This is a genomic window from Hymenobacter aerophilus DSM 13606, from assembly GCF_000382225.1.
GTDB lineage: Bacteria > Bacteroidota > Bacteroidia > Cytophagales > Hymenobacteraceae > Hymenobacter > Hymenobacter aerophilus.
In genome coordinates, this window is record NZ_KB907827.1 from 1 (window position 1) to 43,793 (window position 43,793).

The 43,793-nt window shown below is 61.4% G+C and carries 36 protein-coding genes; 13 read left to right on the top strand and 23 right to left on the bottom strand.

The features are described from left to right. The 4 genes from H145_RS21685 to H145_RS0116010 all read right to left on the bottom strand — a co-directional run. A partial coding sequence (locus H145_RS21685; protein ID WP_026351566.1) for a helix-turn-helix domain-containing protein occupies positions 1-256 on the bottom strand: 256 nt, incomplete at its 3' end. A gap of 106 nt (positions 257-362) precedes the next feature. Then, on the bottom strand, positions 363-1,943 hold the full coding sequence (locus H145_RS0116000) for a SusD/RagB family nutrient-binding outer membrane lipoprotein (protein WP_019949167.1): 1,581 nt from the start codon (positions 1,941-1,943) through the stop codon (positions 363-365). A gap of 11 nt (positions 1,944-1,954) precedes the next feature. After that, a complete protein-coding gene (locus tag H145_RS0116005; protein WP_026351567.1) occupies positions 1,955-5,176 on the bottom strand; it encodes a SusC/RagA family TonB-linked outer membrane protein in 3,222 nt (1,073 codons plus the stop codon). A 296-nt stretch (positions 5,177-5,472) separates the two neighbouring features. Further along, positions 5,473-6,966: a GH3 auxin-responsive promoter family protein gene (locus tag H145_RS0116010; protein ID WP_019949169.1), complete on the bottom strand. Its 1,494-nt coding sequence runs from the start codon at positions 6,964-6,966 to the stop codon at positions 5,473-5,475. Between the two features lie 162 nt (positions 6,967-7,128). Here H145_RS0116010 and H145_RS0116015 point away from each other — a divergent pair, with 162 nt between their 5' ends. Then, a complete protein-coding gene (locus tag H145_RS0116015) occupies positions 7,129-7,557 on the top strand; it encodes an OsmC family peroxiredoxin (RefSeq protein ID WP_019949170.1) in 429 nt (142 codons plus the stop codon). Between the two features lie 146 nt (positions 7,558-7,703). After that, the gene (locus tag H145_RS0116020; protein WP_157541686.1) at positions 7,704-8,177 is read left to right on the top strand and encodes a hypothetical protein; all 474 of its coding nucleotides are present in this window, start codon (positions 7,704-7,706) and stop codon (positions 8,175-8,177) included. 119 nt (positions 8,178-8,296) lie between these two features. Here the strand turns inward: H145_RS0116020 and dnaA are convergent, their stop codons facing one another. From dnaA to H145_RS21690, 3 genes are all read right to left on the bottom strand, one after another. Continuing rightward, a complete protein-coding gene (dnaA, locus tag H145_RS0116025; RefSeq protein WP_026351568.1) occupies positions 8,297-9,796 on the bottom strand; it encodes a chromosomal replication initiator protein DnaA in 1,500 nt (499 codons plus the stop codon). Between the two features lie 179 nt (positions 9,797-9,975). Next, entirely contained in the window at positions 9,976-10,908 is a 933-nt protein-coding gene (locus tag H145_RS0116030; RefSeq protein WP_026351569.1) for a bifunctional metallophosphatase/5'-nucleotidase, read from the bottom strand. 210 nt (positions 10,909-11,118) lie between these two features. Continuing rightward, positions 11,119-11,883: a 5'-nucleotidase C-terminal domain-containing protein gene (locus H145_RS21690; protein WP_019949174.1), complete on the bottom strand. Its 765-nt coding sequence runs from the start codon at positions 11,881-11,883 to the stop codon at positions 11,119-11,121. A gap of 261 nt (positions 11,884-12,144) precedes the next feature. Between H145_RS21690 and H145_RS22980 the strand changes: the two genes are divergently transcribed. From H145_RS22980 to H145_RS0116065, 5 genes are all read left to right on the top strand, one after another. Then, positions 12,145-13,938 (top strand): methylmalonyl-CoA mutase family protein, encoded by a 1,794-nt coding sequence (locus tag H145_RS22980; protein WP_019949175.1) that lies wholly within the window; start codon positions 12,145-12,147, stop codon positions 13,936-13,938. A gap of 562 nt (positions 13,939-14,500) precedes the next feature. Beyond that, entirely contained in the window at positions 14,501-16,726 is a 2,226-nt protein-coding gene (gene scpA, locus H145_RS0116045) for a methylmalonyl-CoA mutase (RefSeq protein WP_019949176.1), read from the top strand. Positions 16,727-16,895: 169 nt separating this feature from the next. Further along, positions 16,896-18,635: a T9SS type B sorting domain-containing protein gene (locus H145_RS23790; protein WP_083937817.1), complete on the top strand. Its 1,740-nt coding sequence runs from the start codon at positions 16,896-16,898 to the stop codon at positions 18,633-18,635. 9 nt (positions 18,636-18,644) lie between these two features. Further along, positions 18,645-19,076: a hypothetical protein gene (locus tag H145_RS0116060; protein WP_019949179.1), complete on the top strand. Its 432-nt coding sequence runs from the start codon at positions 18,645-18,647 to the stop codon at positions 19,074-19,076. A gap of 363 nt (positions 19,077-19,439) precedes the next feature. Continuing rightward, positions 19,440-20,108, top strand: coding sequence for a hypothetical protein (locus H145_RS0116065; RefSeq protein WP_019949180.1), 669 nt, complete (start codon positions 19,440-19,442; stop codon positions 20,106-20,108). 325 nt (positions 20,109-20,433) lie between these two features. On the opposite strand, the gene H145_RS0116070 is transcribed toward H145_RS0116065, so the two are convergent. The 4 genes from H145_RS0116070 to H145_RS0116085 form a co-directional block, all read right to left on the bottom strand. Further along, entirely contained in the window at positions 20,434-20,919 is a 486-nt protein-coding gene (locus H145_RS0116070) for an ankyrin repeat domain-containing protein (protein WP_019949181.1), read from the bottom strand. 224 nt (positions 20,920-21,143) lie between these two features. Next, positions 21,144-22,295 carry an NAD(P)/FAD-dependent oxidoreductase gene (locus H145_RS21700; RefSeq protein WP_019949182.1) on the bottom strand — a complete coding sequence of 384 codons (1,152 nt, stop codon included), beginning with the start codon at positions 22,293-22,295 and terminating at the stop codon, positions 21,144-21,146. A gap of 171 nt (positions 22,296-22,466) precedes the next feature. Continuing rightward, positions 22,467-23,129, bottom strand: a complete 663-nt coding sequence (locus tag H145_RS0116080; protein WP_019949183.1) for a DUF2461 domain-containing protein — start codon at positions 23,127-23,129, stop codon at positions 22,467-22,469. A gap of 207 nt (positions 23,130-23,336) precedes the next feature. Beyond that, positions 23,337-23,768 carry a DUF4174 domain-containing protein gene (locus H145_RS0116085; RefSeq protein WP_033426357.1) on the bottom strand — a complete coding sequence of 144 codons (432 nt, stop codon included), beginning with the start codon at positions 23,766-23,768 and terminating at the stop codon, positions 23,337-23,339. 92 nt (positions 23,769-23,860) lie between these two features. Here H145_RS0116085 and H145_RS21705 point away from each other — a divergent pair, with 92 nt between their 5' ends. Together H145_RS21705 and H145_RS0116095 are read left to right on the top strand one after the other, a co-directional pair. Further along, positions 23,861-24,430 carry an NUDIX hydrolase gene (locus H145_RS21705; RefSeq protein WP_019949185.1) on the top strand — a complete coding sequence of 190 codons (570 nt, stop codon included), beginning with the start codon at positions 23,861-23,863 and terminating at the stop codon, positions 24,428-24,430. 206 nt (positions 24,431-24,636) lie between these two features. Then, positions 24,637-25,749 (top strand): TolB family protein, encoded by a 1,113-nt coding sequence (locus tag H145_RS0116095; RefSeq protein ID WP_019949186.1) that lies wholly within the window; start codon positions 24,637-24,639, stop codon positions 25,747-25,749. A 140-nt stretch (positions 25,750-25,889) separates the two neighbouring features. Here the strand turns inward: H145_RS0116095 and H145_RS0116100 are convergent, their stop codons facing one another. Continuing rightward, positions 25,890-27,287, bottom strand: a complete 1,398-nt coding sequence (locus tag H145_RS0116100) for a DUF5723 family protein (protein WP_019949187.1) — start codon at positions 27,285-27,287, stop codon at positions 25,890-25,892. A gap of 154 nt (positions 27,288-27,441) precedes the next feature. On the opposite strand from H145_RS0116100, the gene meaB reads away from it, so the two are divergent. Then, positions 27,442-28,419 (top strand): methylmalonyl Co-A mutase-associated GTPase MeaB, encoded by a 978-nt coding sequence (gene meaB / locus H145_RS0116105; protein ID WP_019949188.1) that lies wholly within the window; start codon positions 27,442-27,444, stop codon positions 28,417-28,419. 26 nt (positions 28,420-28,445) lie between these two features. Here meaB and H145_RS0116110 read toward each other — a convergent pair whose 3' ends face one another. The 6 genes from H145_RS0116110 to H145_RS0116135 form a co-directional block, all read right to left on the bottom strand. Further along, a complete protein-coding gene (locus tag H145_RS0116110; RefSeq protein WP_019949189.1) occupies positions 28,446-31,046 on the bottom strand; it encodes a DUF5916 domain-containing protein in 2,601 nt (866 codons plus the stop codon). Between the two features lie 187 nt (positions 31,047-31,233). Continuing rightward, positions 31,234-33,852: a M56 family metallopeptidase gene (locus H145_RS22985; protein WP_019949190.1), complete on the bottom strand. Its 2,619-nt coding sequence runs from the start codon at positions 33,850-33,852 to the stop codon at positions 31,234-31,236. Continuing rightward, positions 33,849-34,268, bottom strand: coding sequence for a BlaI/MecI/CopY family transcriptional regulator (locus H145_RS0116120; protein WP_019949191.1), 420 nt, complete (start codon positions 34,266-34,268; stop codon positions 33,849-33,851). The genes H145_RS22985 and H145_RS0116120 overlap by 4 nt, the downstream gene beginning before the upstream one ends. Positions 34,269-34,460: 192 nt before the next feature. Then, complete coding sequence (gene folB / locus H145_RS0116125; protein WP_019949192.1) at positions 34,461-34,817, bottom strand: dihydroneopterin aldolase; 357 nt, start codon at positions 34,815-34,817, stop codon at positions 34,461-34,463. Positions 34,818-35,020: 203 nt separating this feature from the next. Beyond that, a complete protein-coding gene (locus H145_RS22990) occupies positions 35,021-36,118 on the bottom strand; it encodes a DivIVA domain-containing protein (protein ID WP_051103017.1) in 1,098 nt (365 codons plus the stop codon). A gap of 162 nt (positions 36,119-36,280) precedes the next feature. Further along, positions 36,281-37,198, bottom strand: coding sequence for a WD40 repeat domain-containing protein (locus tag H145_RS0116135; protein ID WP_019949195.1), 918 nt, complete (start codon positions 37,196-37,198; stop codon positions 36,281-36,283). Positions 37,199-37,390: 192 nt separating this feature from the next. On the opposite strand from H145_RS0116135, the gene H145_RS0116140 reads away from it, so the two are divergent. After that, positions 37,391-38,044: a 4'-phosphopantetheinyl transferase superfamily protein gene (locus tag H145_RS0116140; protein ID WP_019949196.1), complete on the top strand. Its 654-nt coding sequence runs from the start codon at positions 37,391-37,393 to the stop codon at positions 38,042-38,044. Between the two features lie 46 nt (positions 38,045-38,090). Next, positions 38,091-38,690 (top strand): redoxin domain-containing protein, encoded by a 600-nt coding sequence (locus tag H145_RS0116145; RefSeq protein ID WP_019949197.1) that lies wholly within the window; start codon positions 38,091-38,093, stop codon positions 38,688-38,690. Between the two features lie 133 nt (positions 38,691-38,823). Here the strand turns inward: H145_RS0116145 and H145_RS0116150 are convergent, their stop codons facing one another. The 5 genes from H145_RS0116150 to H145_RS24275 form a co-directional block, all read right to left on the bottom strand. Beyond that, the gene (locus tag H145_RS0116150; protein WP_019949198.1) at positions 38,824-39,681 is read right to left on the bottom strand and encodes a transglutaminase-like domain-containing protein; all 858 of its coding nucleotides are present in this window, start codon (positions 39,679-39,681) and stop codon (positions 38,824-38,826) included. 118 nt (positions 39,682-39,799) lie between these two features. Continuing rightward, positions 39,800-41,512: a ubiquinone-dependent pyruvate dehydrogenase gene (gene poxB / locus H145_RS0116155; protein WP_205619325.1), complete on the bottom strand. Its 1,713-nt coding sequence runs from the start codon at positions 41,510-41,512 to the stop codon at positions 39,800-39,802. A 135-nt stretch (positions 41,513-41,647) separates the two neighbouring features. Beyond that, entirely contained in the window at positions 41,648-42,823 is a 1,176-nt protein-coding gene (locus H145_RS0116160; protein ID WP_019949200.1) for a hypothetical protein, read from the bottom strand. A 156-nt stretch (positions 42,824-42,979) separates the two neighbouring features. Continuing rightward, a complete protein-coding gene (locus tag H145_RS21725; protein ID WP_240471713.1) occupies positions 42,980-43,222 on the bottom strand; it encodes a hypothetical protein in 243 nt (80 codons plus the stop codon). An 82-nt stretch (positions 43,223-43,304) separates the two neighbouring features. Beyond that, a complete protein-coding gene (locus H145_RS24275) occupies positions 43,305-43,484 on the bottom strand; it encodes a hypothetical protein (RefSeq protein WP_157541688.1) in 180 nt (59 codons plus the stop codon). A gap of 75 nt (positions 43,485-43,559) precedes the next feature. Between H145_RS24275 and H145_RS23795 the strand changes: the two genes are divergently transcribed. Then, positions 43,560-43,793 (top strand): helix-turn-helix domain-containing protein (locus tag H145_RS23795; RefSeq protein ID WP_019946075.1); only part of this gene is annotated, 234 nt, incomplete at its 3' end.

The following is a 43,793-nucleotide window of genomic DNA, read 5'->3' on the forward strand; positions in this document are numbered from 1 at the left end:
TGCGCTGTTCCGGGGTCTGCTCCACGGCGGGGGCGGCGGCGGGGGAAGTGGGTCCGGCGGCCTGAAAAGTTACGAAATGAGTGGCATAGCGTCGGCACCAGGTCAGGACCGTGCTGCGGCCTTGGATGCCGTAGCGCCGCTGGGCTTGTTTGTAGCTCAACTCACCGCGGCCGACTTCTCCCACCACGGCCAATTTAAAAGGCAAACTGTAGTCGCGTTGACTACGCCGCTCGCGCGGCTCAGAGGAGTTTTTCATGACAACTTTTGGAAAAGTGTCAACATATTGCCGGACGGGACACAAACAGAAAAAAGGGCTACCCAATTGGGTAGCCCTTTTTTCTGTTGACTTGAACCGAAATCGGTTAGTCTACTACATCCCAGAAAATCTTCTGGTACTGATCTACACCCGTTGGCACGTTGGCCTGGTTGGTGTTGGATTCCGACAGCGGATACAGCAGACGGGTTGGGAGCTTGTCGGGACGGGGCGAAGTTGATGCCGTAGAGGCGTCAAACTTCGGCAGCGCCGTACGACGGTAGTCATCCCAGGCCTCAATGCTACCCACGGTGTTCATAGCCAAGTATTTCTGGTAAATAATTACCTCCTGCTTGCCCAGAACGCCCTTAGACGGAGACGACTTGAAATCTACCTTAGGGTTGGTCTTGTTATCAGCGATGTACTGCTCGTATTCCTTCACGCCAGGAGTGGTAGAGGTAGCAGACTCCAAAGTGATGTTAGCCCCACCAGCCGGACGATAGAAATACAGGAAGGAAGCTTTAATGCCATTCAGGTAGTCCTTCTCGGTATCCTCCTCGGTGGCCGTGAAGAGCCCGCGGGTCTCCGCTTCTGCCTTAGAAAAGAGATGCTCCGAGAGCAACATAAGGGGAGTTGGAGCGCTAGGACCTTTCAGCAGACCACCACCGGGCAGGAAACGCGAGGCCTGAGTAGTAGCGGAGAAGCCAGGAGGGCTACGCTCTCCGAACTTGGTACCGATGTATTTCACGCTGTCGTTCCGCAAGCCAATTTTGTAGAGCTGGGAAACCCGGGGGTCGTTGTTGTTAACGTACGAGGCAATGATATACCTAGTCGGAATCTGGTAGAGCAGTTCCGTCGCGTTAGTTCCGGCGGCCGTGTAGCCATAGCGGTTGTAGAAGGGGTTCTGCTGGCCGGATGCCTGTGCGTAAACCGGCTGTACTACTACATCCTGTTTAATAAAGCCGTCGGGAGCATTCTGCAACGCCGCCAATTCCGTCTTCACGTAGCTGCTGGCCGTTCCGCCCGCCTCAGTCTGCGACTGACGGAGCAGAATGCGCAGCTGCATGCTGTTAGCAAACTGCTTCCACTTCGTCATGTCACCCTTGAACACGACATCCTCGCTACCAACACCCTGCGCATTAGCGTCAACGGCGTTGATATCGGAAATAGCACCCTTCAGCTGAACGATGAGGTCTTTGTAGATTTCTTCAGCTTTATCGTAGCCAGGCGTGGTGTTGGTCGCGCCCTGCAACGCCTGCGAATAGGGAATATCGCCATACTCATCAACCAGAAGCAGGAACTGGTAGGCCTTCATAATCCGGGCAATAGCCGCATGATTAGGGTAGCCATTAGCCGTACCATTGGTCTGAATGATGTTGTAATCATTCAGGTTGTCATAGGTAGAGTTGAACAGGCCCTGCTGGAAGGTGTTGGTGTAGTTAATGGTCGTTTCTTCCTGGTAGCCATTCACTACTCCCGAGCGGCCCCAGTAACCGGCTACAAAGCTACCGTAGTGGTTATAGGTAATCGAGTAGAGCGAGGCTGTGCTGGTAAGCGCCTGTGCCAGAATATTGTCCGGCGTGATGCTAGTCGGGCTATTCGGGTTATCGTTAACGTCGAGGAACGACGAGCAGCCGGTAGCGGCAGTAGCCATAGCTACCGCTGCCAGCATCTTAAATGGTATTTTCATTGATGCAGAAATTAGAAAGTTGCGGAAATAGTAGCGCCGATGAGCCGGGTAGGTGGCGTCTGCAGGTTGGTGTTGATACCAATGGCGTTGCTATTCGAGAAGCTAAACTCGGGGTCGGTGTAGATATTCTCCTTGGGTACCCACGTGAACAGGTTACGACCAAACACGTTGAGCGAAGCCCCTTTCACGAAGCCCAGGTTTGACACCAGCGAAGCAGGCAGGTTGTAGCCCAGCGTCAGCTCACGAATCTTGAAGAAACGGCCGGAAGTCACGTAGTTTTCAGCAACACCGCGGTTGTAAGCGGTGCTCGACCAGAACTCGTTACCACCAGGAGTGAGACCGTCGGTGTTAGGGATGTAGGTTTTGCCGTCCGGACCCAGGATAGCCGAGTTTGGATATACGAAGTCCTTGCGGTCATACATCACTGTCCGCTCGCCACCACCGGTGAAGTCGAGGTCCGAACCAATCGAGTGATACACTACGTAGCCCGTACGCAATTCAGCCTGGCCGGCCAGCGTGAAGCCCTTAAACGTAAGGCTGGTGTTGAAGCCGTATTTGAACTTGGGCTGGGTATTGCCAAACTCCTGGTTGTCGGCCGCCCGAACCGGAACGTAACGATCCTCTTTAGTGATAGGATCTACGATCTTGTTCATCTTCACCAGCCCGTCATCGGTGCGTGCATAGTGCGTACCGCTCAGGATGGGGTAAGGCTTGCCTACCAGCGCATACAGCTGGGAGATACCGCCCGTGGAGATGTTCAGCTGAGTCAGGCCGTCGGGCAGCGAAAGCACCCGGTTTTTGTTGTAGTTGAAGTTACCACCGATAGTGAACGTCAGGCCATTGTCGAGGCGTACCGGAATAATGTTCAGGTCAGCTTCAACGCCCTTGTTCTCCACCTCACCGGCGTTCAGCAACAGGCTGGTGTAGCCGGTCGTGTTCGAGATGCTGGTTGGGATGGTCTGGTTGTTACTCTTCTGGGTGTAGTAGGTAACAGCACCCGAAACGCGGCGCTGCAGGAAGCTAAGTTCCAGACCGGCTTCGACCGATACCGTTTCCTCGGGCTTCAGGCCCGGCTGCACAAGGCCGTTGTTGGCCTGGAACGAAGCCAGCGAACCGAAGGGGAAACCTGCGCCCAGCGAATAGGTAGAAGCAAGCCGGTAGGCACCACCCGTATCGAATACACCAGGGCCCGTGCCAGCCAAGTTGATCTGGCTCACTTTGGAGATACCACCCCGAACTTTACCATAGTCGAGGAAGGCCAGGTCCTTCAGCGCCGGAACAACGTTGGTGAAGATGAACGAGGCATCGACGCCGGGGTAGAAGAAGCTGCGGTTATCGGAGTCAAGCACCGATGTGTTGTCGTTGCGGATCGAGCCGTGAACATACAGGTAATCCTTGTAGCCCAGCGTCAGGTCGCCGTAGAAAGCGTACAGTCGGCTCTTGGCCTTGCCGTTGCTACCCGCCAGGTTACCAATACGGTTGCCCAGGTTGAACAGGTCGGGAACGGCCAGGGCAGTAGAGCCTACCGAGTTGAAGCTGCTGGTCAGCTGCTGGACGTTGTTACCAACGATTGCCTGCACCGAGATGTCGCCGAAGGTTTTATCCATGCTGGCGAACAGGTCAGAGTTGATGCGCGACAGGCGGCTGCTCACATCACTTACATAACCCGTCAGGCCGGCACCGCTCTTGTTGGTGTTTAGGTCCTGGATGTAAGTGTTGAAGGTAAACTTGTTCTGGGTAAATATCTGCGACTGATCGGACGTAGTGGTACCAATCCGGTAGTTCAGCTTCAGCCAGTCCGTCACCTTATACGTCAGGTCCAAGTTGCCAAGAATCGTATTCTTATCAGTGTTGGTCCGGTACGTATCGATGATGAAGTACGGGTTGTAGTAGTAGGCGTTATAATATCCGTTCGGGTTAGCGTACGGGTTGTTCTGCCAGTCCTTGTACGACGAAATGGGAGCCATTACCGTCGTGTTGAAGATGTTCCAGTACACGGAGTTTGCCTGCTCGTCGTTGGTCGTAATGTCCGTGCGCTGCTGCACGTAGTTGACATTGAAACCAGCTGTCAGGCGACCTAGTTCCCGCGAAGCATTGAAGCGGAAGCTATTCCGGTCGTACTTGTCCTTGGGGACAATACCGTTGTTATGAACGTTCTGGTAAGAGGCGTAGAACTTCGTACGGTCATCGCCACCCGAGAACGAAATATTATTCTGGGCCTGGTAAGCGCTGTTGAAGAACTTACGCTTCTCATCGGGGCGGGCCTCGTAGCTGAGCATCTGTATGCTGCCGTCAGCCAGCTTCTCACCAAACGGACGGATAGAGCCGTCGAAGCGGGGGCCGTACTGCTGGTTTTCGAAACCCTGGTACTTGGTTTCGTACCCTGTATCAACCGAGTTATCGGCCGTGAAGTCGGGCAGCGTGTTGGTGTACGAGTTAGCACCAGGGCCGAATTTCTCCTGGAACTTCGGCAGGAACGAAATGGATTCGAACTGCGAAGTCTGCGAAATGGTAACGCGGTTGGTATCCGAGCCCTTCTTAGTGGTGATGATCAGTGCACCGTTGGAAGCCTGCGAACCGTAGAGCGCGGCAGCGTTAGCACCTTTCAGAACCGAAATCGAGGCTACGTCGTCCGGATTCAACGTTCCGAGTACGTCGTTGGTCGAAATTACGCCGTCAACTACGATCAGCGCCTCGTTGTTACCGAGCAGCGAGCGAGTGCCACGCAACGTTACCCGGGGAGTGGCGTTGACGCCGTTGTTCGTATTCTGAATCTGCAGACCCGATACTTTACCTGTCAGACCGTTAACAACGTTCGTTGGACGGGCCTGGGTAATTTCTTTCGTATCGAGCGTAGCAGTGGCATAACCTACCTGCTGCTCCTGGCGCTGAATACCAAGAGCACCGGTAACAACAACCTCGCCCAGCACTTTAGCATCGGTAGAAAGACCGATGTCGATGGTGGAAGCCGTGCCGATTGGCCGCTCAACGCCTACGAAACCAATAGAGGAGAAAGTGAGAGCAGTTGCAGAAGCAGGGGCGCTGATGGTGTAGGTACCGTCGGCGTTGGTTGATACGCCAACAGTAGTACCCTTAACCAACACCGTAACCCCGGGCAGACCCTGGCCGGTAGCGCGGTCGGTGACCCGCCCGGAGATTTGCCGGTTCTGAGCGGCCGCCTGCTGCAACAGGACGGGCGCGAGCAGAGCCGCAGTTAATAAAACTTTCCGCATGTGAGTGAAAAAGAGTTTGGTGGAATTGAACTGGATGCCAAGATAAGACTTACTTCGAACTTCAGGAAGTAGCTAATGGCTCATCTTTCGGCTAAAAGTAAAGAACTGTCGCAACATTCTTTACAATTAATCCCAAATATGAGGCGAATCATCGACTTTACAAGACCTTTTTCTGCTAAAACACCCTAAAACTTGGCAACGCACCTCTATACCCATGCTTTTACAGTAAAGCTGTTTGGCAAGTGGGATGCTAGTTGTGGCCCATTGCATCATCGATTCTCGGAATATCAGCGGCCTTAAGAACTCGTTACGCCCTGCGCCAGCGTCCGGTCGTTGCTCAGGCGCGGTACCTTGTTCTGGCCGCCTAGCTTGCCCAAGCGCTTCATGTAGCGCTGGAAAGCGCCGGCCGGCAGTGTGGTGAGGCGCGGCGCGGCCAGGATGTTACCCGTGCGCAGATCATTATAATAGGTGTTGCGTTGTTGCAAAGCTTCGTCGAGCGTCGCGCCGAAGGCGGCCGGGTGGTGGGGCGGGCGGGCAAACTCGATCAGCCACTCGTGGCGGGAAGGCGTGGCGGGGTCGTCGCTTACCAAGGGGGCCACGGTGAATTCGGTTACTTCAGCTTCGGGGTGGGCCCGCAACGCCTCGCGTAAGCTCTGCTCCACTTCCTCGCCGATGACATGCTCGCCGAAGGCCGAGAGGAAATGCTTAATGCGGCCGGTTACCACCACCCGGAACGGGTAGCGGCTGACGAAACGCACGGTGTCGCCGAGGCTGTAGGCCCAGAGGCCGGCATTGCTGGTGAGCACCACGGCGTATTGCCGGTCGAGTTCCACTTCGGCCAGCGTGAGGCGGGGCGGGTTGGGCTCGAAAAACCGCTCGGCCGGGATGAACTCGTAGAAGATGCCCGCATCGAGCAGCAGCAGCAGGCCGGGGTTGCCGGGCTCGTCCTGAAAGGCCAGAAAGCCCTCGGAGGCCGGAAACAGTTCTACACTATCCACGGGCCAGCCAATGGTGTCGAAGAGCTTGCGGCGGTAGGGCTCGAAGTTGACGCCGCCGTACACGAACAGGTCGAAATCGGGGAACACCTCCCCTACCGGCCGGCCGGTGCGGGCTACCACGCGGTCGAAATACATCTGCACCCAGGGCGGAATACCCGAAATGAGCGTCATCGGGGCCGGCAGGGTTTCATCCACGATGCGCTCCAGCTTCTGCTCCCAGTCCTCGATGCAGTTGGTAGCGTAGCTGGGCAGCTGGTTACGGCGCAGGTAGGCCGGCACGTGGTGGTTGACGATGCCCGAGAGCCGGCCGACGGGAATACCGTTGAGCGTTTCCAGCTCCGGCGAGCCCGATAAAAACATCAGCTTGCCATCGAGAAAAGTGCTTTTGCCCGTGCGCTGCACGTAGTGCAGGAGCGCGTCGCGGGCGCCGTTGAGGTGGTTGGGAATACTGGCCCGGGTGAGCGGAATGTACTTGGCGCCGCTGGTAGTACCGCTGGTTTTGGCCAGATAAAGCGGCCGGCCGGGCCAGAGCACGTCGGCCTCGCCGGTTTTCATGCGCTCGAACCACGGAAGTAGCCCCTCGTAGTCGCGCACGGGCACGCGGGCGGCCAGGTCGGCGGCGGTGCGGGCACCGGCCAGGTCGTGGGCCGCGCCGAAACTGGTGCGGGCGCCCTGGGCCAGCAGCTCGCGCAACACCCGCTGCTGGGTGCCGATGGGGTCGTGCTGCCAGCGGGCGTACTGGCGGACGATGTAGCGGGCCAGCGGCCGGCTCAGAGTGGATTTCAGACCCATGCGAAAAGAATAGGCGGGAGAAACGGCGGCAGCGCGCCCGGTGGTCAGCCAAAGATACCTGCCACACCTATATATAGCAGGCGTTGCGACAGGCCATCCTTTCGCGCCCGGCCCGCGTATGGGGAGCTATCAACTTCTGTTCAGCTTTCAACCCCACCACTCATGAGCAATCAACGCGGAACGGCCGTCTGGCACGGCGACATTAAAGGCAGCGGCCAGCTAACTACGCAGAGCGGTCAGCTCGACGCCCCCTACTCTACCGGCGCCCGCTTCGAGGGCAAGCCCGGCACCAACCCCGAGGAGCTTATCGGGGCCGCCCACGCCGGTTGCTTTACCATGTTTCTGACCGGTAACCTCACCAAAGCCGGCAAGCAGGTGAAGCAGATCAAAACCGAATCGAAGGTGACGCTTGATACCTCGGGCGACGTGCCGAAGGTGGTTAAAATCACGCTCAGCACCGAGGGCGAAGTAGAAGGCCTTTCGCCGGAGGAATTTCAGCAACAGGCTGAATACGCCAAGGAAAACTGCCCGATGTCGCAGCTGCTGAAAGCGGTGCCCGAGATGGAGCTGGCTTTAGCCAAGCTTATGTAACGGCCGGTAGCCGATTACTTGCGGTGTGCCGGCCACCGCAGCGCTGTTGCTTCGGTGGCCGGCACACGTACGCCGGACCCAGCTGCACCGGGCAACTGAAAACAACTCCTTACTTTTACGGCTTCTTTCGGCTCTCTCCCGCCCCTATGAATCCTAATTCTACCCGTGTCCGCCTCCGGCCCGCCAATACGCAACGCATTCCTTTCTGGGGCCAGATTTTTCTGGGGCTGATGTGGGTGGCCTACACGGTGGCGCTGATTGTAACCGATGCGGGGGCTACCGACATGTATTTCCTGCACTACGTGTTTCTGGTGTTCAGCCTTGTGTATCTGGGCTACGTGCTGGTGCACAACGCGCCCATATTTGGCACGCAGAGCTATCTGGAGTTCACGCCGGGCTACATTGTGCACAAGGAAGGGCTCTTCAAGGCCAAGCAGGCCTTCGCCGCCGAAAGCATTCAGTCGCTCGATTTGGGTGCTCAGCAGCTGCGCCTGCGCCTGAACGACGGCAACTCGCACGCTCTGAGTTTGCGCCAGGTGCGCGGCCTCAAACGCCGCCGCCTCATGCGCGACCAGGTGCAGGCCTTCGCCGCCAAGCACAACATCCCGCTTAAGGATTAAGCTGCATTTAAGCCGCCAGCTACAAGCTGCAAGTCTGAAGGCCTGTTATCCTTGGTAAAACAAAGACAAACAGGCCGTCAGACTTGTAGCTTGTAGCTTGAGGCTGGCAGCTTATTCACCTATCTGCCGGCGAATTTCTTGCGCAGTTCCACGATGGTGCCGCGGAACGATTTGTCGGAATCGATGAGGTCGGAAACGGTTTGCACCGAGTGGATGACGGTGCTATGGTCGCGGCCACCGAAGTGGTGGCCGATGCTTTTAAGCGAGTGGCTGGTGTGCTCCTTGGCGAAGTACATGGCTACCTGCCGGGCCGTTACCACTTCCTTTTTGCGCGTTTTGGCCTTCAGCAGCTCCAGCGGCACGCTGAAATACTCGGCGCAGGTTTTCTGAATGAAGTCGAGGTTGACTTCGGCCTCCACTTCCTCGATGATGTGGCGCAGGGCCTGCTTGGCCATTTCGAGGTCGATTTCGCGGCGGTTGAGGCTGCTTTGGGCCACCAGCGAAATCAGCACGCCTTCCAGCTCGCGCACGTTGGTGTTCACCGAGTGGGCCAGGTACTCCACTACCTGGGGCGGAATGTCGATGCCATCCTGCTGCATCTTGTTCTGGATGATGGCCATCCGCGTCTCGAAGTCGGGACTCTGCAAATCAGCCGTCAGGCCCCACTTGAAGCGCGAGAGCAGCCGGTCTTCGAGGCCCACCAAATCGCGCGGGGGGCGGTCGGAGGTCATCACAATCTGCTTGCCGGCCTGGTGCAGGTGGTTGAAGATGTGGAAGAACATCTCCTGCGTCTTGTCCTTGCCCGACAGAAACTGCACGTCGTCGAGAATCAGGATATCGACCAGCAGATAGAAGTTGGCGAAGTCCTGCACCTGGTTAGAGCGCAGGCTTTCAATGAACTGGTTGGTGAACTTCTCGGCCGACACGTAGAGCACGAACTTGTCGGTGTTCGTGGCCTTGATGTGGTTGCCAATGGCCTGCACCAAATGGGTTTTGCCCAGGCCCACGCCGCCGTAAATCATCAGCGGGTTGAAGCTGGTGGTGCCGGGCTTGTTGGCCACGGCCAGCCCGGCCGAGCGCGAGAGGCGGTTACAGTCGCCCTCGATGTAGTTTTCGAAGGTGTAGGTAGCGTTGAGCTGCGACTTTAGATAGTCGCGGTCGATGCTTTTGCTGGCCTCGAACGGGTTGCGCAGGATGTTGGGGGCCGGGGCGGGCCGCACCGAAGCCGCGGCTGTGTTACGGGCCGAAGACGTTTGGGCGCTCTGGGCCAGCGAGGCGGCGGCGGGCGTAGTGGAGGCCACGGGGCCGGCGGCGCGGTGGGCAGTGGGCAGGTTGAGCGTGCGCGGCTTCTGCTGGGCGTTGCCCTGGTCGACCACAATGCTGTACTCCAGCCGCCCTTCCACGCCCAGCTCCTGATGGATGGCCCGCTTGAGCTCCTCGACGTAGTGCTCCTCCAGAAACTCGTAGAAATACGTGCTCGGCACCTGAATCAGGAGCACGTTATTGTGGAGCTGTACCGGCACAATGGGCTGAAACCATGTGCGGTAGCTCTGCTCACCAATCGTTGATTTGATGACGCGAAGACAATTAGCCCAAACCGTATGGCAATCCTTCGACATCAACTAAACAGGGCAAAAGCAACGGGCGTGCGGGTGAGGACAGAATGGGGCAAAGCGGGCAGCGCCGGGCCGCCTTTTTTTCAGGGGGAGACAAAAATGTGGAAAACTCAGGAGACAAAAAACCCCGGGCAGGCTTGTATTTCATCCCATTTTAACACATCCGTAATCCGGCCTTCAATCTACGCTACCGAAACCGGAAGCACGGCCGTAGCAGCCACCGTGGGCCGGCGGTTTTTGCGGTTGAAGGCGAAGTCGATGCGGCCCAGGTTGATGCCCGACCAGCCCACCTGGTTGATGAGCGTGGTGTGGCCGCCGGGGCCGGCAATGGGCTCGGGCTTGTCTAGAAACGTGTGCGTGTGGCCGCCCAGTATCAGGTCGATGCCGGCTACTTGCGCGGCCAGCTTGCGGTCGTCAATTTTGTCGCTGGCGTACTTGTAGCCCAGGTGCGAAAGGCAAATAACCAGGTCGCAACGCTCGGGGCCGCGCAGGCGCGTCACCATGTCGCGGGCCACGGCCCCGGGGTCGAGGTACTTGGTGGCGCCGAAGTTCTTGTCTTCCACCAGCCCGGCCATTTCGATGCCCATGCCGAACACGCCGATGCGCACACCCTGCTTTTCGAACACCTTGTAGGGCTGGAAGCGGCCGGCCAAGATTGTGTCCGAAAAGTCGTAGTTGGCGCTCAGGAAGGGGAACGTGGCGTTGGGCAGCTGCTTGTGCAGGCCCTCCAGGCCGTTGTCGAAGTCGTGGTTGCCGAGCGTGCTGGCGTCGTAGGCCATCTGGCTCATGAGCTTGAACTCCAGCTCGCCCTGGAAAAAGTTGAAGTAGGGCGTGCCCTGCCAGATGTCGCCTGAGTCGAGCAGCAGCACGTTGGGCTCCTGCTGGCGCACCTGGGCCACCAGCGCCGCGCGCCGGGCCATGCCGCCCATACCGGCCCACTGCGCGGCATTGTCGGGGAACGGCTCGATGCGCGAGTGCATGTCGTTGGTGTGCAGAATGGTCAGGCGCACCGCCTTGTCGTCGGCGCCGGCCAGCGCCGGTACCGAGGCCGCGCCCATCACGCCCAGCGAGGCAACGCCCAGGCCGGTGTACTTCAGAAATTCGCGCCGGTTAATCACTGATTTTCGCTGATTTAGGGAGGATGACGCTGATTCAAAAGTCAGCATTCATCTTAAATGAGTAAAAAGATCTAGGAAAGGCAGACTGAGCACCTGAAAGTGAAAGTGCAGGAAGTTTACAATCGACCAAAGCAGGCTCGTCCGATTGACTTTTCGCTGCTGCACAGCCAGCAGGCTACTGCCTAATTAGCAGAATCAGCTTTAGAATCAGCGCGAATCTGTGATTCTTCCTTCGATGGTGGCCTGCACGGGTTTGCCCTGGGCCGTTTGCTCCTTGATGTAGGTCATGATGGCATCGCGCAGCAGCACGCCGGTACCCTCGGGCTTGAGCGGCTTGAAGAACGCCATGGCGTCGCCGCCGCCGGCCAGGTAGTCGGAAATGGCAATGGCGTAGTTGCGGCTGACATCGAAGGGCTGGCCGCCGATGAGGATGGCGCCGGGCTTGCCCTCCGGGGTAACTGTGAACGTGGCCCCCGAAACGGCCATTTTGGTGCGGGCTGCATAGTCGAAGAGCTGCTGCACTACGGCGCCGGGCGCATCGAGCACGACCAGCTGGTTTTCAAACGGCATCAGCTCGAACACCGTGCCCACCGTAACGGGCCCGGCCGGAATGGGCGCCCGCAGGCCGCCGTTGGTCATCACGCCCAGCGGAATGGGCCGCCCCAGCGCCTTGCTGGCCTCGGTGCGCTGCAAATCGGCCACGAAGTTCGACAGCAGCGACTCGCCCGATTTCTTGGTCAGGGCCACCGGAGCGTTGCCCAACACGGTCGTCATCTGCGACACCACTTTCTCGCGGTAGGGCGCAATGGTGGCCGTGGCGCGGGCGTCGTCGGGAATAGCTTTGCCGAGCGGCTGCGCCGTGATGGGGGCCAGCCGGGCCTGGGGCTGGTAGGCGGCCCGCTGGCAGGCCGGCGTGAGGGCCACGGTGGCCAGCAGGCCCAGGGCGGCAATGGAGGAACGAAGAGTACGCATTGGCAAGTTGGCCGCAGACAGGAAAGCGGGCTGCAAAGGTAAGCCACCGCGGGCGTAGTTGGGCGCGTTCGGCAGTTCCTTGCTATTCGTCAAACGATTTTATGTTCCGATTGAAGCTACCGTTATATAGCGGTGGCCATTTGTCAGACCGCCGAGCCACAGGCTGGCAATTTCCCGCGCCAAACCCGATTTCCGGCCCTTACCCCCTATCTTTAACCCGCGCCTTCGGGTGCGCTATTTCCCACCCCACCCCGCTGCCCCATGGCCGATTCGCCGCAACCCGCGCCGGTTTCCTTTCCCGAATTTCAACCCCTGACCACCGCCCAGTGGCAGGCACGCCTGGCCCGCGACCTGAAGGGCCAGGACCCGGCCACCCTGCGCTGGCCCACGCCCGACGGCTTTACGGTGGAACCCTTCTATCACCAGGAAGCCCTGGCGCAGCTGGGCGGCGCGCCCGCGCCGCTGGTGCGGCCAGCCGGCCGCGGCTGGCGCAACGTGCCTACCTACGCGGTGCCGGCCACCAGCCGCGGCCACGAAGCCATTGATAGGGCCGCCGCGGCACTAAAGCTCGGAGCCCAAGGCGCCCACTTCGTGCTGGCCCAGGCCGATGAGTTCGACGCCGAGTACCTGGCGCAGCAGCTGCCGCTGGCCGATACCTACGTGGGCTACTCGCTGCGGCGTGGCGCGGCCGGGCTGCTGGCGCGGCTGGCCGTAGCTGCCGCAGGGCCGTTGCGCGGCTTTCTGGTGCTCGACCCCATCACCCACCACGTGCCCGACCTGGTTTCGCAGCAGGATGAGCTGCGGGCCGCGCTGCTTGCCAGCCGCGCCTGGCCCGAGTTCCGGGCCTTAGGGCTGGACGTGGCCTACTACGGCAACCGCGGGGCCACGGCCACCCAGCAGCTTGCCTTCGCCCTGAGCACGGCCGCCCACTACCTCAGCCAGCTGCCCACCGACGAGCTGACCGTGGCCGAAGTGGCCGCCGCGCTGCACCTGCACGTGGCCGTGGCGCCCAACTACTTCTTCGAAATTGCCAAGCTGCGGGCCCTGCGCCGGCTGTGGGCCACGCTGCTGCACGCCTACGGGCTGTCAGCCGAGGCGGCCCAACAGCTCACGATTTTCGCCAGCACCGCCACCTGGAGCCAGACCACCCTCGACCCGCACACCAACCTGCTGCGCCACGCCACCGAGGCTATGAGCGCGGTGCTGGGCGGGGCCGATGCCGTGAGCGTGGGCACCTTCGACAGCCTGTTTCACGAGCCCAACGAGTTTGCCGAGCGGCTGGCCCGCAACCTACCCGTTTTGCTGCGCGAGGAGGCCCACCTGGGCCAGGTGCAGGACCCGGCCGCCGGCTCCTACTACCTCGAAACCCTCACCGACACGCTGGCCCGCGAGGCCTGGGCCCTGTTCCAGCAGCTCGAAGAAGCCGGCGGACTGCCCGCCGCTACCGGCCGGGTACTGGCGCTGCTGCACGAGGCGGCCCAGACGCAGTTCCGGCGCATTGCCACCGGCGAGCAGGTGGTAGTAGGCACCAACCGTTACCAGAACGCCCAGGAGCAGTTCGATTTCAACCCCAAGCGCCTGTTGCGCAGCCCTACCTTCGATACCACCCGCGCCACCTACCCCACCGAGGTGCTGCGGCTGGCCACGGCCCTGCACTTCGAGCGGCGCGAGCTGAAAAAGAAGCGGGCGGCGCTGGTGCTGCTGGGCACCCACACGAACGAAATCATCCTCGAATCTTTCCTGCGCACGTTGCCCGCCACCGAGCGGCCCGAGCTACAGCACGCGCATCCCGAGGGCACGCTGTCGGTGCTGTTTTCCTCGGCCGAGCAGGCCACGCTCATGTACGCCACGCCCCTGCAGTTCGGCCGGCTGGCCCGCACCATCAACGGCGTTCCGCTCGATGAGGCTGGCTTTATTCCGCCCGCGCTGCTCACGGCCGATCTGGCCACCATGCAGGAAGCCGTGCAGGTATTCGGGCTGAAGGAGTTTACGGTGGAAGGCTACAGCACCGAAGACGTATTGGCCCGCTTGCAGGGGAGACCTATTAAGAGTTAGAAGTGAATAATCATTAGCTAAATTTTAGTTCACAAAATCATCTGTAGACTAAAAGCCTATGAGAGTTACCAGCAAGTTATTAGTCGGATTACTCTCATTGCCAATAATAGCAGCGGCAGCAGTTCTTTATCTCCGTCAAGAACCCGCATCATCGCGCTTTTATATAGATAATGATTTACCAGATGATGTCTGGTAAATTCCAATTATTGCACCGTATAAGTTAGTTACAGCTGATTGCTGCCGCGAATGGAATTTTCAGTATAACGTGAATTTTAGTGCCGACTCTATCAACTACGAGCAAGAATTCATTGTTTTCCATGACAGTTTCAAGCATCAATATGGCTTTTATAGCACTGTGGAAAAGAAACTTTATCAATCAAATGGCTTTTCACAGTTTGCAAATTTTGCTGATTCTGTTGGCATAAGCCGAACCCTGTATTGCGCCGAAGCTGTGCATAAGTGCTGGCGAGAAACCAGACAGCTTCCTTGGGCGAAGGAAATCTTCTTCCAGGATTACAGTCCAAGTATTAGTGAGTAGCTCGCTACTAAATACCCTTCCCACATGCACCCCGACTTCTCCCAGATACCCTACGACGCTGCCCAGCTGCCCGCGCCGGCTCCCGCTTCCGACGCTACGGTTGCCACGCCCGAAGGCATCAACCTAAAGCCCTTCTACACCGCCGCCGATGTGCAGCACCTCGACCACCTGGGGTTTGGGGCGGGCGTGGCGCCCTACCTGCGGGGGCCCTACAGCTCGATGTACGTGCAGAAACCCTGGACCGTGCGCCAGTACGCCGGTTTTAGCACGGCCGAGGAAAGCAACGCCTTCTACCGCCGCAACCTGGCCGGCGGGCAGAAGGGCCTGAGCGTGGCCTTCGACCTGGCCACCCACCGGGGCTACGACTCCGACCACCCGCGCGTGGTGGGCGACGTGGGCAAGGCCGGCGTGGCCATCGACTCGGTGGAGGATATGAAGCTGCTGTTCGACCAGATTCCGCTCGACCAGATGTCGGTGAGCATGACCATGAACGGGGCCGTGCTACCCATTATGGCCTTTTATATTGTGGCGGCCGAGGAACAGGGCGTGGGGCCGGAGAAGCTGGCGGGCACCATTCAGAACGATATTCTGAAGGAGTTCATGGTGCGCAACACCTACATCTACCCGCCGCTGCCGAGCATGCGCATCATTGCCGACATCTTCGCCTACACGGCCGAGCGCATGCCCAAGTTCAACTCCATCAGCATCTCGGGCTACCACATGCAGGAGGCCGGCGCCACGGCCGATATCGAGCTGGCCTACACCCTCGCCGACGGCCTGGAGTACGTGCGGGCCGGCTTGGCCGCCGGGCTCAAGATTGATGATTTCGCGCCCCGGCTGTCGTTTTTCTGGGCCATTGGCATGAACCACTTCATGGAAATTGCCAAGCTCCGGGCAGGGCGGCTGCTGTGGGCCAAGCTCATCCAGCAGTTCAACCCCCAGAACCAGAAAAGCCTGGCGTTGCGCACGCACTGCCAGACCTCGGGCTACTCGCTCACCGAGCAGGACCCGTTCAATAACGTGGCCCGCACGGCCGTAGAGGCGCTGGCCGCCGTGCTCGGCGGCACCCAGAGCCTGCACACCAACGCCCTCGACGAGGCCATTGCCCTGCCCACCGATTTCTCGGCCCGCATTGCCCGCAATACCCAGTTGTATTTGCAGCACGAAACCGACGTTACCCGCGTGGTAGACCCCTGGGGCGGCTCCTACTACGTGGAGACCCTCACCCACGAGCTGGCCGACAAAGCCTGGGCCCTGATGAATGAGGTGGAGGAACTGGGCGGCATGGCCAAGGCCATCGAAACCGGCCTGCCCAAGATGCGCATCGAGGAGGCCGCCGCCCGCAAACAGGCCCGCATCGACTCGAACAAGGAAATTGTGGTGGGCGTGAACCGCTACCGCCCCAGCGAGGAGCAGCAAATCGACGTGCTCGACATCGACAACGCCGCCGTGCGCGAGTCGCAGATTGCCCGCCTGCAGCATACCAAAGCCAACCGCGACGAAGCCGCCGTGCTAGCGGCGCTGGCGGCCCTCACGGAGGCGGCTGGCGCACCCCACCCCCCATCCCCCTCCCCTCCGGGAGAGGGGGAGCCTGACGGACTCATCAGAACTGAATCGACTGGCTCCCCCTCTCCTGAGGAGAGGGGGCCGGGGGGTGAGGTCAACTTGTTGGCCCTGGCCGTGGAGGCCGCCCGCGCCCGCGCCACGCTGGGCGAGATTTCGGATGCGCTGGAGAAGGTGTACGGCCGCCACCAGGCCACTATCCGGGCTATTTCGGGGGTTTATTCGCAGGAGATGAGCTACGACGAGCAGTTTGCCAAGGCCCGCGAGATGGCCGACGAATTTGCCGGGCGCGAGGGCCGCCGCCCCCGCATGCTGGTGGCCAAAATGGGCCAGGACGGCCACGACCGGGGCTCCAAAATCATTGCCACCTCCTTCGCCGACGTGGGCTTCGACGTGGACATTGCGCCCCTGTTCCAGACCCCCGACGAGGTAGCCCGTCAGGCCGCCGAAAACGACGTGCACGTAGTAGGCGTGAGCAGTCTGGCCGCCGGCCACAAAACCCTGATTCCGCAGCTGCTCGCGGAGCTCAAGCAGCTCGACCGCGAAGATATCCTCGTCATTGCCGGCGGCGTCATCCCAGCCCAGGACTACCAGTTTCTCTTCGATGCCGGAGTGGCCGGCGTCTACGGCCCCGGCACCGTCATTGCCGTAGCTGCCCAGGAGATTCTGGGGAAGCTGGGGGAGTAAATCGGTGAAGTGAATTTGATCAGGCAGCAGACTAAAGTGGAGCGATATGGCGTTTTACAGTTGTGCTCAGAATTCCCTCATAGCAACGTAGCAAGCCAGTCTCGCTATTAGTAAACAAGTAGCACATCACTTTATTTTATTTTAGACCACCGTCTTTAATTCAGCACACATGGTAAAATATATATTTTTGTCTAAAATACTTTTAGCGTTAATATGTTTTTCCGGCAGCATTATTAATGTAGCTCAGGCGCAACAGTTACCTGCTTACTTATGGGCTAAGTCCAATGGCGGCACAGGGGATGACCGAGGTTATCACATAGCACTAGATGCCTCCGAAAACATATTTATAGCAGGGATATTTTCTGGCACTTCAACTTTTGGAAATAATACACTAACTAGTCGGGGTAGTTATGATATCTATTTGGCAAAGTATAATAGTCAAGGCCATCTTCTGTGGATTCAGCAAGCAGGAGGAGCACTCCATGAATCAGTACATGGTTTATGTGTTGATGAAACAGGTGCAGCTTATATAACTGGAGTGTTAAATACCGGTGTAGATGTAGTTATTGGATCAAGTACGATTGCCAGAAATCCCGGACAAGGCGGACTTTTTTTAGCTAAATTCAACTCACAAGGAAATACCGTATGGGTAAGATTTGCTTATGGACTTGATGGATACGTAGCTACAAGTAATAGCGTGGCTACTGATGGCAGCGGCAATGTCTACTTATCAGGTATTATAAGTAGTTCAACCCGTTTTGACCATCTTATATCAAATTCAAATTTCAATGGAAATATGTTTATAGCTAAATATAATACACAGGGCGTTATACAATGGGTTAAAAGCGACATAGGAACAACTAAATATAATTCTGGTTTAAACGACAAGAATATTGCCGTTACTTCTACCGGGCAAATTTATCTGGTGGGGAGATATCGTAGAGGATTCATATTAGGCAGTACGGCTTTGCCTGATCCCGCGCCAGCACTAAATGAGGAGGACATATACATAGCTAAATTCGATTCTCAAGGTAATCCGATCTGGGTTAAGCCTTTTATTGGCTTAGGGGTTGAGACATGCAACGGATTGACTCTTGATAGAATTGGAAATATTATACTTGCTATTTCCTTTCACAAAACCATTTCCCACGCTAACCATAAATTCACTGTTAACGGTCCGCAGACGAGCTCTAATTCTGATGTACTGATTCTTAAATTTACCTCCGATGGCAACTTACAATGGAGTCAACAATTAGGAGGAAATTTTACTTTTTCGCCGAATGTTACGTGTGAATCTGATATTATTTCTGGTTTGAGCACGGATTATGAAGGCAACATTTATACCTATGCGCAACTAATAGGAATGCCCACATTAAACACTAATGATGGGACAAGTACATTTAATAATCATATAATATCTTATTGCCCTAGCGGATCGATGCTATGGTCGCGTTCTGCAGGTAACCTTATTTCAGACTTGGCGGCTACTCCAAAGGGCGAGTTATTGTCCACAGGCTATTTTGAATATACCCGTTATTTCGATCAGTTTACACTAACAAGCCTTGGCAGCCTTGACATGTATATAGCTAAGCTAGATGCAAATAAACGGCCATACTCCAATCCTTCTTGTTTACCCTTGCCTACTAGCCCTATTGGTAAAGATATATTTTTTATTCCTAATATCATCACTCCTAATGGAGACGGGAAGAATGATGTATTCCGCATAGTAGGCCTACCTGTTGGCCCTTGGCAATTGCGTATTTATTCTCGCTGGGGCAAACAAGTGTACATTAATGAAAATTACCAACAGGACTGGAATGCGAAAGAATTACCTGCAGGAAATTATTTTTATCACCTGCAGCATCATACTCAGCCTTCCATACGCGGATGGCTACAGGTAACCCGCTAAAATCTTATCATGCCCATCCCCGACCACGACCAAATCGACGCTGACATTGACTGGTTCGCCACCGACCCCGAGGGCCATATCCTGCACATAGCGTCGGGCGGCGGGGTATTGCCGGAGTCGGTGGCGGCTTCGCAGGCCGATTTGCTGGCGCTGCACCAGCATTTCCTGACGCGGCCGGAAACCGGGGCGGCGCAACTGGCGCAGGGGACCAACGCCGCCGAAGCCTCGGGCGCGGCTCGCTACGCCCGGCGCGGGCTATTCTCGTTCGCCAAAACCGACCTGCACACCCCCACCGATGCGCATTACCGGCTGGTGGCCCGGCCGGCGGTGCCGCTCACGGTGGCTGCACTGCCCCCGGCGCTGGTGCAACTGCTGCGCCGCACCCGGCTGCCCGCGCCCGTGGCGGGCCGGGCGGCGCTGGATGCCGCCACGATTGCCTGAATCAGCTGCCGGCCCGCCTTTTGGTGGGCCGGTTTCGTTTGTGCCCATCGGATGGCTGCTCCCGCCTCCCGGAAGGTCGTTCACGCCTCCCGGAAGATGGTTCACGCCCGTCGGCAGGTCATTCACGCTCGCCGGGAAGTCGATCCCGGCTTCCGGAAGGTTGTTCCCGGTGTTCGGCCAAGCATTCCCGGCTTCCGGCGAGCCGGGCACGCCTTCCGGAAGGTCGTTCACGGCGTCCGGCAAGGTATTCACGCCTTCCGGAAGGTCGCTTGCGGCAGCGATACTGGCCGGCGTATTGCTTCTTAGTCAGCTTTTTAGTACTGTTGAGCCAGTAGTTCTTCCCACTTTCTATTTCCTCCTTCTATGAAGAAGCCCACCGAACGGCAGTACGACCAACCCGACAGCGAGATGCGGCAGCGCATGCGCACGATGCACGGCCATTACCTCAACGATTTGGCCGCCTTCACCGCCTTCAACCCCGCCCTTACCGCTGCCTTCGGCACGCAGTGGGCCGCGGCGCTCGATGCGGCCGACCAGGCCACCTCGGGCACCACGCTGCGCGGCGACCTCAGGGAGGACACCCAGACGGTGGAAACGCTCATGGACCACGCCCGCACCCAGGTGCAGCAGCTATTTTACTACGTCGAGCAGGCTTTCCCCAACAATGCCGGCCGCCTCGACCAGTATGGCAAGGCCCAGTACCCCGGCGCCCGCCAGAAGCACGACAAGATGCGGGCGCTGCTGAGCGCCGCCCTCGCCAGCGCCACCCGCGACCAGGCCGAGCTGGCTCCCCACGGCTTCGGGCCCGATAAGCTGGCCGCCCTGGCCCAGGTAACCCAGGACCTCGAACGGGCCGATACCGACCAGGAAATCCGCAAAGGCACCAACACCGAGGGCTCCGACGAGTACGTGCGCCGCCAGAATGCGGCCTACGCCTTCGGCCAGCAGGTAAGCCGGGCCGCCAAAATCGTGTTTGCCTCCGATGCCGTGAAGCAGCGTCTCTACCGCCTCGCCGATTCGGCCAGCAGCTGAGCGGTTGCCCCCTGCCCTGTCATCCTGAGCAAAGCGAAGGAGCTACACAAAAGCCGATAGCGCGTATGCCCAGGCCGCTTTTTAGCCCCAGCGGGGCGACATATCGGTAGCGGATACCGGGTGATAAAGTGCCAGAGCCCCAGCGGGGCGACATATCGGTAGCCTGATTAGCAATCTGTTGCTGAAAGCCCCAGCGGGGCGACACCAATCGTTGAGCCGATTGTGTCGCCCCGCTGGGGCTCTGGCACTTTATCACCCGGTGTCTGCTACCGATATGTCGCCCCGCTGGGGCTGAAAAACGGCTTGGGCGTCTGATCTGCTGGCCTTACTCGGGCAGCACGGTCAGGGCGTGGTCGTTGCCTTGCTGCAGGGCCAGGTCGCGGGCCGAGAGGCCGCGCACGTCGCGCAGGGTGGCATCGGCGCCGGCCTGCAGCAGGATGGGCAGCATGTTGTGGCGACCGAAGAGGGTGGCGAACATGAGGGCCGTGCCCTCATTGCCGTTGCGGGCGTTGAGGTCGGCGCCGTGCTCGATGAGCAGCTGGGCCACATTGGGGTAGCCCTTGAAGGCCACGCCCATCAGGGCGGTGTTGCCGCTGGCATCGTGCACGTTGGGGTCGGCGCCGGCTTCGAGCAGGGTGCGGGTGGCTTCCAGGTGGTTGTCGTAGGCGGCCAGGATGAGGGCCGTGAAGCCGCGCCCGTCGCGGGCGTTTACATCAACGCCGTCAGTCAGCAGCTGGCTAATGGTGGCCGTGTCGCCCTGGCGGGCGGCCTGAAACAGCAGGTCTTCGGGGCGGGAGGAAGTGAAATCCATTTTTGGGTGATGGGGTGAGGAGGGTGATGAAGTAAGGGGGTGATGGGGGTGAGTAGTTAAAGATACTGTCATCCTGAGCGGAGCGAAGGACCTTATCCTGCAAGTACGGCTGTAGCAACAACTCGTTTTGACTGGATAAGGTCCTTCGCTCCGCTCAGGATGACAGCGCCTCCCAAACATCACACCCCATTGCCCTCTATCCTCCTCCCCTCACTTACCCAAAATTACCCCATCGCCCGCACCAGCAACCGGCGCAGCGGGGGCCACTGGGCGGCGCGGAAGGCGCCCTCGACCAGCCAGGGTGCGCGGGCCAGCAGGCGCATGAGGCGGTAGCGGCGGGCCAGCTCGCGGCCCAGGCGGCGCTGCACGGCGGCGGCGTAGGGCGCCAAATCAGCGGGGCCGAAGGTGTCGGCGGCGCAGCAGCGGGCGGCGTGTTCGGCGGCCAGCAACCCGCTGATAACGGCCGTGTCGATGCCGTGGCCCTGCAGCGGGTCGATAAGGGCGGCCGCGTCGCCGCAGAGCAGGGCGCGGGGGCCGGTGAGGGGCCGCCCCGAGCCGCCCAGCGGCAGCCCGAAACCCTGAATGGGCGTCAGCTGGCGGGCCTGGGCGAAGCGGGGCACCAGGTGCGGGTGGGTTTCGAGCAGCTCCTGGAGCACTTGTTTCAGGTCGAGTTTCTGGCGGGCCACATCCGACGACAGCATCCCAAAGCCCACATTGAAGCGGCCCGCGCCCACCGGAAACACCCAGCAGTAGCCGGCCCGGTAGCGGCCCAGAAACAGAAAGTCGCTGGTAGTGGCGGGCACGTCCTGCACGTCCTCAAAGTAGGCCCGCACGGCGGCGCAGTGCCGGGTGCGGTCGAGCGGAAACGGGGCCAGGGCGCGGGCCACGGCCGAGTGCGCCCCGTCGCAGCCGACGAGCAGCCGGGCCGTGAGCCGGGTGCCGTCGGCGAGTTGTACGCTGGCGCCGTGCGCATCGGCCGCGGCGGACTTCACGGAGCTGTTCTCGCGGATGGCGGTGGCCGTATGGCGGCGCACGAGCGTGAGCAGGGCGTCATCAAACTGCAGCCGCGGCGAGTTGAAGGCCGGCGCCTGCCAGTGCACGCTCACGCCGGTGCCGGCCGGCGACACGAGGCGGCTGGTGCGCATATCGGTGCGGTGGCCGGCCGTGAGGTCGCGCAGCTCGGCGGCCCAGGCCGGGTTGAGGCGCGTGAGGGCCTTGAGGGCGGGACTCGGAATGGCGTCGCCGCACACCTTGTCGCGCGGGAACTGGGCCTTATCGAGCAGCCCCACCCGCAGCCCGCTGCCGGCCAGCCCCAGCGCGCAGGCCGCGCCCGCCGGCCCCGCCCCCACTATCAGCACATCGTAATCGTAGGGCATTTTTGGGGTGAGGAGGTGATGGAGGTGAGGAGGAATGGGGTAAATATACTGTCATCCTGAGCGCAGCGAAGGACCTTCTTACGGAAGCACGAATCGTTGCTGTATTCGTTCTGGCGTGGTAAGGTCCTTCGCTCCGCTCAGGATGACAGATGTTCTTACTCCACCCCAAACTTACCCCTCCACCGCTTCCCGCAAAAACTCAGTGAACGGGCGCATGGTGCAAAAGGCGGCGGGTACGTACTCGGCCAGATTGAGGCGGCGGGCCTCCGCATCGGGCACGGGGTGCGACACGACGAAGCTTTTGTGGCGGAGCAGGGCCAGGTCGGGATGGTCGGCGGGGTAGCCGGCGGGCGGGCGCTTGAGCTGCTCGCCGTCGAGGCCGGCGTAGAGCTTTTGGAAGGCGGGGGCCGCCAGGATGCGGTGCAGGGCCGGGCCGTTGTAGTCGATTTCCTGGCGGATGCGGGCCAGCTGCTCCTTCTCGGGCTGGTAGATGCCGCCCGCTATCAGCGTCTGGCCGTTGGGGCCGAGCTGGAAGTAGTAACCGGGCCCGGCGCTCTGCTTGCCCCCGGCCGCAAAGTAGGCGCTAAAATGGGTTTTGTATGGGTCTTTGCGCTTGGAGAACCGCACGTCGCGGTAAATGCGGAAGATGCACTTCTTGGCCTCCAGCGTGGCCAGCGCCGGCTCCTCGGCAGCCAGCGCTGCCAGAATCTGCCCCACCAGCGCCTCAAACTCACTCCGCAGCTGGTCGTAGGTGGGCTTGCGGGCCTGAAACCACTCCCGGTCGTTGTGCAGGGCGAGGTCAGTGAGGAAGTCAAAGAGCGCAGCTTGGTTCATTTAGGGTAGTGAGTAGTGAGTAGTGAGTAGTGAGTAGTGAGTAGTGAGTAGTGGCAAACGGAACCGGCTGTCATCCTGACGAAAGAAGGGTCCTGTTATGCTCAGATAATCGTGGTAAGTATAATGACAGCTTGTGCAAGCGTACTAAGTACTAAGGTCCCTCCCTAAACAGGATGACAGAGCCGCTCTCTTCTCACCTCTCACATCTTATTTCTCCCCCTTCATCTCCTGCCGGCGCATGGGCATCTGGTCGATGGTGCCGAACAGGGTTTCGGGCTTTACGGGCGCAGTGTCGCGCCGCTTTACGCCGCCATCTTTGCCGATGAGCAGCACCTGAAATGCAGCGGAACCTGCCCCCAGCCGCTGCAGGTACTGGCGGTCGGCAGCCGATAAGTCGGGCAGTAGTAGCTCCCGTACCAGCAGGTCGCGCTCGGTGAGGCCGGAGCGGGCGGCGGTTAGCAGCGCGCGTTGCCGCCGCAGTTGCGCATCGGCGGCGGTGGGGGCGCACACCAGCAGCACCCGCTGCCGCCAGCGGGCGGCTTTCAACGTGGCTTCGAGGCTGGGGGCGGACTGGGCGGATGCGGGGAGGGCCGGCGGCAACATGAGCAGGTTTAGCAACAGTAGAAATCGGAACAGCATACGTCGCTAACGCAAACCCGGCCGCCGGGGTGCCCAGGCCCGCTGCGGCCGGCGGCGCGAACTGCTTCCGGGCCCCGGCCGTACCTTGCGCCATGCCCGAGCTGCTGTCCATCCACGACTTTCCCATTCCATCCAACCTGCGCGCTGCGGCCGTACTCGTGCCGGTCTTCCGCGACGCGGCCGGCGAGCTGCAGGTGGTGATGGTGCGGCGCACGGCCTTTGGCGTGCACGGCGGGCAGCTGGCTTTCCCCGGTGGCAAGCCCGAACCCCAAGACGGCGCCGATTTGTGGGCCACGGCCCGGCGCGAGGCCTTCGAGGAAATTGGTTTGCCGCCCGCCAGCGTGCAGTTGCTGGCGACGCTGCCCACCGTGCCGGTGCCCTCGGGCTTCCGCATCAGCCCGTTTCTGGGCCGCATCGTGCGGCCGGCGGCCTGGCAGCGGCAGGTTTCGGAGGTGGACGAGGTGCTGGAAATTCCGTTGCGCCACCTCGCCGATCCGGCCACGCACACGGAGGAAATCTGGGAGCAATCTGGCTGGCCGGGGCCGCGGCGGGTGCCCTTCTACCGGGTTGGTCCGGCGGGCCGCTACCCGCTGTGGGGCGCCAGCTACCGCATTCTGCAGCCGCTGCTGCCGCGCCTGCTGGCCGGCGAGTGGGGGCTGTGAGGAGGTGATGGGGTGAGGAAGTGAGGAGGTGATAGAGTAACAGGCGTGTCATTCTGAGCGGAGCGAAGAATCTCGCGTGCCAAAGTAATTTCCGACGACAGGATTTACCATTGCACGCGAGATTCTTCGCTTCGCTCTGAATGACACGCCTGTTACTCCATCACCTCCTCACCCCAATTTGGCATGATATTCCGTTTAACCTGCGTATGAAAACTTCTGCTTCTTTCCGATTCGCGCTGCTGCCGCTGCTTCTGTCCCTGCTGCTGCCCGGCGCGGCCCTGGCCCAACGCGAGCAGTCCATCTGGCTGTTCGGGCAGCAGGCGGGCCTGCAGTTTCCGGCCGATGGTGGGACGCCCACGCCGCTGCTGACCAGCAAAATGGCCACTTACGAAGGCTCGGCGGTGGCCACCAATAAGCAGGGCCAGCTGCTATTCTACACCAACGGCGAGAACGTGTTCAACCGCCAGCACCAAATCATGCCCAACGGCCGCAAGCTGATGGGCTCGGGCTCCAGCACCCAAAGCGCCCTGATTGTGCCCGACCCCGGCAGCGGCAACATCTTTTACATCTTCACCACCAGCGCCCAGGGTGGCCCCAACGGCCTGCGCTATTCCACCCTCGACATGACCCGTGACAACGGCCTCGGCGACCTGGTGCGCCTCAACGCCCTGCTCGTGGCGCCGGTGGCCGAGAAGCTGGCCGCCGTGCGCCACCAAAACGGCCGCGACGTGTGGGTGGTGGCCCACCGCTGGAACTCCAACGCCTTCGTGAGCTACCTCGTAACGCCCGACGGCGTGGCGGGCCGGCCCGTGATGAGCAACGTGGGCAGCATGCACGCCGGCCCCGGCCGCAACGCCATCGGGGCCATGAAATTCTCGCCCAACGGCACCAAGCTGGCCCTGGCTCTGTGGCACGAGGCCAATAAGTACGAGGTGTTCGACTTCGACCGCAGCACCGGCCAGGTGCGCAATCCGCGCTCCTACGGCCCCTACCCCGAGGCCTACGGCGTCGAGTTTTCGCCAGATGGCTCCAAGCTCTACGGCTCGAGCAACGGCGAAGGCGGCGGCCAGGCCCAAATTTACCAGATTGACCTAAAAACCGGCCAGGCCGCGGTTATCGGCAAGTCGGCCAACCGCAAAGTGGGCTCCCTGCAGCGCGCCCCCGACGGCAACATTTACGTCTCGCGCGAAGACAACCCCTTCCTGGGCGTCATCAAAAATCCCAACGCCGCCGAGGCTACTTACGTGGACGATGGCCTCAAACTCGGTGGCCGCCGCGGCAAATTGGGCCTGCCGAACTTCATCACGGAGCCGAAATAAGGCGGTTCGGTGTTGAACTCCAGAACGTCATTCAGAGCGCAGCGAAGAATCTCGCGTGCAATGATAAATCCTGACGTCAGGGTTAGCATTGCACGCGAGATTCTTCGCTGCGCTCTGAATGACGTTGTTATTTCACCAGCTCACTCGCTCTTACCACCCAGTCGAAACCGCAGGAACCCGGCGGCGGCCGAGAGGTAAGGGTTTTCGGAAGCCACCAGCCCCACCACGTCGCGGGTGCTGACGCCGGCTTCGTAGAACGAGGTGCTGATGGTGAGGCCCAGCGGCACACTCAGGCGACCGTAGCCGGCGCCGCCACTCAGGCCGCTGCTCAGGCGCAGCCAGCGGGTGGGCTTGAAGTCGAGGCCCGCCCCCACGAAAGGCGCGGTGAGGTTGCCGGCCACGTCGTTGAGAGGCAGCGTAACGTCGAGGCCGGCTTCGAAGTACTCGCTCAGGCGCACGCCGGCGCCGGCCCGCAGCTTGGTGGGCAGGTTGGCGCGGCGCTCCTGACCGGCCTGGTACTCGAACAGGCTGTCGGTGCCGGTGGCGAAGATTTCGGCGGCTTCCTTGATGAAGTTGTAGCTCCCGATGCCCTCCGATTTCAGCTTCTTGAGTTTCTGGTCGGTGGCCGTGAGCAGGTTGCCGGTCCAGGTCATCTGGCCCAAATCAGTAACGGCCAAACCCAGCCGGACCGCCTTGCCTACTTCGGCGGCCAGCCCTACATCGAAGCCGTGGCCCTGGCCCACGGGCCTGAGGCCGGCGCCGGTTTTCAGGTTGAAGCTGGGGTTGGTGGTTACGCTGCCGTAGTTGACGTCGAACAGCGGCGAGAGGGAGCTGTAGGCCCGCAAATCGCCCGGCTCAACCCGGATATCGATAATGCCCACGCCCTGGATGTAGCGGTAGCCAGCGCCGGCCGAAAGTTGCAGCAACGGCAAATCGAGCACCCGCGTGCCCCAGGCCACATTGAACTCGCTCAGGGCCGTCAGCTGCAGGTTGGTGCCGGCCAGCACCTCCGACACCAGCGGCACGTTGCCGGCCGCCGTGGCCTGGTAAATAGGCGCCTCACGACCCAGAAACGCAATTTCGGCCGCGTTCTGATTCAGGCCCACGTGTCCGGCGGTGCGCAGCCGGTGGCTCACGGCCACGCCCCCAATCACCGGCAGCTGCACCGACAGCCCCAGCGTAGTGGCGTCGGCGCTGAAGTTAGCGACGTTATCAGAAGTAAAAGCGCGGGCAAACTCCTGCTTTTGCGCCGGCGTGAGGGCCTCGTTGGTGTCGAACACGAACTTGCGCAGCTGCTGGCGCGTGAGCGCCTGCGAGCTGACCCCGGCCCCCGCCTCGCCCACGGTAAACGCCACCAGCGCCCCACCCCGCCGGCCCAGGTTGGCCGGGTTGATGCCGATGGCCTGAAAATCGGAGGCGAATGTGGTGGCCACGCCGCCCCGGCCGGTGGCTGTAAAGTTGCTTAGCTCGTTCTGGGCCCACCCGGCCGCGGGCAGCGCCAGCAGGCCGGCGGCAGTCAGGAGTGAAAAGCGGTTCATGGGCGATAATTGAAGCGGGAGAAGTAGCTTGCGGGGAGATGGGAAGGCCCTGTCATCCTGAGCGGAGCGGACGCCAGATGAAGGATGACAGCTGTTTTCTGGTTTGACTATTCTCCCACCCGCTCCAAAGATAACGCTCTACCCTGCTTTCCCCGTGCCCAAACGCTTTTCTGCTTCCGAATACAGTGAGGGAATTCTGGCCGGCAACCGCGTGCGGCTCAGCCAGGCTATTACCCTGGTGGAAAGCACCTTGCCTTCCGACCAGGCGCTGGCTCAGCAGGTGCTCGATGCGGTGCTGCCCCACGCCGGCCGCTCGGTGCGGGTGGGCATTACGGGCGTGCCGGGCGTGGGCAAAAGCACGTTTATCGAAGCGCTGGGCCTGCACCTGGTGCGCGAGCAGGGCCATCGGCTGGCGATACTCGCCGTCGACCCCACCAGCCAGCGCAGCGGCGGCAGCATTCTGGGCGACAAAACCCGCATGAACGAGCTGGCGGCCCATCCGCAGGCCTTCATCCGCCCCTCGCCGGCCGGCCGCAGCCTGGGCGGCGTTACGCGCAGCACCCGCGAGGCGCTGCTGCTGTGCGAAGCGGCCGGCCACGACGTGATTTTTGTGGAAACCGTAGGCGTGGGCCAGAGCGAAACCGCCGTGCACGGCATGGTCGATTTCTTTTTGCTGCTGATGCTGGCCGGGGCCGGCGACGAGCTGCAGGGCATCAAGAAGGGCATCATGGAAATGGCCGACGCCATCTCCATCACCAAGGCCGACCAGGGCAACGAGCTGGCCGCCCGCCGGGCCCGCCGCGAGTACCAGAACGCGCTGCACCTGTACCCGCTCTCGCCCAGCGGCTGGGTTCCCGAGGTAACCGTCAGCTCGGCGCTTACCGGCCAGGGCGTGCCCACGGTGTGGGAAATTATCATGCGCTACGTGCAGCAAACGCAGGAAAGCGGCTATTTCCAGCAGCGCCGCCAGGAGCAGAACCTGCATTGGCTGCACGAAACCATCCGCCAAAGCCTGGAAACCCAGTTCTACCAACGCCCCGCCGTGCGCGAGCAACTGGCCGCCATCGAGCAGGCCGTGCGCGAGGGCCGTAAATCAGCCTTTGGGGCGGCCGGGGAGCTGCTGGGGCTGTAAGGCTGGTTCTCCCCTTATCCCCGCTTTTACGGGCGTAGCGTCAGGTAGTCGAGGTAGTAGAGCACCTTGACGGACACCGAGTTGTTGTGGGGCGTGTTGAGCGTGTTGTTGAAGTTGGTGAAGTACTGCGGCAGCGTTTCGTCGCCGGCCAGGTAGCTGGAATTAGCGTTTTTCCAGACCACCGTTATCTGCGAGCCGGGCGCGAACCACCACGAAAACACGGCATCCACATTGAAGGCATTGAAGCTGTTGTCGCGGTTACGCTGGTAGGCCACGGCCTGCTCCTCGCCGCCCGGGTTCAGGCGCGAAAAGTCGCGGTAGCGGGCCACGCTCACGTAGTGCCGGGTGCGGATGGTAAACGACATGCGGTTGGTGAACGTGTAGTTCGCCGACAGCGTGTTGGTGGTGGTGATGCGGCGGCGGCGACCCAGAATAACGTCGGCCACGTCGTTGTGGAAGAACGGCTGGTCTTGGGGCTCTCCCTTATTGAGGCCGCCAGCGTAGCCGATTTCGTTGCGGCGCAGCGACCAGTCGAAGCTGTAGCGGAAGGTGAGCTGGTTGTTGGCCCGGTAGCGCGGGCTGATGTTGACGTCGTACCCGTCGCGCCCGGTGCGAAGCCCGTCGGCGGCGAACCACCGACCGGCCAGACTTACGTCGTAGGCCAGCTTTTTACGGTAATCGGAACTGCCGTAGCCATTCACCCCAATGTTGGCCGGAACGCGCACGTAGTACTCCCCCAACGGCTCGCGGCGGGGCTCAAAGTAGTCGTGCTGAACCAGGCTACCATCCAGGTTGCCTCCCAGCGAGAAGAAATTTTTGGTGAAGGTGGTGTTGAAGCCCGAGTAGAAGCCCACATCCTGGCGGCGCGTCGGCTTATAGAGCAGGGTCTGATAGAGGCCAATGTTGGTGCGCAGGTTGTTTACCTTCCAGAACGGCTCGTATTTGTTGTAGCTGACCGATGCCTCCTGACTGATGGAATTGTTGGAGAACAGAATGCCCAAATCATTCGGGTCGTAGGTGTCCGACTCGATGCCGTGCTCCAGGCTCCAGTTCCAGTTGCCGCTGATTTTGGCCAGCCTCAGGTCGTATTTGTACCCGTCGCGGTTGTTGATCTGCTCCGTCGAGCCAAACACCTGGCCCCGGCGGCGCGAGTAGTTGGCCTGGCCCTTGAGGGCGTAGGTGTTGGCCTTATTGGCGAAGCGGAACAGGCCGCCGGTGACGTTGGCGTCGTAGGTGCTGCCCTTGCGCGTGACGTTGGTGTTGATGAGCGAGACGTAGGAGTTGTTCTTCAGGCTCTGGTCGAGCACGAAAATGTTGTAGTTGGAAAACGGCTGCGTGAGCACCTCGCGCCGCTGGCCGGTGGTGCTGTCCTGCACGGTGGCGTACACGTCGTTGCTCAGGGCATTGAACAGGCCCAGGCCCAGCCCGCTTTTGGTGCGGCCCGATATTTTGGTGGCGTTCAGCAGCCGCGTAATGCCGGGGTTGCTCACCACGTATTCGCCCTCCCGGATTTGCCCATCGGGGCCGGTGGTGCGGCCGCGCAGCTGCCCGTCTACCTCATAAAACCCCAGCGGCTGGCCGCCCACCCGGCGCGAGTAAAACAGCCCGCCCTTATTAAACAGCTCGGTGCCCTCGGTGAAAAACGCCCGATTTTCGTTGTATTGCACCTCGAAGGGCGAGAGGTTGAGCACCTGGTTGTCGCTCTGCACCTGCCCGAAATCGGGCACCAGCGTGGCATCAAGCGTGAAGCTTTCGTTGATGCCCCACTTCACGTCGGCCCCGCCGTTGAGGCTGGTGCTGGCGTTGCGCGTGCCCTGCTCGTTGTAGGGGTAGTGGTTGAAATAGGCCGACACGTAGGGCGTGAGCGACAGGCGCAGCGGCGGCTTGATGTCGCGCAGGCCGCGCAGCTCGCCGAACTGGTTCACGAGGCCATCCACCTGGGGCTTCACCTCGTTCCAGAAAAACTGCTGGCGGGTGCTCTGGCGCTGCCGCGCGAAGTTGAGGCCCCACACCTGCTCGGCCGCGTCGCTGAAGCGGATGGCCGAGTACGGAATCCGGATTTCGGCCACCCAGTCGTTGCCCTGCAGCTTGGTCTGGCTCATCCACACGGCATTCCAGTTGAAATCCTCGCCGCCGGCCGGCGAGTAGCGGGCATCAAGCTGCACGCCGCCGGGCGTGATGAAAAAGCCGTAGCCGTTGAGCTTGTCGTGGTAGGTGTCGAGGAACACGCCGAAGTAGTCGGTGTTGCCCAAATCGTCGCGCTGGGTTAGCTCGCGCAGGATGGAATCGGGGCTCACGTCGTGCATCACGGCCCCGATATACAGGGCGGCATCATCGTAGAGCAGGCGCACTTCGGTGGCGTGCTTTTCGCGCCGGCCGGGCGTAGGGCGGTTTTCGGTGAAGTTGGATGCCACCGGCGCGGTCCGCCAGGCGGCTTCGTCCAGGTCGCCGTCTATTTTAATGCTTTCGGTGATGCGCGTGGCCTGAAACTGCCGCTTCGGGGCGGGCAGGGCGGCACTGTCGGCCGCGGTAGTTCTGGCGCCGGCCGCCGCCGACTTCTGGGCATGTGCCGGTCCGGCCAGCCATAGCAATAACAACAGCCCCAGCAGGGCGCTATAAGGTTTCACGCAGAACTATTGAGAAAGTAAGAAATCAGACCATCCAGCCAACAAGCGCCACGCCGCGGCCGGCCCAAAGGGCCGCGGCTTGCCGCCATAGATGCCGGCGCCACCTCAACCGTTGCCTGTTGGCGCCGAAAATTTCCGAATAAAAACCGGCCGCCGTTGCAGCGGCGGCCGGCGCGGATTTACGCTCTTATTCACTCACGGAAATCTGAATGTTGCGGCTGCTTTTGCCGGCCATGGCGGGCTCTACGCCCAGCAGGCGGCGGTACTTTTCGGCCACCGCGGCGGGCTGCCGCTGGCCATTCACCGTCATGGTTTGGTTGTTGAGCTGAAACTGAAACCCCTTGTCGGAGGCGCCAATCAGCCCATCGCGGCGCAGTTCGGCCCGGATTTCATCGGTCGTGAGCATGGGCGGCGGTGGTGGGGCCGGCAGGGCCTGAGGCGCGGCCGGAGCGCGGGGTGCCGGCGGGGCGGGCGGGGCGGGCGGCGCTGGCAGGCCGCGTACCGAGCCGGCGCCGGTCGTGCTGGTCGTCGTTATGGGCCCCGAGGTTTGGTAGTTGAGGTTGTAATTGCCCCGCAGCGGGCGGCCCTGCAGCTGCTCTACCAGCCGCAGATATTTCTGGTGCACGGCGGCGGGCTGCTTTTTGCCATTCACCGTCAGCCCGCTGGCCGAAAGGCTGAATTGCAGGTTGTTGGTGTTCTGGATGATGTTGTCTTTGCGCAGCTCCCGCAGCAGGGCGTTGGTCGCCTCATCCCGCTTAGCCTGCTCAGCATCGCGTTTTGCCTGCTCCGTGTCGCGTTTCGCCTGATCAGCGTCGCGGCGGGCCTGGTCGGCGTCGCGGAAGGCTTGCTGCCGGTCGCGCATCTGCTGCTCCATGTCGCGGCGGTGTTGTTCTAGGTCGCGGCGCTGTTGGGCGGCGTTCTGGCGGGTTTGCTGCTGTCGGTCGCGCAGCTCCTCCAGTTGGTCCTGCCGCCGTTCGCGCAACGCTTCCAGCTGCTCCTGTAGCGCTTCCCGCTCCTCGTCGGTGCGGGCTCTTTTAGCAGCGGCCTGCAGTTCCTTTTCGGCTTGGCTGAAAGCGTCGCGGGTAATTCCCTCGAAATCAACCTGGCTGAGCGCGTCGCGGGTTATACCGTCGAAATCAGTTTCACTCAGCGCCTTATTGGCCTCGGCCAGCGCCAGCGCCGAGAGTTCCTGCGCATCGGCGGCGCTTTGCGCGGTGCCGCTCAGGGCTGCCCGGTTCATGCGCAGCGCCAACGCTTCCATGCGCTGCTGCGCATCGGTTGCGGCCACCCGGGCGGGGCGGCGGTCGAGCAGCACGATGTCTACCTGGTCGCCTTTTTTGCGGGCCGGGGCAATGTCAATCGGCTGGCCATCCACCAGCAGCTCCGTGAGGCGCCCTTTCTTGTCGCGCTTGATGATGACGGTGCCAGCCTCGCCACCACGGCGGCCGGCCCGCGACCAGCGCATCAACTGCGGGTTGCGCGTCGTGTCGAAGCTAACGCTGGTGCTGCCGAGGCGGGCCTGCGCCTGCCCATCAGCCGACACGCTCAGGATGCGCAACGGCTCCCGGGCAGCGGTTTCGGCACTGGCCACCGTTGCAGTGGCCGTAGCGGGAACAGCGGCCGCGGACGGCGCCGCAACCGGAGCAGCGGCGCGGGGCAGCCGGGCGGCGGCCGGGCGGGCCAGCGCGTCGGCCAGCGAGGTAGCCGCGGGCCGGGCCAGCGCCACGGCCGTGCTCAGCACCACCACGCCCACCAGCACCACGCAGGCGGCCATAAATCCTTCGGCAAACGTGGGCCGCTGCCGGCCCTGCACCAGCCGCCGGATGCGGCCCAGCACCGAGCCATCGGGCCCCAGCGCCGACAGCGCCAATTGGGCCCCGGCCGGCGCAGGAGCGGCTGTCAGCTCAGCCAGCGCGGCCAGGGCGCGGGCCACCGTGAGCGGGTTGCCGCCCACCAGCGTCGTCGCCACGTCGTCGCAGCAGTTTTCGCGCTCGGTGCGCAGGCAGGCCGACATAAACCACACGCCCGGATGGTAAAACAGCACGGTTTCGGCCACCGCCTGCAGCAGGTTGATGAGGTAGTCGCGGCGCTGCACGTGGGCCAGCTCGTGGGCCAGGATGGCTTCGAGATAGGCCGTGCCCAGGCCCGTAACGGCGCCCAGCGGCAGCAGCACCACCGGCCGCAGGTGCCCCACCACCACCGGCACCTTCACCAGCGCCGATTCGAGCAGTTCCACGCGCTGCTTCAGGCCGGCGCGGTCGGCCAGCGCGGCCAGCCGCTGCTGCCACTCGGCGGCCAGCGGCTGCACCCGGTAGCGGCGCAGGCGCTGCACGTAGGCCAGGCTGCCCAGCAGACGCAGCACCATCACCAGCAGGCCCATCAGCCACACGGTTACCAGCAGCGGCAGATTGGCATCGAAATACTGCTGCCACGAAGTCTGCCAGCCGGTCGGTGCCACCTTATCAACGGAAGCCGGACTGGCCGCCGGCGCTGACACCACCGCAACAGTTGCCGCAGCCGCGCCGGCTGCAGTTTGCTGAATCGAAGCAGCGGCCGCAGTAGCAGCAGCAGGCGCCTGATAGTAGTAGCGGCCGAATGTGAGGCCGCCCAGCAGCAGCAGCAGGAGCAGCGCGGCGGCGGCCGTGCGGTAGCGCACCTGGGCCGAATGGCGGCGCAGCAGCAGCAGCAGGCCGGCCAGCGCCAGCGCTACTACCGCCCCCTGCCACAGCGAATGCAGCAGCGTCCAGCCCAGGGCCCGCACCAGGGCCGGGGGCAGCAGTTGTTCGAGTTGGGCAGACCAGTTCATTGCGCAGGGTCGTTAGCGGGTGAGTTGGTATCGTTCTGAATTTCGATGTCGTTGAGCAGGCGCCGAATCTGGGCCAGCTCCTCGCGCGAGGTGCGGCGGTTGCCCAGCGCCTGCATCACCAGCTTCATGGCCGAGCCCCCAAAGGCCGAATCCACGAATTTGTCGAGCAGCAGGCCCTGGGTTTCTTCCTCGCGCACCGCTGCCCGGTACACATGGGTACGGGCGTCGTCGTCGCGCAGTACCAGCACTTTCTCCAGCATCAGCTGCAGCAGTTTGAGGGTGGTAGTGTAGCCCACCTCGCGGCGCTGGCTCAGCTCGTCGTTCACGAAGCGCACCGTGCTGGGGCCGTGCTGCCAGAGCACCTGCAAAATCTCCAGCTCCGATTCGGTGGGCTTGGGTATCATCTTTTTAGCCATTGGAAATCAACTAATAAAAGGTACGACATTATTCGTACTTCAAACATATACGAAACTCATCGTATATCCAAATATATAGTACGAATTAATTCGTAATAACCCGAAAAAGCCGCTGGCCGGCCGGTTCCGCAGCAGCGAAAGCACGGCCGGCCAGCGGCTTTTTGGGCGAATGAGTTTAGAAGGGAGGCCTTATTACCGCCGCCGCTCCAGCGTAATGCGGGCGCGGTGGCAAATGCCGCCCAGCGGGGGGTTGAACTTCGAGACGCTGACGCGCACGCCGTTCACGTAGGGAAATTCGGCCAACACCCGATCGAGTACGCGGTGGCCGAGGTGTTCGAGCAGGCGGGCGGGCGCCTGCATTTCCTCGGCCACCACCCGGTAGAGCACCTCGTAGTTCACGGTTTCGCGCAGTTGGTCGGAGGCGCCGGCCGCGTGCAGGTCGGTGTCGATGAACAGGTCGATGCCGTACTTATTGCCGATTTTCTGCTCCTCATCATAGTATCCGTGGAAGGCAAAAAACTCCATGCCTTCAAGTGCAATCTGGCCCATAAGGTGAGGTGGTGAAATAGTGAGATGGTGAGTTTGACGTTCGGGCGCACTATTCAGCAATTGAGGCAAAGCAAGGCGCCCCAGTTTGTCATCTGACCCTAAAAACGCTGAAGCCCGCCCCGAAAGGCAGGCTTCACTGTTCACAAGCAGCCTAAATCAACAGCATAAATCAGTGCAATCAATTTAATCTGCAACATCTGTGATTAAATGTCGTCGAAGAACGACCGTTCGCCGAGTGCCGCCGGGGCAGCTACCGGGGCGGCAGCAGCCATGCCTGGCTGGCCGGGGTGGATGGAGGGTGCCGGCTGCTGGATTTCGGGGTGGCTGGGGCCAACGGGCCGAATATCGGGCGCCGGGGGCTCAACGCGCGGCGGGGCCGGGTCGGGCACGCGCATGGGGCCGGGCGGGTCGATGTGGGGCGCGGGCGAGATGCCGGGGTTTTCGGCCGGCGCACCGGGGCGGTCAATTTCGGGGCCGGGCTGCTGGTCGGGGTTGGCCGGAAGGCTGGGCCGCTCGGGCTCCTGGCTGGGGTCGGGCTGCTGGCCGGGCTTGGGGTTGTAGCCGGTAGTGGCGGGCTGGGCGGCGCGGCTTTCGGCCGGCGCAGCAGCAGCGCCCGACTCGAAGCGGGCTGCGGCCGGGGCGGCAATGGCGGCCGCCGAAGCGGTAGCGGCAGTGGAAACGTGCATGGCAGTGGGGGCGTCAGAAGTGGAAGGTTCATCGGCCGCGGGCGGCCGGTTCACCTTTACGCTGGCAGCCCGCGAAAGGATGGCCGCCGCGCCGGATTTGGGCCGGGCGCGGGCTTTTTCCACTTTGTCCAGCGCATCGGAGGCTAGGTGGTGCAGGTCGCGCGTGAGGCCGTCGAGCAGGTTTTCGAGGCGCTGGCACTCCTGGCCCAGGGCGTTGGCTTCCTTTTTCATATCGGCCACGGTGCGCTCGGCCTGCTGGTAGGCGTCTTCCACCACAGCGCGCGACTTTTGGCGGGCAGCGGCCAGCAGTTCTTCGGCCTGCAGCTGGGCTTCGCGGATGCGCAGCTCGGCGTCGCGCTGGGCCTGCTCGGTGATGCTCTTGCCGGTGTCTTCGGCCGTTTTGAGGGTGCGGTAGAGGCTGGTTTCCACCTCGCGCATCTTGCTCACGTCCTGGGTGGCGTGTTCCAGCTTGAGGCGCAACTCCCGGTTTTCGTCGCCCATCCGCTCCCACTGCTGCGAAACGGTCTGTAAAAAGGCCTGCACTTCGTCCTTATCAAGGCCGCGCAGGGCTTTTCCAAAGGTTTGCTGCCGGATATCGAGGGCGGTGATTTTCATTCTGAGGAGCTAGGAGTTTGAAGCTAGGAGATAGAAGCGGGCGAGCACATGAGTTGGGTAGGTAAAGAGTCAGGAAGCAAATCGGAAGCCTCTTGACTGACGCCGATTTCAAGCGGTTGGGCTACTGATTCTAGCTCCTAGCTTCTAACTCCTGACTTCCCCCTAAAAACCCACCTGCCAGACCGCCAGACTACGGTCGTCGCTACACGAAACTAGCCTATTCTGGGTGCCCGGCCAAAATAACTTGTTCACGGAGGTACCGTGGCCGGCGTGGCGGGCCTTATCGACGACGCGCAGCAGCTGCCCGGTGACGGCGTCCCAGAGCTTGATGCTTTTGTCCATGCTGCAGGTGGCCAGCAGGCGGGCATCGGGCGAAAAGAGGAGGTGGTTGATGGTGAACATGTGGGCCACTACGGTGCGCAGCGGCGCGTAGCCGGCGGCCACGTCGTAGGTGCGCAGGTGGGCGTCGCGGCCCGCAGCCAGCAACTGGGTGCCGTCGGGCGAGTAGGCACAGGTGAACACGGAGTTGGTGGCCTCGGCAATTGTGTACTTAGTGGCCAGCGAATCAGCGTCGAGAATGCGCAGCTGCCAGTCGGAGCCGCCCACGGCCAGCTCGTTGCGGCTTTCGTGCAGGCTAAGGCAGCGCAGGCTTTTGTCGGAGAGGCGGTGCAGGGTTTCGAGCCGGAAATCGGTGGTGCGCAGCACGGCCAGCGTGCCGTCGGCCAGAGCCACGTACAGCCGCTGCCGGGCCTCGGAGTAGCAGATATCGAAGATGGCCACGGGCGGTAGCGCGGTGGCGAAAGCCAGTTCTTTGCTGGCCAGATCAATTACCTGTATTCCCTGGAAATTGTGGCCCAGCACCAGCAAATCGCGCTCGGGCAGCCGGCACAGCGCATACACCGAATTCTCCACCTTGGCCACCAGCTCGCCATCCTGCTCGGGCGCGGCCGCGTTCCAGGCCACTACCAGCCCATCAGCCCCCGAAGAGTGGATTACGTCCTCCCCTACCGTGCCGGTGAGGGCGTACACGCAGTCGCGGTGGCCGGTGAGGGCGGCGAGTTTCTGAACGGTGGGGCGCATTTGCGGTGGTTTGGTGACGTGGTGATTTGGTGACGGGACAAAGATACTGTCATCCTGAGCGGAGCGAAGGGCCTTCTTACCGTAGCACTAACCGTTGTTACATCGTGCTCCCGTCATAAGGTCCTTCGCTCCGCTCAGGATGACAGTATCTTTGTCCCGTCGCCAAATCACCACGTCACCAAACCACCGCAAATGCCACTGCACTCGCTCTCTCCGGTTTCCGCCACAGCGCTGCTCGGGCTGTGGCAGCTTACGGAGCCGGCCGATACGCTCTGGGCGCAGCTACCGGCTTCGGCGCACTACCTGGCCCGCTTTCCTGATGGCCGCGACGAGCTGCGGGCCCGGCAGTGGCTGGCCGCCCGGGTGCTGGCCCAGCAGCTGCTTCGCGAGCTGACCGACATGCCCACCCCGCTCGAAAACGACGCCAACGGCCGGCCCTACTTTGCCGGGCTGCCGGCTTTCGGCGTATCGTTATCCCACTCGGGCGAGTGGGTGGCGGCGGTGGTAGCGCGGGGCGCCGGGGCCGTTGGCACAGATATTGAACTCATCCGACCAAAAGCCCAACGGCTGGCCCGGCGGTTTCTAGCGGAAACCGAGCAGGCCGACGCCGGCAACGATGCTACCAAGCACTGCCTTTATTGGAGTGCCAAGGAAACGCTTTACAAGCTGCATAGTCGCCGGGGGCTGGTGTTCAAAGAGCAGTTGCTGCTCAATCCGTTTGAGCGACGGGAGGCCGGTGTATTGACGGGACACCTGCTGCTCGAAAACTCCCGCCGCCAACACCAGATTCATTATTTTCAGCCCGCTCCCGATTACGTTCTCACGTATTGCGTAGATGAAAGCTGAATGAGCGCATTGCTTATTCAGCGAGTCACCAACTCACCCCTCCCCTATGTCTTTCCGCCGTATTTCCCTGTTTGCCGCCGCCGCTCTGCTGTTCGGCATCTTTGCCGTTGGCTCGGCCCGCGCCCAGGGCAGCCGTTCGGTAGCCGACTTCAGCCTCAAGCAGAACAATACGGAAGTCAGCCTGAAAAACTATGCGGGCAGCAAGGCTGTGGTCGTGGTGTTTGTCAACCAGAGCTGCCCTTTCTCCACGCTTTACCAGAACCGCCTAGCTGCCCTCAACGCCGATTACACCGGTAAGGGCGTGCAGTTCCTGTTCATCGACACGCCCATCAACGTGGAGGCGGCCGTTGAAGCCAACGAAAAGGTGAAAGTGAAGGCCAGCGGCAGCGCCCTCACGCTGCTCACCGACGAAGGCCAGGCCGTCAGCACGCTGCTCGGCGCCACCAAAACGCCCGAAGTAATCGTGCTCCAGCCCGCCGGGGGCGGTTTTGCCGTGCGCTACAAAGGCGCCATCGACGACAATCCGCAGGTAGAAAACTACGTGAAGGAGAAGTATGTGGCCCAGGTGCTCGACAACCTGCTGGCCGGCCGCCCCGCCGGCGTAACCGACAAGCGCGCCGCCGGCTGCCTTATCAAGCGGTTTTAATTTTTTATTAAGCTACAAGGAAGAGAACGTCATTCAGAGCGAAGCGAAGAATCTCGCGTGCCATGCTAACTCCTGACAACAGGATTACTGTGGCACGTGAGATTCTTCGCTTCGCTCTGAATGACGTGCTTTTTTATTCCTCTCCGTCACCCTGCATCTCATCCGTTAAAATAGCCAGTAGCTGGCCGACTTCGGCAGCTTTGGCGGGTTCCTGCAGCTTTTCGAAGCTGAGCTCCAGGTTGCGCAGGGCCCGGCGCACGATGTCGAGGTGGGTGCAGGGCTCGAAGAAGATGTCGTTGGGCGTGAGGTTGAGCTGCTGCACGTAGTGCTCGATATCGGTGCGCGAGAGCACCAGGCCGCGGTTGTAGCAGTTGATGTAGAAGGGCTCCAGGGGCGGGTCGAGCTGGTAGGTGAGCACGAACAGGTTGGGCAGGTTCACGCCGAAAACCGGCATTTTGAGGCGCTGGGCCACCAGCAGGTAAATCACGCAGAGCGAGAGCGGGTTGCCGCGCTTGGTTTCCAGCACCCGGTGCAGCATGGAGTTGGCCGGCGAGTGGAAGTTCTGGGTGTTGGCGGCAAACTTATGGGTGCGAAACAGCACGTGGTTGAGCGTCTGCACCTGGTCGGCGGGGTGCATGTCGGGCTGCAACAGCGTCCAGACTTCGAACCGCAGCTGCTCGATGGCCCGGTTCAGGCTCTGGAAATCGGCGTCGGGATACTGATAGGAATTAAGCAGCCACATGCCCTCCAACAGGTTCTCGGCCCCCGTTTCGCGCCAGACGCGGAAGCGTTGCTGCAGGCCCTCGAACTGCAAGTGGTGAATCAGGTCTTCGAGGCGCTGCTGCTGGCGCGGGTCGAGGCTTTCCTCCCAGCTTTCCTCCAGAAACGGAATAATGGTTTCGCCCAGCGTCTGGATTTTGCCTTCCACCTGGGGGGCAACTTCCGGGTCGTCGAGCAGAGAAATAAGGGCTTTAATTTCGCGGTTGGTCATGGATAAGCGGCGGGCGGTAGCGAAAGGAGGGCGAATAAACTAAACTGACGCGGTTTTGCGGCGCAGGTTGCCGGTAGATAACACCTTCGCCGGGGCAGTTTGTTCGGGTGGAAAAGGATTACCGCAACAGGTTCGTCTTGGCCAGTTCCAGGATTTCGTCGCCCCGGCCGCTCATGATGGCTTTGAGGGCGTAAAGGCTGAAGCCCTTGACCTGAGCAGCCTCGATGGTGGGCGGCATCGACAGTTCCGAGCGTTTCACCACGGCATCGAGAATGACTGGTCCGGGATGGGCAAGCATTTCGGCCAGTGCGCCGGGCAGCTCGGCCGGGGCGGTTACGCGGATGCCCCGAATACCGGCGGCTTCGGCCAGGCTACCGAAATTGGGGTTTTCCAGTTCGGTGCCGAATTCGAGCAGGCCAGCGGCTTTCATTTCCAGCTCCACGAAACCGAGGCTGTGGTTGTTGAAAATGACCACTTTCACCGGCACGTTGAGCTGCTTGAGCGTCAGTAATTCGCCCAGCAGCATGGCAAAGCCCCCGTCGCCGGCCATTGCTACTACCTGCCGGCCGGGGTAGGTGAGCTGGGCCCCGATGGCCTGGGGCACGGCGTTGGCCATGCTGCCGTGGTTGAAGGAGCCCAGTAGCCGGCGCTGCCCGTTCATGCGCAGGTAGCGGGCGGCCCAGATAGTGGGCGTACCCACGTCGCAGGTGAAAATGGCGTCGTCGGCGGCCTGCTCATTTAGCAGGCGGGCCACGTACTGGGGGTGCATGCTGGTGTCGCCGGCCGCGCCGGTGGCCAGCTCGTCGAGGTCCTGGCGGGCCTCGCGGTAGTTTTCCTGGGCCTGGGTGAGGTGCTTCCGGTCGCGCTTGTGGTTGAGCAGCGGCAGCAGCTCGCGCAGCGTGGCGGCCACATCGCCCACCAGGCCCACTTCCACGCGGGTGCGGCGGCCGATGTTCTCGCCCCGCACATCGACCTGCACCGTGCGGGCCTCCTGGGGCAGAAACTGCTGGTAGGGAAAGTCGGTGCCGAGCATGAGCAGCGCGTCGGTGTCCATGAGGGCCTTGTAGCCCGAGGTGAAGCCCAGCAGCCCGCTCATACCCACGTCGTAGGGGTTGTTGGGCTCCACGAACTCCTTGCCGCGCAGCGCGTGCACGACCGGCGCGCCCAGGGCCTCGGCGGCCTGCAGCAGCTCGGCGTGGGCTTCGGCGCAGCCCGCGCCGGCCATAATCGTTACCCGGTCGGCGGTGTTGAGCAGGTCGGCGGCGGCCCGGATGTCGGCCATGTCGGGCACCAGGGCGCTGCGGCGGTGCAACACCGGCAGCCGGGGCGCGGGGGCCTCAATTTCCTCGTAGCTCACGTCGCCGGGCAGCACAATCACGGCCACGCCGCGCCTGGTAAGGGCCGTCTGGATGGCAATTTCGATGGTGCGCACGGCCTGGTTGGCGCTGCCGATGAGCTGGCAGTAGTGGCTGCACTCCTGAAACAGCCGCTCGGGGTGGGTTTCCTGGAAATACTGGGTGCCGAGCTCGAAGCTCGGAATCTGGGAGGCAATGGCCAGCACCGGCACGCGGCTGCGGTGGCAGTCGTAGAGGCCGTTGATGAGGTGGGTGTTGCCCGGCCCGCAGGAGCCGGCGCACACCACCAGATTGCCCGTCAGGTGGGCCTCGGCGCCGGCCGCGAAGGCGCCCACTTCCTCGTGGCGCATGTGCACCCACTCAATCCCCTCGCGCTGCCGGATAACGTCGGTGATGCCGTTGAGCGAGTCGCCCACCACGCCGTACACGCGCTGCACGCCGGCCGCCTGCAACGTATCCACCAAAATTTCTGCCACTGATTTCTTGCCCATCGTCGTGCTGCCTAAAGGTTCATCTACCACTACGGGCCGGCGGCGGGGCAGGATATGGGGCAGGTCAGAATCGGGGACTGAAGCAGAACGGGCAGCTGAGCATTTCGCCCCGGCCTGTTCCTAGAACTGAATGAACCGGGGACCCGGGCCGGCTTTGGGAATCTTGTAGTCTTTCAGAAAGGCTTTGAGGGCCTGAGGGTCGTGGCCGAAGGCGGTTACCTCGGCTTCGAGCTGCCGGATTTTCTTTTCCAGATTAGCCTTCATCTGCAGAAAATCCAACTCCATGGCGGCCGGGCTGCTGGTGTAGTAGTAGGGCTTGCCGGTGAAATTCTGCAGCTGCATCTGCTCCTCAAACAGCTGCTGGTCCAGCTCGCGGGCCTGCTCGCGCAGCAGCTTGTTGAAGTAGCGCAGCTGGTCTTCGGCCAGGTTTTCGAGGTGCTGCTGGTCGATGCGGTTGAGTTCCAGCTGCAGGCGCAGCAGCGTGAGCAGCTCGTTGGCCTTGTAGGCAGTCGTGACGCGCTTGAGCAGCTCGGTTTTGCGAACCTTCTCGGCTTCGTCGGGCTCCCGGTCGGGGTGCAGGTGCTTCACCAGGTCCATATACAGGGTGCGCACGGCCTGGGTGATGTTCTGCTCCTCGGCCTTCTTCTTGTCGGCGGCGGCCTGCTGCTTGGGGCTCTTCTTGCGCCGGGCCCGGCGCTCCTGGGCTTCCGCCTCGGCCTGCTCGTCTTCCTGCTGCCGGGCGGCCATTATGCGGTCGACGTAAGCCTGCATTTTTTCGGGCGTGCTCACGTCGGCGTCCTCCTCGAACTCGATGCCGAGCTGCTGGCTGAGGATCTGCTTCATCATCTCGGCTGTTTGGGCGTCGAGGTCGGCTTCTTCGGCGGCCAGCGCGGCGGCCTCTTCGGCCGTGGGCGCCGGGTCGAGCATCTCGAAGATGGGTTCCAGGTCGGCGTAGCCGCGCCGGAGCAGGTCGGCGCACTTATCCACTACCAGGTCTACAATCTTCTTGCGCTCAGTTTTGGTGAGCTTCTGGTGCTCGTAGGCGTGGCCCAGGGTCCGCACCAGGGCGGCCCGCTGGTCGTGGTGCTGGGTTTGCAGGGGCCGGTACTCGTTCTGCACCCGCTGGCGCAGCGCATCGGCCGCGGTGCGGAACTCGCTCACCTCCGCTTCGAGTTTACCGATGCGCTTGGTGAGCCGGTTAAAGGCCTTCTGCTCCTTGGAAAGGGCATCGGTGCCCTTGCCCGCGGTAGGAATATGGACGAGGGCGGGCGCAGCGGCAGGTTTTTTCTTGGCCATGAGCGGGGAAGGGGTTGGAATGTACTGGCCAAATTACGGCGAATCCTTGTTTCCGAGTTGCTACCCGGTAGCGGCTTCTCGCCCAGTCAGGATTTTCAGCCCCAAACGCCCGCGGCCCACCGCGCCGGGTGGCGCTGGCGGGCCGCGGGTGTACTGTTATTTTCTCATCGCTCTGGCGGCAGCGAAATGCTGGAACACCTTGCCGTCTTTGCTAAAGGACCAGACATTGCTAACATCCCGCAACGTTAGATACAGTTTGCCTTGCTTCACTTTACGGCGCAGCAGCCTGTTTGCCTGCTGCTTGTCTTGCTTTTCTGATTCTGCGCTTGTTACCGCCAGAATTGGGGTATGCCGATAAGAGCGCGCCATAGTGAATACTGCTTTTATAATTTCATACAAACACCCGGCAACCCAGCAGGTTCGGCAGCAGCGCATAAGCGGCCGTGGTTTTGCCCGCCCCTTTGCAGCCCGCCAAGAAGCCTTACATTTTCTGCAATTCTCTGTAAGCATTCATCTGCTCATCTCTAGAATGAACTTGCATTATATAGTCATCAGGCCATTCATGAGAAGCTTTTCTGATTATACCCTTAAATATTAGTTCAGGGATATCATCTGGCTTCATTTCTTTTAATTTGGCATTTGCTTCTTTCTGCTCTCTCATGCAATGAACCCGCATTGTATATAGCGGATTCGTGAACGGTTAGGCCTTTCTGGGTATCTAGCCGTATGCCCTATTATGCAACCTTACTCGCTTGATTTACGCACCCGGGTGGCCGCCGCCTGCCGCGAACCGAAAGCTCGCCAGACGCAGGTCGCCCAACGCTTCGGCGTGAGCCGCTCGTTCGTGCGCGACCTGTTACGACGTGAGCGGGAAACCGGCTCGCTGGCTCCTAAACCCGCTAGCGGGGGGCCTGCGCGCCTACTCTCGGCCGACGACCAGGCCTGGCTCGTGGCCTACGTGGGCCAGCAC

Excerpts from the sequence above, each read along its gene's own strand:
- H145_RS22985 (WP_019949190.1), bottom strand. The coding sequence starts at position 33,852 with ATGAACTGGTCTGCCCAACTCGAACAACTGCTGCCCCCGGCCCTGGTG.
- H145_RS0116160 (WP_019949200.1), bottom strand. The coding sequence starts at position 42,823 with ATGGCCAAGAAAAAACCTGCCGCTGCGCCCGCCCTCGTCCATATTCCT.
- H145_RS0116060 (WP_019949179.1), top strand. The coding sequence starts at position 18,645 with ATGCCCATCCCCGACCACGACCAAATCGACGCTGACATTGACTGGTTC.
- H145_RS23790 (WP_083937817.1), top strand. The coding sequence starts at position 16,896 with ATGGTAAAATATATATTTTTGTCTAAAATACTTTTAGCGTTAATATGT.
- H145_RS0116015 (WP_019949170.1), top strand. The coding sequence starts at position 7,129 with ATGAGCAATCAACGCGGAACGGCCGTCTGGCACGGCGACATTAAAGGC.
- H145_RS0116070 (WP_019949181.1), bottom strand. The coding sequence starts at position 20,919 with ATGGATTTCACTTCCTCCCGCCCCGAAGACCTGCTGTTTCAGGCCGCC.
- H145_RS0116145 (WP_019949197.1), top strand. The coding sequence starts at position 38,091 with ATGTCTTTCCGCCGTATTTCCCTGTTTGCCGCCGCCGCTCTGCTGTTC.
- H145_RS21700 (WP_019949182.1), bottom strand. The coding sequence starts at position 22,295 with ATGCCCTACGATTACGATGTGCTGATAGTGGGGGCGGGGCCGGCGGGC.
- H145_RS0116065 (WP_019949180.1), top strand. The coding sequence starts at position 19,440 with ATGAAGAAGCCCACCGAACGGCAGTACGACCAACCCGACAGCGAGATG.
- H145_RS0116085 (WP_033426357.1), bottom strand. The coding sequence starts at position 23,768 with ATGCTGTTCCGATTTCTACTGTTGCTAAACCTGCTCATGTTGCCGCCG.
- H145_RS0116120 (WP_019949191.1), bottom strand. The coding sequence starts at position 34,268 with ATGGCTAAAAAGATGATACCCAAGCCCACCGAATCGGAGCTGGAGATT.
- H145_RS0116005 (WP_026351567.1), bottom strand. The coding sequence starts at position 5,176 with ATGCGGAAAGTTTTATTAACTGCGGCTCTGCTCGCGCCCGTCCTGTTG.
- H145_RS0116095 (WP_019949186.1), top strand. The coding sequence starts at position 24,637 with ATGAAAACTTCTGCTTCTTTCCGATTCGCGCTGCTGCCGCTGCTTCTG.
- folB (WP_019949192.1), bottom strand. The coding sequence starts at position 34,817 with ATGGGCCAGATTGCACTTGAAGGCATGGAGTTTTTTGCCTTCCACGGA.
- H145_RS22980 (WP_019949175.1), top strand. The coding sequence starts at position 12,145 with ATGGCCGATTCGCCGCAACCCGCGCCGGTTTCCTTTCCCGAATTTCAA.
- H145_RS24275 (WP_157541688.1), bottom strand. The coding sequence starts at position 43,484 with ATGAGAGAGCAGAAAGAAGCAAATGCCAAATTAAAAGAAATGAAGCCA.
- H145_RS0116010 (WP_019949169.1), bottom strand. The coding sequence starts at position 6,966 with ATGGGTCTGAAATCCACTCTGAGCCGGCCGCTGGCCCGCTACATCGTC.
- H145_RS0116150 (WP_019949198.1), bottom strand. The coding sequence starts at position 39,681 with ATGACCAACCGCGAAATTAAAGCCCTTATTTCTCTGCTCGACGACCCG.
- H145_RS0116100 (WP_019949187.1), bottom strand. The coding sequence starts at position 27,287 with ATGAACCGCTTTTCACTCCTGACTGCCGCCGGCCTGCTGGCGCTGCCC.
- H145_RS0116135 (WP_019949195.1), bottom strand. The coding sequence starts at position 37,198 with ATGCGCCCCACCGTTCAGAAACTCGCCGCCCTCACCGGCCACCGCGAC.
- H145_RS0116080 (WP_019949183.1), bottom strand. The coding sequence starts at position 23,129 with ATGAACCAAGCTGCGCTCTTTGACTTCCTCACTGACCTCGCCCTGCAC.
- scpA (WP_019949176.1), top strand. The coding sequence starts at position 14,501 with ATGCACCCCGACTTCTCCCAGATACCCTACGACGCTGCCCAGCTGCCC.
- H145_RS22990 (WP_051103017.1), bottom strand. The coding sequence starts at position 36,118 with ATGAAAATCACCGCCCTCGATATCCGGCAGCAAACCTTTGGAAAAGCC.
- H145_RS0116000 (WP_019949167.1), bottom strand. The coding sequence starts at position 1,943 with ATGAAAATACCATTTAAGATGCTGGCAGCGGTAGCTATGGCTACTGCC.
- H145_RS21705 (WP_019949185.1), top strand. The coding sequence starts at position 23,861 with ATGCCCGAGCTGCTGTCCATCCACGACTTTCCCATTCCATCCAACCTG.
- dnaA (WP_026351568.1), bottom strand. The coding sequence starts at position 9,796 with ATGTCGAAGGATTGCCATACGGTTTGGGCTAATTGTCTTCGCGTCATC.
- H145_RS21690 (WP_019949174.1), bottom strand. The coding sequence starts at position 11,883 with ATGCGTACTCTTCGTTCCTCCATTGCCGCCCTGGGCCTGCTGGCCACC.
- H145_RS0116140 (WP_019949196.1), top strand. The coding sequence starts at position 37,391 with ATGCCACTGCACTCGCTCTCTCCGGTTTCCGCCACAGCGCTGCTCGGG.
- H145_RS0116020 (WP_157541686.1), top strand. The coding sequence starts at position 7,704 with ATGAATCCTAATTCTACCCGTGTCCGCCTCCGGCCCGCCAATACGCAA.